Annotated in this window: 55 protein-coding genes; 31 read left to right on the forward strand and 24 right to left on the reverse strand. The window is 69.9% G+C overall.

The window, feature by feature from the left end:
• The coding region (locus tag VEC03_RS03235) for a catalase (protein WP_324912699.1) at positions 1–1,563 on the reverse strand (1,563 nt) is incomplete at its 3' end.
• Positions 1,564–1,827: 264 nt separating this feature from the next.
• On the opposite strand from VEC03_RS03235, the gene VEC03_RS03240 reads away from it, so the two are divergent.
• The 7 genes from VEC03_RS03240 (at position 1,828) to VEC03_RS03270 (ending at position 9,438) form a co-directional block, all read left to right on the forward strand.
• On the forward strand, positions 1,828–2,322 hold the full coding sequence (locus VEC03_RS03240; RefSeq protein WP_324912700.1) for a MarR family winged helix-turn-helix transcriptional regulator: 495 nt from the start codon (positions 1,828–1,830) through the stop codon (positions 2,320–2,322).
• Positions 2,323–2,378: 56 nt separating this feature from the next.
• On the forward strand, positions 2,379–3,956 hold the full coding sequence (locus tag VEC03_RS03245; RefSeq protein WP_324912701.1) for an ABC transporter substrate-binding protein: 1,578 nt from the start codon (positions 2,379–2,381) through the stop codon (positions 3,954–3,956).
• Between the two features lie 70 nt (positions 3,957–4,026).
• The gene (locus VEC03_RS03250; protein ID WP_324912702.1) at positions 4,027–4,968 is read left to right on the forward strand and encodes an ABC transporter permease; all 942 of its coding nucleotides are present in this window, start codon (positions 4,027–4,029) and stop codon (positions 4,966–4,968) included.
• A 13-nt stretch (positions 4,969–4,981) separates the two neighbouring features.
• Positions 4,982–5,932, forward strand: a complete 951-nt coding sequence (locus tag VEC03_RS03255) for an ABC transporter permease (protein ID WP_324912703.1) — start codon at positions 4,982–4,984, stop codon at positions 5,930–5,932.
• Positions 5,933–5,936: 4 nt separating this feature from the next.
• Positions 5,937–7,607: an ABC transporter ATP-binding protein gene (locus VEC03_RS03260; RefSeq protein WP_324912704.1), complete on the forward strand. Its 1,671-nt coding sequence runs from the start codon at positions 5,937–5,939 to the stop codon at positions 7,605–7,607.
• Positions 7,608–7,650: 43 nt separating this feature from the next.
• Positions 7,651–8,835: a M20 aminoacylase family protein gene (locus VEC03_RS03265; RefSeq protein WP_324912705.1), complete on the forward strand. Its 1,185-nt coding sequence runs from the start codon at positions 7,651–7,653 to the stop codon at positions 8,833–8,835.
• Between the two features lie 123 nt (positions 8,836–8,958).
• Complete coding sequence (locus VEC03_RS03270; protein WP_324912706.1) at positions 8,959–9,438, forward strand: DUF421 domain-containing protein; 480 nt, start codon at positions 8,959–8,961, stop codon at positions 9,436–9,438.
• Here VEC03_RS03270 and VEC03_RS03275 read toward each other — a convergent pair.
• Positions 9,419–9,910 carry a hypothetical protein gene (locus tag VEC03_RS03275; RefSeq protein ID WP_324912707.1) on the reverse strand — a complete coding sequence of 164 codons (492 nt, stop codon included), beginning with the start codon at positions 9,908–9,910 and terminating at the stop codon, positions 9,419–9,421. The two genes, VEC03_RS03270 and VEC03_RS03275, sit on opposite strands and share 20 nt — an antisense overlap.
• A gap of 107 nt (positions 9,911–10,017) precedes the next feature.
• Here VEC03_RS03275 and VEC03_RS03280 point away from each other — a divergent pair, with 107 nt between their 5' ends.
• From VEC03_RS03280 to VEC03_RS03295, 4 genes are read left to right on the forward strand one after another with little or no spacing between them, the layout of a single operon-like run.
• The gene (locus VEC03_RS03280) at positions 10,018–11,310 is read left to right on the forward strand and encodes an SDR family oxidoreductase (protein WP_324912708.1); all 1,293 of its coding nucleotides are present in this window, start codon (positions 10,018–10,020) and stop codon (positions 11,308–11,310) included.
• A 3-nt stretch (positions 11,311–11,313) separates the two neighbouring features.
• The gene (locus tag VEC03_RS03285; protein ID WP_324912709.1) at positions 11,314–11,790 is read left to right on the forward strand and encodes a DUF2269 domain-containing protein; all 477 of its coding nucleotides are present in this window, start codon (positions 11,314–11,316) and stop codon (positions 11,788–11,790) included.
• 4 nt (positions 11,791–11,794) lie between these two features.
• Positions 11,795–12,718 (forward strand): NAD(P)/FAD-dependent oxidoreductase, encoded by a 924-nt coding sequence (locus VEC03_RS03290; RefSeq protein ID WP_324912710.1) that lies wholly within the window; start codon positions 11,795–11,797, stop codon positions 12,716–12,718.
• 15 nt (positions 12,719–12,733) lie between these two features.
• A complete protein-coding gene (locus VEC03_RS03295) occupies positions 12,734–13,594 on the forward strand; it encodes an ion transporter (RefSeq protein ID WP_324912711.1) in 861 nt (286 codons plus the stop codon).
• Positions 13,595–13,597: 3 nt separating this feature from the next.
• Here VEC03_RS03295 and VEC03_RS03300 read toward each other — a convergent pair whose 3' ends face one another.
• Both VEC03_RS03300 and VEC03_RS03305 read right to left on the reverse strand, forming a co-directional pair.
• Positions 13,598–15,760, reverse strand: coding sequence for a glycogen debranching N-terminal domain-containing protein (locus VEC03_RS03300; RefSeq protein ID WP_324912712.1), 2,163 nt, complete (start codon positions 15,758–15,760; stop codon positions 13,598–13,600).
• Entirely contained in the window at positions 15,757–16,854 is a 1,098-nt protein-coding gene (locus VEC03_RS03305) for a glycosyltransferase family 4 protein (RefSeq protein ID WP_324912713.1), read from the reverse strand. Before VEC03_RS03305 ends, VEC03_RS03300 begins: the two co-directional genes overlap by 4 nt.
• A 211-nt stretch (positions 16,855–17,065) precedes the next feature.
• Between VEC03_RS03305 and VEC03_RS03310 the strand changes: the two genes are divergently transcribed.
• From VEC03_RS03310 to VEC03_RS03320, 3 genes are read left to right on the forward strand one after another with little or no spacing between them, the layout of a single operon-like run.
• Complete coding sequence (locus VEC03_RS03310) at positions 17,066–18,220, forward strand: DUF3182 family protein (RefSeq protein WP_324912714.1); 1,155 nt, start codon at positions 17,066–17,068, stop codon at positions 18,218–18,220.
• A complete protein-coding gene (locus VEC03_RS03315; protein ID WP_324912715.1) occupies positions 18,204–19,010 on the forward strand; it encodes an alpha/beta hydrolase family protein in 807 nt (268 codons plus the stop codon). Before VEC03_RS03310 ends, VEC03_RS03315 begins: the two co-directional genes overlap by 17 nt.
• Before the next feature lie 9 nt (positions 19,011–19,019).
• On the forward strand, positions 19,020–19,490 hold the full coding sequence (locus VEC03_RS03320; RefSeq protein WP_324912716.1) for a hypothetical protein: 471 nt from the start codon (positions 19,020–19,022) through the stop codon (positions 19,488–19,490).
• Between the two features lie 83 nt (positions 19,491–19,573).
• Here the strand turns inward: VEC03_RS03320 and VEC03_RS03325 are convergent, their stop codons facing one another.
• Positions 19,574–20,920, reverse strand: a complete 1,347-nt coding sequence (locus VEC03_RS03325; protein WP_324912717.1) for an NAD(P)/FAD-dependent oxidoreductase — start codon at positions 20,918–20,920, stop codon at positions 19,574–19,576.
• Positions 20,921–20,998: 78 nt separating this feature from the next.
• On the opposite strand from VEC03_RS03325, the gene VEC03_RS03330 reads away from it, so the two are divergent.
• Both VEC03_RS03330 and VEC03_RS03335 read left to right on the forward strand, forming a co-directional pair.
• Complete coding sequence (locus VEC03_RS03330) at positions 20,999–22,018, forward strand: methionine synthase (RefSeq protein ID WP_324912718.1); 1,020 nt, start codon at positions 20,999–21,001, stop codon at positions 22,016–22,018.
• Positions 22,019–22,092: 74 nt separating this feature from the next.
• Positions 22,093–22,596 carry a cupin domain-containing protein gene (locus VEC03_RS03335; protein WP_324912719.1) on the forward strand — a complete coding sequence of 168 codons (504 nt, stop codon included), beginning with the start codon at positions 22,093–22,095 and terminating at the stop codon, positions 22,594–22,596.
• A 13-nt stretch (positions 22,597–22,609) separates the two neighbouring features.
• On the opposite strand, the gene VEC03_RS03340 is transcribed toward VEC03_RS03335, so the two are convergent.
• Positions 22,610–23,935, reverse strand: a complete 1,326-nt coding sequence (locus tag VEC03_RS03340; RefSeq protein WP_324912720.1) for an erythromycin esterase family protein — start codon at positions 23,933–23,935, stop codon at positions 22,610–22,612.
• A gap of 62 nt (positions 23,936–23,997) precedes the next feature.
• Here VEC03_RS03340 and VEC03_RS03345 point away from each other — a divergent pair, with 62 nt between their 5' ends.
• From VEC03_RS03345 to VEC03_RS03360, 4 genes are all read left to right on the forward strand, one after another.
• Positions 23,998–24,438: a hypothetical protein gene (locus VEC03_RS03345; RefSeq protein WP_324912721.1), complete on the forward strand. Its 441-nt coding sequence runs from the start codon at positions 23,998–24,000 to the stop codon at positions 24,436–24,438.
• Between the two features lie 143 nt (positions 24,439–24,581).
• Positions 24,582–25,850 (forward strand): ergothioneine biosynthesis protein EgtB, encoded by a 1,269-nt coding sequence (gene egtB, locus VEC03_RS03350; RefSeq protein ID WP_324912722.1) that lies wholly within the window; start codon positions 24,582–24,584, stop codon positions 25,848–25,850.
• Positions 25,847–26,833, forward strand: a complete 987-nt coding sequence (egtD, locus tag VEC03_RS03355) for an L-histidine N(alpha)-methyltransferase (protein WP_324912723.1) — start codon at positions 25,847–25,849, stop codon at positions 26,831–26,833. The genes egtB and egtD overlap by 4 nt, the downstream gene beginning before the upstream one ends.
• Positions 26,830–27,111 (forward strand): DUF427 domain-containing protein, encoded by a 282-nt coding sequence (locus VEC03_RS03360; RefSeq protein WP_324912724.1) that lies wholly within the window; start codon positions 26,830–26,832, stop codon positions 27,109–27,111. The genes egtD and VEC03_RS03360 overlap by 4 nt, the downstream gene beginning before the upstream one ends.
• A gap of 21 nt (positions 27,112–27,132) precedes the next feature.
• Here VEC03_RS03360 and VEC03_RS03365 read toward each other — a convergent pair whose 3' ends face one another.
• Both VEC03_RS03365 and VEC03_RS03370 read right to left on the reverse strand, forming a co-directional pair.
• Complete coding sequence (locus tag VEC03_RS03365) at positions 27,133–28,143, reverse strand: transporter (protein ID WP_324912725.1); 1,011 nt, start codon at positions 28,141–28,143, stop codon at positions 27,133–27,135.
• A gap of 58 nt (positions 28,144–28,201) precedes the next feature.
• Entirely contained in the window at positions 28,202–28,600 is a 399-nt protein-coding gene (locus tag VEC03_RS03370; protein WP_324912726.1) for a DUF2946 family protein, read from the reverse strand.
• A 141-nt stretch (positions 28,601–28,741) separates the two neighbouring features.
• Between VEC03_RS03370 and VEC03_RS03375 the strand changes: the two genes are divergently transcribed.
• Positions 28,742–29,215, forward strand: coding sequence for a thioredoxin family protein (locus VEC03_RS03375; RefSeq protein WP_324912727.1), 474 nt, complete (start codon positions 28,742–28,744; stop codon positions 29,213–29,215).
• Positions 29,216–29,236: 21 nt separating this feature from the next.
• Here VEC03_RS03375 and VEC03_RS03380 read toward each other — a convergent pair whose 3' ends face one another.
• The 8 genes from VEC03_RS03380 to VEC03_RS03415 all read right to left on the reverse strand — a co-directional run bounded on the left by VEC03_RS03380 (position 29,237) and on the right by VEC03_RS03415 (position 34,828).
• Positions 29,237–29,563, reverse strand: coding sequence for an MliC family protein (locus VEC03_RS03380; protein WP_324912728.1), 327 nt, complete (start codon positions 29,561–29,563; stop codon positions 29,237–29,239).
• Positions 29,554–30,015, reverse strand: a complete 462-nt coding sequence (locus VEC03_RS03385) for an isoprenylcysteine carboxylmethyltransferase family protein (RefSeq protein ID WP_324912729.1) — start codon at positions 30,013–30,015, stop codon at positions 29,554–29,556. Before VEC03_RS03385 ends, VEC03_RS03380 begins: the two co-directional genes overlap by 10 nt.
• Before the next feature lie 57 nt (positions 30,016–30,072).
• On the reverse strand, positions 30,073–30,606 hold the full coding sequence (locus tag VEC03_RS03390) for a hypothetical protein (RefSeq protein WP_324912730.1): 534 nt from the start codon (positions 30,604–30,606) through the stop codon (positions 30,073–30,075).
• A gap of 160 nt (positions 30,607–30,766) precedes the next feature.
• Positions 30,767–31,210 (reverse strand): thioesterase family protein, encoded by a 444-nt coding sequence (locus VEC03_RS03395; protein WP_324912731.1) that lies wholly within the window; start codon positions 31,208–31,210, stop codon positions 30,767–30,769.
• Positions 31,211–31,383: 173 nt separating this feature from the next.
• Positions 31,384–31,980 carry a PIN domain-containing protein gene (locus tag VEC03_RS03400; protein WP_324912732.1) on the reverse strand — a complete coding sequence of 199 codons (597 nt, stop codon included), beginning with the start codon at positions 31,978–31,980 and terminating at the stop codon, positions 31,384–31,386.
• Between the two features lie 136 nt (positions 31,981–32,116).
• Entirely contained in the window at positions 32,117–32,584 is a 468-nt protein-coding gene (locus tag VEC03_RS03405; protein ID WP_324912733.1) for a hypothetical protein, read from the reverse strand.
• Positions 32,585–32,702: 118 nt separating this feature from the next.
• Positions 32,703–34,013 carry a Fic family protein gene (locus VEC03_RS03410; protein ID WP_324912734.1) on the reverse strand — a complete coding sequence of 437 codons (1,311 nt, stop codon included), beginning with the start codon at positions 34,011–34,013 and terminating at the stop codon, positions 32,703–32,705.
• Between the two features lie 344 nt (positions 34,014–34,357).
• Entirely contained in the window at positions 34,358–34,828 is a 471-nt protein-coding gene (locus VEC03_RS03415; RefSeq protein ID WP_324912735.1) for a hemerythrin domain-containing protein, read from the reverse strand.
• 113 nt (positions 34,829–34,941) lie between these two features.
• Between VEC03_RS03415 and VEC03_RS03420 the strand changes: the two genes are divergently transcribed.
• Positions 34,942–35,685 carry a 2OG-Fe dioxygenase family protein gene (locus VEC03_RS03420; protein ID WP_324912736.1) on the forward strand — a complete coding sequence of 248 codons (744 nt, stop codon included), beginning with the start codon at positions 34,942–34,944 and terminating at the stop codon, positions 35,683–35,685.
• Between the two features lie 33 nt (positions 35,686–35,718).
• Here VEC03_RS03420 and VEC03_RS03425 read toward each other — a convergent pair whose 3' ends face one another.
• Genes VEC03_RS03425 through VEC03_RS03435 form a run of 3 tightly spaced genes read right to left on the reverse strand, consistent with a single transcriptional unit; the run spans position 35,719 to position 37,812 of the window.
• Positions 35,719–36,480 (reverse strand): SDR family NAD(P)-dependent oxidoreductase, encoded by a 762-nt coding sequence (locus VEC03_RS03425; RefSeq protein WP_324912737.1) that lies wholly within the window; start codon positions 36,478–36,480, stop codon positions 35,719–35,721.
• Between the two features lie 35 nt (positions 36,481–36,515).
• Positions 36,516–37,124 (reverse strand): protocatechuate 3,4-dioxygenase, encoded by a 609-nt coding sequence (locus VEC03_RS03430; protein ID WP_324912738.1) that lies wholly within the window; start codon positions 37,122–37,124, stop codon positions 36,516–36,518.
• 28 nt (positions 37,125–37,152) lie between these two features.
• Positions 37,153–37,812, reverse strand: a complete 660-nt coding sequence (locus VEC03_RS03435; protein ID WP_324912739.1) for an RluA family pseudouridine synthase — start codon at positions 37,810–37,812, stop codon at positions 37,153–37,155.
• Here VEC03_RS03435 and VEC03_RS03440 point away from each other — a divergent pair.
• From VEC03_RS03440 to VEC03_RS03450, 3 genes are all read left to right on the forward strand, one after another.
• Positions 37,811–38,179 carry a DMT family protein gene (locus VEC03_RS03440; protein ID WP_324912740.1) on the forward strand — a complete coding sequence of 123 codons (369 nt, stop codon included), beginning with the start codon at positions 37,811–37,813 and terminating at the stop codon, positions 38,177–38,179. The two genes, VEC03_RS03435 and VEC03_RS03440, sit on opposite strands and share 2 nt — an antisense overlap.
• Before the next feature lie 71 nt (positions 38,180–38,250).
• Positions 38,251–38,898, forward strand: a complete 648-nt coding sequence (locus VEC03_RS03445) for a DUF47 domain-containing protein (RefSeq protein ID WP_324912741.1) — start codon at positions 38,251–38,253, stop codon at positions 38,896–38,898.
• A gap of 16 nt (positions 38,899–38,914) precedes the next feature.
• A complete protein-coding gene (locus VEC03_RS03450; RefSeq protein ID WP_324912742.1) occupies positions 38,915–39,925 on the forward strand; it encodes an inorganic phosphate transporter in 1,011 nt (336 codons plus the stop codon).
• Positions 39,926–39,959: 34 nt separating this feature from the next.
• Here the strand turns inward: VEC03_RS03450 and VEC03_RS03455 are convergent, their stop codons facing one another.
• Both VEC03_RS03455 and VEC03_RS03460 read right to left on the reverse strand, forming a co-directional pair.
• Positions 39,960–40,406, reverse strand: coding sequence for a hypothetical protein (locus VEC03_RS03455; RefSeq protein ID WP_324912743.1), 447 nt, complete (start codon positions 40,404–40,406; stop codon positions 39,960–39,962).
• Positions 40,403–40,930, reverse strand: coding sequence for a GNAT family N-acetyltransferase (locus tag VEC03_RS03460; protein WP_324912744.1), 528 nt, complete (start codon positions 40,928–40,930; stop codon positions 40,403–40,405). Before VEC03_RS03460 ends, VEC03_RS03455 begins: the two co-directional genes overlap by 4 nt.
• A gap of 147 nt (positions 40,931–41,077) precedes the next feature.
• Between VEC03_RS03460 and rpsP the strand changes: the two genes are divergently transcribed.
• The 6 genes from rpsP to VEC03_RS03490 all read left to right on the forward strand — a co-directional run bounded on the left by rpsP (position 41,078) and on the right by VEC03_RS03490 (position 45,097).
• A complete protein-coding gene (gene rpsP / locus VEC03_RS03465) occupies positions 41,078–41,350 on the forward strand; it encodes a 30S ribosomal protein S16 (RefSeq protein ID WP_324912745.1) in 273 nt (90 codons plus the stop codon).
• A gap of 8 nt (positions 41,351–41,358) precedes the next feature.
• Positions 41,359–41,925, forward strand: coding sequence for a ribosome maturation factor RimM (gene rimM, locus VEC03_RS03470; RefSeq protein ID WP_324912746.1), 567 nt, complete (start codon positions 41,359–41,361; stop codon positions 41,923–41,925).
• A gap of 10 nt (positions 41,926–41,935) precedes the next feature.
• Positions 41,936–42,703: a tRNA (guanosine(37)-N1)-methyltransferase TrmD gene (gene trmD, locus VEC03_RS03475; RefSeq protein ID WP_324912747.1), complete on the forward strand. Its 768-nt coding sequence runs from the start codon at positions 41,936–41,938 to the stop codon at positions 42,701–42,703.
• A 103-nt stretch (positions 42,704–42,806) separates the two neighbouring features.
• Entirely contained in the window at positions 42,807–43,196 is a 390-nt protein-coding gene (gene rplS, locus VEC03_RS03480) for a 50S ribosomal protein L19 (protein WP_324912748.1), read from the forward strand.
• A gap of 70 nt (positions 43,197–43,266) precedes the next feature.
• Entirely contained in the window at positions 43,267–43,986 is a 720-nt protein-coding gene (locus VEC03_RS03485; RefSeq protein WP_324912749.1) for a CoA pyrophosphatase, read from the forward strand.
• A 112-nt stretch (positions 43,987–44,098) separates the two neighbouring features.
• Positions 44,099–45,097, forward strand: a complete 999-nt coding sequence (locus VEC03_RS03490) for a CobD/CbiB family protein (protein ID WP_324912750.1) — start codon at positions 44,099–44,101, stop codon at positions 45,095–45,097.
• A 42-nt stretch (positions 45,098–45,139) separates the two neighbouring features.
• Here the strand turns inward: VEC03_RS03490 and rsgA are convergent, their stop codons facing one another.
• Genes rsgA through VEC03_RS03505 form a run of 3 tightly spaced genes read right to left on the reverse strand, consistent with a single transcriptional unit; the run spans position 45,140 to position 47,688 of the window.
• Positions 45,140–46,063, reverse strand: coding sequence for a ribosome small subunit-dependent GTPase A (rsgA, locus tag VEC03_RS03495; protein WP_324912751.1), 924 nt, complete (start codon positions 46,061–46,063; stop codon positions 45,140–45,142).
• A gap of 12 nt (positions 46,064–46,075) precedes the next feature.
• Positions 46,076–46,411 carry a 4a-hydroxytetrahydrobiopterin dehydratase gene (locus VEC03_RS03500; RefSeq protein ID WP_324912752.1) on the reverse strand — a complete coding sequence of 112 codons (336 nt, stop codon included), beginning with the start codon at positions 46,409–46,411 and terminating at the stop codon, positions 46,076–46,078.
• A complete protein-coding gene (locus tag VEC03_RS03505) occupies positions 46,408–47,688 on the reverse strand; it encodes a M48 family metallopeptidase (protein ID WP_324912753.1) in 1,281 nt (426 codons plus the stop codon). The genes VEC03_RS03500 and VEC03_RS03505 overlap by 4 nt, the downstream gene beginning before the upstream one ends.
• Positions 47,689–47,784: the final 96 nt, after the last annotated feature.

Below are 47,784 nucleotides of genomic sequence, written 5' to 3' on the forward strand. Positions count from 1 at the left end.
GCCGGGCAGCGGCGGAAGGGCCTTGGCCTTCTCCAGGTCGATGCCCGCGACCTCGGCCACGCGGCGGCCGTAGTCCTCGTCGCAGTGCCACAGGTGCCAGACCATGCGCAGCGCGATCACCTCGGGGCACTCCTTGAGGTCGTTGCCGATGTTGTTGACCAGGTCGTCGCGCTCCCAGTCCTCGAAGGTGCGGTAGCGCTCGCCGGCCTGCCGGTAGTCGTCGGCCGTGCGGCGGGTCTGGTAGCGGCCGAGGTGGCCTTCCACCCACTGGTGGTATTCCTTGGCCGGGCGCGGCGCTTCCTGCAGCCCGCCCATGGAACTCGGCTCGTAGTTGACGTGCGGGTTGGCGCCGGTCGGGTCCACGGAGTGGGCCATCGCGCCGCCTTGCTGGTTGGTGTGGGCGCGCGCCGCTGCCTGCGGCGCGTTGATCGGCAGCTGCAGGTAGTTGGCGCCGACGCGGTAGCGCTGCGTGTCCGAGTACGACAGCGTGCGCCCCTGCAACATCTTGTCGTCCGAGAAGTCGATGCCGTCCACCAGCACTCCGGTGCCGAACGCGGCCTGCTCGGTCTCGGCGTGCACGTTGCCCGGGTTGCGGTCCAGAACGATGCGGCCCACCGGCAGGAAGGGGAAGCGGTCCACCGGCCACAGCTTGGTGTCGTCCAGCGGGTCGAAGTCCAGCTCGGGGTGTTCGCCGTCCTCCATCAGCTGCACGCAGAACTCCCACTCGGGGAAGTCGCCGCGCTCGATCGCGTCGTACAGGTCGCGGGTGGCGTGGCCGACGTCGCGGGCCTGGATCTCGGCGGCCTGCTGGCTGGTGAGGTTGCGCACGCCCTGGCGGGGCACGAAGTGGAACTTGCACAGGTGCGCCACGCCCTGGTCGTTGACCAGCTTGTAGGTGTTGACGCCCGAGCCCTCCATCTCGCGGTAGGTCGCCGGGATGCCCCACGGGCTCTTGATCCAGGTGATCATGTGCAGCGCCTCGGGGCTGTTGGAGACGAAGTCCCAGAAGCGCCAGGGCTCCTGCCGGTTGCTCACCGGGTCGGGCTTGAAGGCGTGGATCATGTCGGGGAACTTGATCGCGTCGCGGATGAAGAAGATCTTGATGTTGTTGCCCACCAGGTCCCAGTTGCCGTCCACCGTCTTGAACTTGATGGCGAAGCCGCGCGGGTCGCGCGCGGTTTCGGGTGAATCCTTGCTGCCGATCACGGTGGAAAAGCGCAGGAAGATCGGCGTGCGCACGCCTGTCTCGTTGAGCACGCGGGCTCGCGTGTACTTCGACGCCGGTTCGTCGCCGATGGTGCCGTAGGCCTCGAACCAGCCGTGCGCGCCGGTGCCGCGCGCATGCACCACCCGCTCGGGGATGCGCTCGCGATCGAAGTGGGTGATCTTCTCGATGAACTGGTAGTTCTCCAGCGTGGCCGGCCCGCGCTCGCCGACCGAGCGCAGCGCCTGGTTGTCGTGCACCGGATGGCCCTGCCGGGTCGTCAGCGTCGGCCGCGATGCCGGCCCGCCCTGTTGCGGCTCGTGGCCGTGGTCCTTGCCCGGCCGTTCTTCCTTGCCCATGGCTGCCCCTTTCGTGCTGGTGAAGGGGCAGCCTAGCGCGTGGGCAGCGCGGCCGTTTGTCGGAGGGAGCCTATGGCCGTAGGTGGGGGTGCGGTGTGGCTGACGACGCGCCGGGGCGCAGGCCCGTGGCCCTGCCACCCGACAGGAAGCCGGGCCGGCGCCCACGGCCGGGCTGGGGTTTGTCCGGAGTGACCGCGACGCGGCGCCCGGCCAGACTGGCGAACAGTTGCAACGAGCAACTATTGATTTGAGCAACTGTCACCCATGCGCGAGCCCCTCGACGTCAAGCTGGACTACCTGACGCTGACCCTGGACCTGGTGAACCAGGTCGCCAAGGACGCGGCGTCGCGCATGTACGAGCAGGAATGCGGCGCCTCGCTGCGTGACCTGCGCCTGCTGCGGTTCATCGGCAGCGAGCCGGGGCTGACGCTGACGCGCCTGATCGAGCTCTCCTCGCTGGAGAAGACGCTGGCGTCCAAGGCGATCTCCACGCTGGTCGGGCGCGGCTGGGTGACCCGCAAGGTGGGCGAGCGCGATGCACGCCACATCAGCCTGGAACTGACGGACGAGGGCGAGGCCGTGGTGTTGTGCGCCGAGCCCATCGGCCGGTTCATGGAGAAGAAGCTCCTCAGCCGGATCACCCGCGACGAACTGGCCGTGCTCCGCCGCTGCCTGGACAAGCTGGTTGCCACGGGCACCGAAATGAGCGGCTCGATCGAGCAGCTGCTCCAGCAGATGGAGGCGCAGGCGTCCGCCTGAACGGCGAGCCGGCTGCACCCCGTTTCTTCACCCACTAGCCAAGAAAGGCGGTCCCGATGTTCCGTTCCCCATTCGCCCGCGCAAGCTGCGCCGCGCTGCTGGCGCTGGCAGCCGTGACTGCATCGGCCCAGGACACATCCAAGGTCCTGCGCATGGTGCCGCAGACCGACCTGAAGATCCTGGACCCGATCTGGACCACGGCCTTCGTCACCCGCGACCACGGCTACATGGTCTACGACACGCTGTTCGGCGTGAACGTGGGCGGCCAGCCGCAGCCGCAGATGGTGGACAAGTACACCGCCTCGGCCGACGCCAAGGTCTGGAACTTCACGCTGCGCAAGGGCCTGGTGTTCCACGACGGCAAGCCCGTGACCGCGGCCGACGTGGTGGCGTCGCTCAACCGCTGGGGCCAGCGCGACAGCCTGGGCCAGCGCATGCTGGCGGCCATGGACAAGATGGAGGCGGTCGGCGACGACGCCTTCCGCATGACCTTCAAGCAGCCGTTCGGGCTGGTGCTGGAGGCCCTGTCCAAGCCGTCCGGCAGCCCCGCCTTCATCATGCCCAAGCGGGTGGCGGACACCCCGGCCGACAAGCAGATCGACGACTACACCGGCTCCGGCCCCTACGTCTTCAAGAAGGACGAATTCCGTCCCGGCGAGAAGGTGGTGTACCTGAAGCACAAGGGCTACGTGCCGCGCAGCGACTCGCCCTCCGGCACCGCCGGCGGCAAGCACGTCTACGTGGACCGCGTCGAGTGGATCATCCTGAAGGACGCCCAGACCCAGTCGAACGCCATCACCAGCGGCGAAGTGGACCTGCTGTCCTGGATGCCGCCCGAGCACTACTCGACGCTGCGCACCAACCCGAAGCTGGAGACCGTCCAGCCGACCTTCGCCGGCTCCTACTACCTGCACCTGAACCACCACATCCCACCCTTCGACAACCCGAAGATCGCCAAGGCGGCGGTGCTGGCCGTCAACCAGGAGGCGCTGCTGCGCGGGCAGATGGTGTTCCGCGACCTGTACCGCACCTGCGCCACGATCTACCCGTGTAATTCGCCGCTGGCGACCCAGCCGAAGTGGTACACCGGCAAGCCGAAGTTCGAGGAAGCCCGGCAGCTGCTCAAGGAGGCCGGCTACGACGGCACGCCGATCGTGCTGATGCACCCGGCCGACTTCACCCTGCTCAACAAGCTGCCGCCGGTGATGGCGCAGCTGCTGCAGCAGGCCGGCTTCAAGGTCGAGCTGCAATCCATGGACTGGCCGACCCTGCTGATGCGGCGCGCCAAGAAGGACCCGGTCGACAAGGGGGGCTGGAACGCGTTCATGACGGGCTGGGGCGGCAGCGACACGCTCAACCCGATGTTCTTCGCGCCGCTCACCGGCAACGGCGAGAAGGGCTGGTTCGGCTGGAACAAGGACGACCGGCTCGAGGCGCTCAAGGGCGCGTTCACCGCCAGCACCGACGCGGCCGAGCGCAAGCGGCTGGCCGCCGAAATCCAGGAGCGCGCGCTGGAGACCGGCCTGTTCGCGCCGCTGGGCGAGACCAACAACCTGACCGTGATCCGCCGCGGCGTGGTCAGCGGCGTGCTGCTGGCCCCGGTGAACGTGTTCTGGAACATCAAGAAGAACTGAACGGCGCCCAGGCCGTCCTCCGCCGGCGCGGCGGATGGCCCGGTTCTACCCGTTCCCCGCTGCAGTACCCATGCCCTTGTTCCTGATCCGCCGCATCCTGGCGACCCTGCCGGTGCTCGCCATCGTGGCCCTGATCGTCTTCCTGATGCTGCGCCTGGCGCCCGGCGATCCGGCCGCCGCGATCCTCGGGGACAACGCCTCGAGCGAGGCCATGAAGAACGTGCGCACCCAGCTCGGGCTGGAGCAGTCCATCCCGGTGCAGTTCTTCCAGTGGTCGGCGCGGCTGCTGTCGGGCGACCTGGGCGAGTCGTACTTCCTCAAGCAGAGCGTCGCCGGCCTGATCGCCCAGCGCATCGAGCCGACCCTGTCGCTGGCGGCCCTGACGCTGGTGGTGACGGTGCTCATCGCCGTGCCGCTGGGCGTGGTCGCTGCCTGGCGGCATGGCGGTTGGCTGGACCGGGCGCTGATGGGTTTTTCGGTGCTGGGCTTCTCGATCCCCGCCTTCGTCATCGGCTACGTGCTGATCTGGGCGGTGTCGCTCAAGCTCGGCTGGCTGCCGGTGCAGGGCTACGCCCGGCTGGAAGAGGGGCTTGGCCCGTGGCTGCGCCACCTGGTGCTGCCGGCCATCACCCTGTCGATCATCTACGTCGCGCTGATCGCGCGCGTCACGCGCGCGGCGGTGGCCGAAGCGCTGACCGAGGACTACGTGCGCACGGCGCGATCCAAGGGCATCAGCGAGGCGCGCGTGCTGGTGCGCCACGCGCTGGTGAATGCCGCGGTGCCGATCGTGACGGTGATCGGCATCGGCATCGCCCTGCTGATCGGCGGGGTGGTCGTCACCGAAACCGTGTTCGCCATTCCCGGCCTGGGGCAGCTCACCGTCGATGCGGTGCTGTCACGCGACTACCCGCTGATCCAGGCCATCACGCTGTTCTTCTCCTTCATCTACGTGCTGATCAACCTGCTGGTGGACCTGAGCTACCTGCTGCTGGACCCGCGCATCCGCTACTGACGCCGGCAAAACCATGCTTCGCAAGCTCCAGTCCGCCCCTTCCGCCGGCCTCGCCATCGACGCCGAGCCGGCATCCGGCCGCAAGCCGGTTCCGCTGCACCGCCGCGCCCTGCGCAGCGGCCCCGTGCAACTGGGCGGTGGTGCGCTGGCCGTGCTGGTGCTGGTGGCGCTGTTCGCGCCTTGGCTCGGCACCATCGACCCCACCGCCATCGACCCGGCCAGCAGCAACCTGCTGCCCGGCACCCGGGCCGAGTTCATGAGCCTGGCCGGCGACACCTTCCAGCACCTGTTCCTGATGGGCAGCGACAGCCTGGGCCGCGACATCTGGAGCCGGGTCCTGTACGGCACCCGCGTGTCGCTCACCGTCGGCATCGCGGTCGCCGTGCTGGCAGTGGCCGGCGGCATCCTGGTCGGCCTGGCCGCCGGCTACTTCCGCCGCCTCGACGGCGTGCTGATGCGGACCATGGACGGCCTGATGGCCATCCCCGGCATCCTGTTCGCCATCACGCTGGTGGCCGCCTGGGGCGCGAGCGTGGTCACGCTGGTGGTGGCGATCGCGATCCCCGAGATCCCGCGCGTGGCGCGCCTGCTGCGCTCGGTGGTGCTGACCATCCGCGAGGAGCCCTACGTGGAGGCCGCGATCGCGCTGGACACGCCGCCGCTGAAGGTGCTGCTGCGCCACATCCTGCCCAACGCGATCGCGCCGCTGATCGTGCAGGGCACCTACATCTGCGCCTCGGCGATCCTGGTGGAGGCCATCCTGTCCTTCCTGGGCGTGGGCATGCCGGTGGACATCCCGACGTGGGGCAGCATCATGGCCGAGGGTCGCATCCAGTTCACCCAGTACCCGCACAACGTGCTGTTCCCGGGCGCGTTCCTGGCCGCCACGGTGCTGGCCGTCAACATCCTGGGCGACGGACTGCGTGACACGCTGGATCCCAAGTTCAGCAAGCGCGGGACCTGAAGCGATGGCAGCCCCCGACAAGTCCGCTGCGCCGGTTCTCTCCGTTCGCGACCTGACCATTGCGCTGCCCGCCGGCGGCGACCGCCCCAACGCCGTGCAGGGCGTGGGCTTCGATGTCCATGCCGGCCGCACCGTCTGCCTGCTGGGCGAGTCCGGCTCCGGCAAGTCGGTGATCGCGCACACCATCATGGGCCTGCTGCCCGCCGGCCTGCGCTCGACCGCCGGCAGCGTGCTGCTGCAGGGCGAGGACCTGCTGCAGGCGTCGCCGGCGCGCCTGCGCCAGCTGCGCGGCGCCGCCATGGGCATGGTGTTCCAGGAGCCGATGACGGCGCTGAACCCGGTGCTGCGCTGCGGCGAGCAGGTCGACGAGGTGCTGCGCCAGCACACCACGCTGTCGGCGGCCGAGCGCCGCCGCCGGGTGCTGGAGGTGTTCGAGCGCGTGCACCTTCCCGAGCCCGAACGCATCTACGCGGCGTACCCGCACCAGCTCTCGGGCGGCCAGCGCCAGCGCATCGTGATCGCGATCGCGCTGATCCTTGAACCGGCCTTGCTGATCTGCGACGAGCCGACCACCGCGCTGGACGTGACCACGCAGGCCGAGATCCTCGCGCTGATCAAGGAGCTGCAGCAACGCAACGGCACCGCGGTCCTGTTCATCACGCACGACTTCGGCGTGGTCGCCGACATCGCCGACGAGGTGGTGGTGCTGCAGCTGGGCGACCTGGTCGAGCAGGGCGAGCGCCTGCAGGTGCTGCAGCAGCCGCGCCAGGACTACACGCGCATGCTGCTGGCAGCCGTGCCCGGGCTGGGTCCGCGCGAGCGCCCGCCGGTGCCCGATGCCGAGCCGCTGCTGGATGCCCGGGCCGTCAGCAAGACCTACGTCAGCGGCCATTGGCCACGGCGCCGCACGGTGCACGCCGCGCAGGACGTCTCGCTGGCGCTGCGCCCGCGCGAGACCGTGGGCATCGTCGGCGAGTCCGGCTCCGGCAAGTCGACGGTGGCGCGCTGCATCGCCCGGCTGATCGACCCGACGGCTGGCGACATCCTGGCGGACGGCCGCTCGGTGGCCAAGGCCAGCGGCAAGGCGCTGTCGCCGTTCCGCCGGCAGGTGCAGGTGGTGTTCCAGGACCCGTACCGCTCGCTCAACCCGCGCCAGACCGTGGGCTCCTCCATCATCGAAGGGCCGATGAACTTTGGGGTGTCGCGCGAGCAGGCCTGGGCCCGCGCCGAGGAGCTGATGACGCTGGTGCGCCTGGCGCCGCAGGCGCTGCGCCGCTACCCGAGCGAGTTCTCCGGCGGCCAGCGCCAGCGCATCTCGATCGCCCGCGCCCTGGCCTGCGAGCCGCAGGTGCTGATCGCCGACGAGGCGGTCTCGGCGCTGGACGTGTCGGTGCAGGCGCAGATCCTGGACCTGCTGGGCGACATCCAGCAGCGGCTGGGCATCGCCATCCTGTTCATCACCCACGACCTGCGCGTGGCCAGCCAGATCTGCGACCGCGTGATCGTGATGCAGCGCGGCCGCATCGTCGAGCAGGGCGCCATCGGCGACGTGTTCTTCTCGCCGCAGCACCCGTACACGCAGGCGCTGCTGGCGGCGGCGCCGGGGCGCGGCTTCCGCTTCGGCGCAGCCGGAGGCGAAACCCAGCAACCTGCCCGGCCCGCGGCCCTGGCCTGAAGGCCCGGTGCACGCGCCCGTATCCGACTGCCTTCCTTTGCGCATGACCCCAGAGACCTCCACCCACGCCCTGCGCTACTTCGAGCGCCACGCCGACACCTTCGTCGCCCTGCGCCGGCAGATCCACCAGCACCCGGAGCTGGCCTTCGAGGAGTTCCGGACCAGCGAGCTGGTCGCGGACCGGCTCGCCCAGTGGGGCTACCGGGTGGAGCGCGGCCTGGGCGGCACCGGCGTGGTCGGCCAGTTGCGGCGGGGCGAGGGCAACCGCCGGCTGGGCCTGCGCGCCGACATGGACGCCCTGCCGATCCAGGAGAAGACCGGCCTGCCGTATGCCAGCGGCCGGCCCGGCGTGATGCACGCCTGCGGCCACGACGGCCACACGGCCATGCTGCTGGCCGCCGCGCAGTACCTGGCGCAGGAGGGCGACTTCAGCGGCACCCTGAACCTGATCTTCCAGCCGGCCGAGGAGGGCGGCGGCGGCGCGCTGCGGATGATGGAGGAGGGCCTGTTCGAGCGCTATCCGTGCGACGCCGTTTTCGCCATGCACAACGGCCCCGGCACGCCGCAGGGGCAGCTGGTGTTCCGCGACGGACCGATGATGGCTTCGTCCGACTACGTGACGGTCACGCTGCACGGCAAGGGCGGCCACGGCGCCGAGCCCCACCGGGCAGCCGACCCCATCGTGGCGGCGGCCGGCATCGTGATGGCGCTGCAGACCATCGTGTCGCGCAACGTGCCGCCCCTCGAGATGGCGATCGTCACGGTGGGCGCGCTCACCGCCGGCCGGGCCAACAACGTCATACCGGACAGCGCGGTGCTGGAGATGACCGTGCGGGCGCTCGAGCCCGAAGTGCGCGCGCTGCTCGAGCAGCGAATCCGATCGCTGGTCGCCACCCAGGCCGAGAGCTTCGGCGTGCGCGCCGACATCGATTACCGGCGCGGCTACGCGGTCCTGGTGAACTCGCCCGCCGAGACCCGGTTCGCCCGCGAGGTGGCGCTGGAACTGCTCGGGCCGGAACGGGTGGTCAGCGACGGCCCGGCGCTCACCGCGAGCGAGGACTTCTCGTTCATGCTGCAGCGGGTGCCCGGCTGCTACCTGATCATCGGCAACGGGGACGGCGAGGGCGGCTGCGCGGTGCACAACCCGGGCTACGACTTCAACGACCGCAACCTGCCGGTCGGCGCCGCCTACTGGGTCCGGCTGGCCGAGCGGTTCCTGGCCGCCTGACGCGGTGCCCCGGCGCAGTCGCCGCCGTGTCGGCGGATTCGGACGGAATCCGCAGGCTTCTTCGTGCTCCGCCGGAGGCTATCGACGCATGGGGGCTGCGCCGCCCGCAGGCGAAGCTGCGGGATGGTTGAAATCCTTGCCCTCACCCGGCCGGCCTGGGAGATCGCGATCCGCGCCACCATCGTCTATTTCGCGCTGGTGCTGCTGGTGCGCTTCATCCCCAAGCGCAACGCCGGCCACATCTCGCCCAACGACATGCTGGTGCTCATCCTGGTCGGCGCCATGGGGGCCGACGCCACCATGGGGGACTCGGGTTCGGTGGGGGACATCATGCTGATGGTCGCGCTGGTGCTCGGCTGGTCCTGGCTGCAGGACGTGCTGGAGTTCCGCTTCCCGGCACTCCATCGTCTGATGCGCGACCGCAGCACCGTGCTGGTCGAGGACGGCCGGCTCCTGCGCCGCAACATGCGGCGCGAGATGGTCACCGAGGAGGAGCTGATGGCGGTGCTGCGCAAGGAAGGCGTCGATGACCTGTCGGCCGTGCGCTCGGCCTGCATGGAGGCCGACGGGGACATCAGCGTGATCAGGAAGGACGGCACGTAGCCCTGCGCCGCCGCGCCAGCAGGCCACCGGCCGCCAGCCCCAGCGCAAAGCAGGCGTAGGTGGCGAACAGCGCCGGTCGCGAGATGCGGTGCTGGAAGCCCGGCGTGAAGCGCTCGGGGCACATCTTGAGGTCGACCAGCGCCGCGACCGCGGTGGTGGCGGTCGCGGCCGCCAGCGCAGGGAGGGGCCGGTCCAGCCCGCGCCGGCGCGCGAACGCGATCGCGTGCAGCGTGGACCAGAAGGTGGATGCGACATGGTGGACGGCGTAGCCGGCCAGCGTGTGGCGCGGGCTCGGGCCGTCGGCCGCCAGCGCTTCGGCCGGCCCCCACAGCCACTGGCTGGGCGCGTTCAGCGGCGCGAACGCGCCCGCCCCTTCGCGCCAGCCCGACAGCGCCAGTGCGGCCCCCGAGAACAGGCTGGCCAGGCTCCCGGAGAGGATCGCTTCCGTTGCCAGGGCGCGCCAGGACCGCATGGCGCCAGTCTAGGCAGGGTCCGGCGCGCCGATGGGCCGCGGTTGCCAGCCGTAACGGCGTTGGCCGCGCACCCCGCAACGGCCCGGCTGCCGCATCATCCCCGGCCATGCGCATCCTGCTCACCGGCGCCACCGGCCTGATCGGCGGGGCCATCGCACGCGCCTTGCTGGGCGAAGGCGACGAACTGGTGTGCGCGGTGCGCGACCCTTCGCGCCTGCACCTGGGCGAGGGCGCGAGGGCGCTGCAGGCGGACCTCGCCGACGTGCCGTCCGCGGCGTGGTGGGCGGAGCGCCTGCGCGGCGTCGATGCCGTCGTCAACGCGGTCGGCATCCTGCGCGAATCGCACGGGCAGTCGTTCGATGCGCTGCACCACCGGGCGCCGGCCGAGCTGTTCCGCGCGTGTGCGGCGACCGGCGTGCGCTGCGTGGTGCAGATCTCCGCGCTGGGCGCGGACGAGCAGGCGCGCAGCGGCTACCACCGGAGCAAGCGCGCGGCCGACGACGTGCTGCGGGCCTTGCCGCTGCCAGGCGCGATCGTGCAGCCTTCGCTGGTGTTCGCGCCGCAGGGGGCGAGCAGCGGCCTGTTCCTGGGCCTGGCCAGCGCGCCGGTGCTGGCCCTGCCGCAGGGCGGGACCATGCCGGTGCAGCCGGTCCACCTGGACGACGTGGTGGCCGGCGTGCTGGCCGTGCTCGGGCGCCCACCGGAGCGCATCGCCACGCTGGCCTTCGTCGGCCCGCAGCCGCTGGCCCTGCGCGACTACGTCGCCAGCCTGCGCCGGCAGTTGGGCCTGGGCCGCGCTGCGCCGCTGCTGCCGCTGCCGGCCGCGCTGTTCATGGCCGGCGCCCGGGTCGCCGGACATCTGCCGGGCAGCTTCCTCGACGCCGACACCGCGGCCATGCTGCTGCGTGGCAATGCGGCGCCGGCTGCAGGCTTCACCGAATTGCTCGGCCGTCAGCCGCGGGATCCGGATGCCTTCCTCGACCCAGCGCAGGGGCCGACACTGCGTGCGCATGGCGTGCTGGGCTGGGCGCACCCGCTGCTGCGGCTGGCGCTGGCCTTGCTGTGGCTGTGGACGGCAGCCGTCTCGCTGGGCCTGTACCCGGTCGAGCTCAGCTACGAGCTGCTGGCGCGCGTGGGCCTGCACGGCGGCGTGGCCGCGCTCGCGCTCTACGGCGCTGCCGGGCTGGACCTGCTGCTGGGCGTGCTCACCCTGGCCTGCCCACCGCGCTGGCGCTGGTGGCTGTGGCCGGCGCAGCTCGCGCTGGTCGGCGGCTACACGCTGCTGGTCACCGTTTTCCTGCCCGAATACTGGCTGCACCCCTACGGCCCGATCAGCAAGAACCTGCCCATCATGGCCGCCATCGCGCTGCTGTGGGGCCTCGAGCCGAGGCGGCGCTGACGCATGGACTACCTCGCGCTCAAGTGGCTGCACATCCTCTCGTCCACGCTGCTGTTCGGCACCGGCGTCGGCTCGGCCTTCTACCTGCTGGTGGCCACGCTGGGTCGGGACGTGCGCACGGTGGCCCGGGTCAGCGGCTACGTGGTCGTGGCCGATTGGCTGTTCACCGCGACCACGGCCGTGCTGCAGCCGCTGACCGGTTGGCTGATGGTGCGCAGCGCCGGCATGCCCTGGAGCATGCCCTGGCTGGCTTGGTCGGTCGGCCTGTACGCGCTGGCGATCGCCTGCTGGCTGCCGGTGGTGTGGATCCAGCACCTGCTGCGCGACGAGGCGCGCCACTGCGCGGCGGCGGGCCTGGCCTTGTCCGGGCGCTACTGGCGCTGCTTCGCCGCCTGGGTGGCGCTGGGCTTCGTCGCCTTCTTCGCCTTCCTCGCGATCTTCTGGCTGATGGTCGCCAAGCGGGTGCCGTGGGCGGGTTGAGCCGATGAGCGACGAGGTGCTCGACTGCCTGGTGATCGGCGGCGGCCCGGCGGGGCTGGTGGCCGGCGTCTACCTGGCGCGGTTCCGGCGCCGGCTGCGGCTGGTGGACGCCGGCGATTGCCGGCTGGCGACCATTCCGCGTTCGCACAACGTGCCCGGCTATCCGGACGGCGTGGCCGGCGCCGAGCTGCTGCGGCTGCTGCGCGACCAGGCCGCACGCTACCAGGTGCCGGTGGAGGACGGACGCGTCGACCGCCTGGGCGGCGAGGACGGCGACTTCGAGGCCCATTGCGGCGATCGCGTGCTGCGGGCCCGCAAGGTGCTGCTGGCCACCGGCGCGCGCGACGTGGTGCCCGAGGTGCCCGGGATCGAGGCCGGCCTGGCCGCCGGCAACGTTCGCTACTGCCCGGTGTGCGACGGCTTCGAGACGCAGGGGCAGCGCGTCGCGGTGCTGGGCCGGCGCGAGCACGGCTTGCGCGAGGCGCTGTTCCTGGCCGGCTTCGACAACCAGGTCACCTGGCTGTCGCTCGGCACCCAGCACGACGTGCCGCCGCAGGAGCTGGCGCAACTGCGCGAGCGCAGCGTGCTGGTGGCCGACGGCCAGCCGCTGCACATCCGCTGCCTGCCGGGCGAGGGCGTGGAGGTGGAGATGGTCGACGGCAGGCAGCTGGGCTTCGACGTGCTGTATCCGGCGCTGGGGCTGAAGCACGCCTGCGAGCTGGCGACGCGGCTGGGCGCGCAGGCCGGCCATGACGGCCAGCTCGTCGTGGACCAGCGCCTGCAGACCACCGTGCCCGGCCTGTACGTCGCCGGCGACGTGGCTGCCGGCCTGAACCAGATCAGCGTGGCCTGGGGCCACGCCGCGATCGCCGCCACGGCCATCCACAACGCGCTGCCGCTGGTCGCCCCCCGCGCGCGGCGGCCCTGACGGGAAGGCAGGACCATGGAACGCACCGCGCCCGATGCGGCGCCGCCCCAGCCCTGGCGCCGGCGGCTGCACCGGGTCATCTGGGACGTGGACACCGCGGCCGGGCGGCTGTTCGACCACATCGTCGTCATCGCCATCCTGGTCAGCGTGGGCGTCGTGCTGCTCGACAGCGTGCACGGCTGGCACCAGGACTGGCGCCGCGCGTTCGAGCTGTCGGAATGGTTCTTCACCCTGCTGTTCACCGCGGAGTACCTGGCGCGGCTGGCGAGCGTGGGCCGGCCGCTGCGCTACGCGCTGAGCTTCTTCGGCATCGTGGACCTGCTGGCGGTGCTGCCGACCTACCTGGCGCTGTTCGTGCCGGAGCTGCACGCGCTGATCGACGTGCGCATCCTGCGGCTGCTGCGCATCTTCCGGATCCTGCGCCTGACCGCGTACGTGGACGAGTACCAGGTGATGGGCGAGGCCCTGTGGGCCAGCCGGCGCAAGATCCTGGTGTTCCTGGCGGCGGTGCTGATGATCGACCTGGTGATGGGCACGCTGATGTACGTGGTGGAGGGGCCGGAGAACGGCTTCATCGACATCCCGACCTCCGTCTACTGGGCGATCACCGCCATGACCACCGTCGGCTTCGGGGACATCACGCCCAAGACCGAGCTCGGCCGCTTCATCGCCTCGGCCATGATGCTGGTGGGCTGGGGCACGCTGGCCGTGCCCACCGGCATCGTCACCGCGGAGATGACGGTGCGCCGCCATGCGCGCCCGCCGCTGCTGCCGCGCAGCTGCGCCCGATGCGGTTCAAGTGGCTACGGGCCGGAGGCGCGGTTCTGCCAGCACTGCGGGGCCGGGCTGCCGCCGCCGGGCGCGGCGAAGCGCTGAGCCTCACATCCGCACGCGCACCGCGACGTCGCCCTGCTTGCGCAGCACGTCGATGCCCACGTGCTGGCCGTAGCGGTGCAGCCGCAGGTCGACGCAGTGCTCGCCCACGCCCAGCTGGCGGATGTCCATGGTTTCGATGAATTCCGGGAGGCGTGGCGACTGCATGGTGATCGCGCGCTGCTGCGCGTCCACCTCCAGGCCCAGGCAGGCCTGCAGCAGCGCATAGACACCCGCGGCCGCCCAGGCCTGCGGCGAGCAGGCCACCGGGTACAGCGTCGGTCCCTCGCTGGCGCGACGCGGAAAGCCGCAGAACAGCTCGGGCAGGCGGTGCTGGGCGAAGTGCACGGTGGTGTCGAACAGGCCGCTGAAGATGCGCATGGCGGCCAGCGTGTGGCCGTAGCGGGCCAGGCCGGCGGCGATCAGGGCGTTGTCGTGCGGCCAGATAGAGCCGTTGTGGTAGGACATCGGGTTGTAGCGCGCCTGTCCGTGGGCCACGGTGCGGATGCCCCAGCCGCTGTAGAAGTCCGGCTGCAGCAGGCGCTCGGCCATGCGGGCCGCGTGTTCGGGCGCCGCGATGCCGCTCCATAGCGCATGGCCGGCGTTGGAGGTGGCGACCTCGCAGCGCTGGCCGCTGGCGTCGATCGCGATCGCGTACAGCCCCAGCGCCTCGGACCAGAAGCGCTCCTGGAAGGCCCGCTTCAGCGCCTGGGCCTGGGCGGCCAGCCGCTGCGCCAGCCCGGTCTCCCCCAGCGCCTGCGCCAGTTCCGCCGCCAGCAGGCGCGCCTCGTAGACATAGCCCTGGACCTCGCACAGCGCGATCGGCGGCTCGGCCATGCGGCCGTCGGCGTGGAACACCGAGTCGTGCGAGTCCTTCCAGCCCTGCTGCACCAGGCCGTCGCTGCTGCGCCGGGCGTAGCGCACGAAGCCGTCGGCGTCGGCGCTGGCGTCGATCCAGTCGAGCGCGGCGCGCACGTGCGGCCAGATGACGCGGATGAATTCCAGCTCGCCGGTGCGCTGCCAGTAGGCGCCCGCGAGGCCGACGAACAGCGGCGTCGAATCCACGCTGCCGTAGTAGCGCTCGAACGGCACCTCGTGCGTGGCCGCCATCTCGCACTTGCGCGCCTCGTGCAGGATCTTGCCCGGCTCGGCGTCCCGGCCGGGATCGGCCTGCCGCGCCTGGGTCTGTGCCAGGAAGGCCAGCACGCCGCGGGCGGGCGCCGGGTCGATCCACAGCAGCTCGCGGGCGGTCAGGATGCCGTCGCGGCCGAAGGTGGTGCTGTACCAGGGCACGCCGGCGTACGGATAGCGTCCGGTGGGCAGGTCGGTGGAGAGCATGGCGACGTCGGAATCCGAGCGCCGCAGCCACAGGTTGACCTGCGGGTTGGACGTGGTGGCGACGCAGCACTCGGCGCGCTGGAACCGCCGCGCGCTCTCGTTTTCGCGGTAGGCCTGGTCGTAGTGCGGGCGCGGCTGCGGCGGGGGTGGCGAATCGGCGCGCTCGCAGTCCACGCTGCAGTACAGGTGGCAGGCCTCGCGCGGCGCCACCTGCAGGTCGAACGCGGCCTCGCGCTCGGCCAGCGCGTCCGGGCGTGGCTGGAAGCGCAGGCGGGTGCGGCGGCCCACGCCGTCCAGCCCGTCGTAGCCGTACAGCACCTCGTCGTCGCGCACCTGCACCGGCAGCAAACGCCCGCGGCGCTGGCGTGGCGTGCCCCGCACCTCGAACAGGTCGGCGAAGTCGGCGTCGAAGGCCAGCGACAGCCGCAGCCGCGCCGTCTCGTCGCCGTGGTTGACGATCCGGATGTGCTCGTGGCAGCAGCCCTGCCACAGCAGCTTGGCGCGGAAGATGTGCAGCGTGCCCTGCGGCACCGCGTGCCGTTCCAGGTCGGGGTTCATGAATTCGGTGATCAGCACGCTGTTGTCGTCCTTCACGCCCGAACCCAGGAACATGGGCCGCACGCCCTCGATCGCCAGCCGCATCTCGCTGAGGTAGCGCATGTCCTCGTGGTACAGGCCCTGCTCGCCCAGCCCGGTGCCGTCGATGTCGCCATAGCGGTCGGTCAGCATGAAGCTCTCGTCGTGCTTGAGGACGTGCGGCGTCTCGTCGGCCCGCGCCGCGCTGGCCGCCACGTACCACTCCCCGCCGACGTGGATGCGCTGGCTCTTCATCCCTGGGCCTCCGTCGTGCGCTGGCTGCTGGCCGGCGGTGCCGTCCGCAGCGCACGCGGTGCAGGCGTCGGCATGCACAGCTGCTCGTACAGCTGCACGTACCGCCGGGCCATGGTCGCGGCAGTGAAGCGCTGCTCGAAGGCCTGGCGGCAGCGGTGGCGATCGATCCGGTCCACCTGCCGGGCCGCGGCGATCGCCTGCGCCTGGTCGTGCACGACGAAGCCGGTGATGCCGTCCTCGATCAACTCCGGCACCGAGCCGTGGCCGTAGGCGACCACCGGCGTGCCGCAGGCCAGCGCCTCGACCAGCACCAGGCCGAAGGGCTCCGGCCAGTCGATCGGGAACAGCAGCGCACGGGCGCCGCCGAGCAGCGCGTTCTTGTGGTTGTCCCCGACTTCGCCGAGGAACTCCACCAGCGGATGCTCGAACAGTGGCTTGATCACCCGCTCGAAGTAGTCGCGGTCGGCGTCGTCCACCTTGGCCGCCACCTTCAGCGGCGTGCCGCAGGCGATGGCGATCTCGATCGCCCGGTCCAGCCGCTTCTCGGGCGAGACCCGGCCGACGAAGGCGAAGTAGTCCTGCGGCTGCGGCTCGAAGTCGAACAGGCCGGGCGGCAGGCCGTGGTGCACGGTCCCGATGAAGGTGGCGTCGGGCAGGGCGCTGCGCTGGTGGTGCGAGATCGACACCAGCGGGTGGCCGGCGAAGTGGCGGTGCAGCGGCGCCAGCGCCGGCAGGTCCAGCCGGCCGTGCAGCGTGGTCAGGCAGGCGGTGCCGGTGCAACGCCGCGCCAGCGGGTAGTGCAGGGCATCGATGTGGAAATGGATGACATCGAACTCGGCCGCGCGGCGGAACACCTCGTCGAGCATCACCATGTGCCAGGCGGTCCAGTCGGGGCGATGCGGATCGGTGCGCAGGCTGCGCTCGCACACGGCCACCAGGTCGGCGGTGGTGACCGAGTCGCCGCTGGCGAACAGGGTCACGTCATGGCCGGCATCGACCAGGGCTTCGGTGAGATAGGAAACGACGCGTTCGGTGCCGCCGTAACCCTGCGGCGGAACGCTCTCGAAAAGGGGTGCGACCTGGGCAATCTTCATGGCCGGCGTGACGGAACAATGGGATTTCACTCTGGCAATCGGCGTGCACGCCGGGCGTAGGCGGTCACCGCTGTTACGCATCGCGATCCGTGCATCCGCCGCGGCGACGGCGCGCCCTGCTTTTGCGCCTTCGTCCGACAGGGCGCGGCGGAGCCGCCGCTAGAGTGGGTCGACCGGCGTGCTCCGTGCGCCGTCGAGGGAGACCCAGCGCATGAACATGGTCCAGCCCGCGCCGGCGCTGCACGGCGGGACGGCCGTCGCGACCGGCACGGTCGTGGCGCTGATGGCGCCCGGCAGCCAGCGTTCGAGCGAGCACGAACGCGCCGCGCTGGAACGCCACACCCAGGCGATCGCGACCCTGCTCGGCTGGCAAGCCGGAGGCTGGCACGACATTGCCCGGCCGTACCAGCCGCCGCTGTACTTCGTTCCGAACGAGACCCTGTCGCTGGCCCAGGCGTCGCAGCTGGGCATCACCGGACCGGACGACCTGTTCGGCGGCGTCGTGCCGCATGCCTTCGTCGCCAGCAAGGCGATCAGCCATCCGCTGGTGTCGCCCCAGGCGGATCGCCCGCCGGGCTGGAATGCCGGGCTGGACGGGGCGTGCGGCGACGCCGTGCTGGCCGGCTACTCGGCATTCAGCCGCGACGATGCCCAGGCGGCCGCGCGGCGACTGCTAGGGAACGGGCCGGTGCGCATCAAGCCCTCGCTGGGCACCGGCGGGCGCGGGCAGGTGGTCGCGAAGGACGAGCAGGCTGTGCGCGAGGCCCTCGCCGCGATGGATCCGGCCGAGCTGGGCGAGCACGGCGTGGTGATGGAGGAACAGCTCACGGAGGTGCGCACCTACAGCATAGGCACGGTGCAGGTGCGGGACCAGCGTGCCAGCTATTTCGGCACCCAGCAGCTGACCCGCGACCCGCGCGGCCAGGAGGTCTATGGCGGATCCGAACTGACCGTGCAGCGCGGCGGTTTCGATGCGCTGGCTGCCGCCGATGCGCCGGACATCATCGCGCGCTGCATCGAGCAAGCGCGCCGGTTCGACGCCGGGGTCCAGGCCTGCTACCCGGGCTTCTTCGCCTCGCGCCGCAACTACGACGTGGCGGTCGGGCGCAACGGCCGGGGCGACTGGCGCTGCGGCGTGCTGGAGCAGTCCTGGCGGGTGGGCGGCGCCACCGGGGCCGAGCTGGCGGCGCTGGGCCGGCTGCAGGCGCACCCGGAACTGGCACGCGTGCGGGCCGTGTGCGTGGAGGTGTTCGGCCCTTCGCCCGAACCGCCGCCCGGCGCCATCGTCCACTTCCGCGGGGAGGAGCGGGAACTGGGTTTCCTCACCAAGTACACCGTGGTGGAGTCGGATGTCCACGCGGGCTAACGCGATCGCGATTGCCGTCGGCGGCGACCACGTGGACGGCACGCTGGTCGGCCCCGATACGCTGGTGCCGGGGGTGCTGATGGTGCATGGCTGGGATGGCAGCCAGGACCAGTACATCGCCCGCGCCCACGAGATCGCCACCCTGGGCTGCATCTGCCTGACGTTCGACCTGCGCGGCCACGTGCGGCACCAGGCGCAGCGCGACACCGTGACGCGCGAGGACAACCTGCAGGACGTGCTGGCCGCCTACGACGCGCTGGTCGGGCACCCGGCCGTGGACCCGAACGCGGTCTGCCTGGTCGGCAGCAGCTATGGCGGCTACCTCGCGGCCCTGGCGACCACGCTGCGCCCGGTGCGCTGGCTGGCCCTGCGCGTGCCCGCCCTGTACAAGGACGAGGACTGGGAAACGCCCAAAAGCCAGCTCAATCGCGAGGAACTGGCGGCCTACCGGCGCAAGCCCGTGGCCGCGAGCAGGAACCGGGCGCTGGCGGCCTGCTCGCGCTTCCGCGGCGACGTGCTGGTGGTCGAGTCGGAGCACGATCCGGTCGTCCCGCGCGCAACGGTGCAGAGCTACGTGACGGCGTTCACCGAGCCGGCGTCGCTGACCTACCGCCTGATCGCGGGCGCCGACCACGCGCTGTCGGATGCGACCTGGCGCCAGACCTACACCTCGCTGCTGGTGGACTGGATCGGCGAGATGCTGCTCAGCGCGCGGGCCGGGCACGCCGGCGCCGCGGCCGAGGCCCCGCTGGCCAAGACCGACGAGCAGGCGCTGGGCGAATCCGATTAAGGAGGTTGTATGGATCAGTGGAAGCAGGCCTTGCGCGAAGGCGTGGTCACGGGCACCGTGGCGTGCGCGTTGTCGGTGGCGGTGATGGCCCTGGCCGGCCGCCGGGAAGCGGGCAGCGCGGCGGCGCCGGTGAATGCGGTCAGTCACTGGCTGTGGGGCGAGGACGCGCTGCATGAGGATCACGCGACCGTCCGCCACACGCTGGTGGGATACCTCACGCACCACCTGTCGGCGATCTTCTGGGCGGTGCTGTATGCGCGTCTGTGGGGCCACCGGCCGCAGGCCAAGTCGCTGCCGCAGGCGGTCGCCGGCGGCGTGGCGACCACGGCGATCGCCTCCGCCATCGACTACGGGCTGGTGCCGCGCCGGCTGCAGCCGGGCTTCGAGCAGCGGCTGTCGACACCGTCCACGGTCGCGGCTTTCGGCGCGATTGCAGCAGGGCTGGCGCTGGGGGCGCTGCTGCTGCGCGAGCGCGACTGAGGCGTACCGTTCCAAGCTTGTCATCCCCGCGAAGGCGGGGATCCAGGCCTCGGATCTCGAGACTGGCGCGCGTCGCCCGTGCCCTAATGCGGCGCACGCGCGGCTGGCGCCGAAGATGGATCCACCTCCGCCACCACCCGCGCGTGCCGGTCCCGGCTCCAGTAGGCCCAGGCCCAGTCGATCAGCACCACCAGCCGATTGCGGAACCCGATGAGGAAATAGATGTGGGCGAACAGCCAGAACAGCCAGGCCGGATAGCCGCTGAACTGCAGGCGGCCGAAGGGCGTGGTCAGGTCGACCACGGCGGCGTTGCGGCCTATGGTGGCCAAGTTGCCGTAGTCGCGGTAGCGGAAGGCGCGGGTGGGTTCGCCGGCGATGCGGCGCAGGATGTTGGCCGCCGCGGTCCGCCCCATCTGCTTGGCGGCGGGTGAGACGCCGGGCACCGGCTCGGGTTCGCGTCCCGGCACGTGGCTGCGGGCGGCGGCGAGGTCGCCGATCACGCTGATGGCCGGGTGCCCGGGCACGGCGAGGTCCGGCTCGACCTGCACCCGGCCGGCGCGGTCCAGCGCCGCGCCCGTGGCCTGCGCGACGGCGCGGCCCAGCGGCGAGGCCGCGACGCCGGCTGCCCACACGATGCAGCGGCTGCCGATGCGATAGGGTTCGCCCTCGGCCGGCTGCACCTGCAGGCCGTCGGCGTCGATCGCGGTGACGCGGGCGCCGGTGCGCACCTCCACGCCCAGCCGCGCCAGCTGCTCGCAGGCGCGCTCGCTCAGCGCCGGCGGCATGGCCTGCAGCACGCGCGGGCTGCCTTCGAGCAGCAGCACGCGCGCCGATGCCGGGTCGATGCGGCGGAACTCGCCCGGCAGCGTCTGGCGCGCGATCTCGGCCATCGTGCCGGCCATCTCCACGCCGGTGGGGCCGCCGCCGATCACCACGAAGGTGAGCCAGTCGTCCCGGCGCGCCGCGTCGGCTTCCTTCTCCGCCGCCTCGAAGGCCACCAGGATGCGGCGGCGGATGCCGAACGCGTCCTCCAGCGTCTTCAGGCCGGGCGCGAACGGCGCCCAGTCGTCGCGGCCGAAATAGCTGTGGGTGGCGCCGGCGGCCACGACCAGGTGGTCGTAGGGCAGGGCGGAGCCGTCGTCCAGCGTGACCCGGCGCGCGGCGGCGTCGATGCCCACCACTTCGGCCAGCAGCGTGGTGACGTTGGCCTGCTTGCGGAACAGGTGCCGCACCGGCGCGGCGATCGCCGGCGCCGACAGGCCGGCGGTCGCGACCTGGTACAGCAGGGGCTGGAACAGGTGGTGGTTGGTGCGGTCCACCAGGGTGATGTCCACCGGTGCGTGGCGCAGCGCACGGGCCGTCTCCAGCCCGCCGAAGCCGCAGCCGACGATCACGATCCGGGGGCGCTGCGCAGGGGCGGGTGCGGGCATGCGGCGGATTATCCCGATGCGGCGCCGGCCGGGATCGGCCATCATGCGATCCCCGCAAGCCCACCAGGAGACAGCGCCATGTTCCCCACCGCCACCGCCGGCAGCCTGCCCAAGCCCTCGTGGCTGGCCGAGACGCACAAGCTCTGGCCGCAATGGAAGGCCCAGGGCGACGAGCTGCGGCAGGCCAAGGCCGATGCCACGCTGCTGTGGATCAAGGCGCAGGAGGACGCCGGCCTGGACATCGTGGGCGACGGCGAGCAGTCGCGCCAGCACTTCGTGCACGGCTTCCTCGAGTGCGTCGAAGGCATCGACTTCGAGCACAAGGTGAAGATGGGCATCCGCAACAACCGCTACGACGCGATGGTGCCGCAGGTGGTGGCGCCGCTGCGGCTCAAGGGCCGCGTGCACGCCTTCGAGGCGCAGCTGGCGCGGGCGCACACGACGCGCAAGCTCAAGTTCACGCTGCCGGGGCCCATGACCATCGTGGACACCGTGGCCGACCGCTATTACGGCGACCGCCAGGCGATGGCGATGGCCTTCGCCGAGTTGCTCAACCAGGAGGCGCGGGCGCTGCAGGCCGACGGCGTGGACGTCATCCAGTTCGACGAACCGGCCTTCAACGTCTACATGCAGGACGCGGCCGATTGGGGCGTGCGGGCGCTGGAGCGCTGCATCGAAGGGCTGACGTGCACGACGGCGGTCCACATCTGCTACGGCTACGGCATCCAGGCCAACATCGACTGGAAGCACTCGCTGGGCGAGCAGTGGCGCCAGTACGAACAGGTGTTCCCGGCACTGGCCGCCAGCCGCATCGACCAGGTCAGCCTGGAGTGCATCAACTCGCACGTGCCGCCCGAGCTGATGCAGCTGCTGGCCGGCAAGGACGTGATGGTGGGCGTGATCGACGTCGCCACCGAGGCCGTCGAGACGCCCGAGCAGGTGGCCGACACCATCGGCCGGGCGCTGCAGTTCGTGGCGCGCGAGCGGCTGATCCCCTGCACCAACTGCGGCATGGCGCCCATGGACCGCGAGGTCGCGATGAAGAAGCTGCAGGCGCTGGTGCAGGGCGCGGAACTGGCGCGCCAGCGCTTCGCCTGAAAGCCCGCGCCGCGGTCCACGGTTCAGGGTCGCGCCCGGTGCACGCGCCGGCCACCGGGTGTACGCTGGCCGGCATGGCCCACGACCACGACCACCCCCATCCGCACGGCGACGAGCACGCGCGCTGGAAGCACGACGGCGTCCGCGTGATCCCCGGCAACCAGCTCGATGCCAACACCGCGCAGACGCCCGGCATGGACCGGCGGGCGGCGATCAACTTCGCCCGCGTCGGCGCGCAAAAGCTGTGGGCCGGCACGGTCACCATCCATGCCAACGCCAAGACGGGGGCCCACCACCATGGCCACCTGGAAAGCGTGATCTACATCGTGCGCGGCCGCGCCCGCATGCGCTGGGGCGAGCACCTGGAGTTCACCGCCGAGGCCGGCCCGGGCGACTTCATCTACGTGCCGCCGTACGTCCCGCACCAGGAGATCAACGCCAGCCCGACCGAGGTGCTGGAATGCGTCCTGTGCCGCAGCGACGGCGAAGCGGTGGCCATCAACCTGGACATCGAGCCGGCGGAAAAGCCGGAGCAGGTGCTGTGGGTGGATCCGACGCACCCGCATGGCGGGGTCTAGTCCCAGGGCGGCCCTACACCCCCGCCGGATACGTCTCCGGCACTTCCACTTCCGCGACCTCGTGCAGGTGCTCCGGCAGCGACTCCAGCGCGCGGGTCGTGTCGATGTGGATCACGCCGTCGAACTGCGCACCCAGGCGCGCATTGAAGTAGTGGCTGCGGCGCTCGGTCTCGGGCAGGTAGATCACGCCGATGGCGCGTTCGAGCAGCGGCTCGTCCAGTTGCGCCCGCAAGCCTGCGTCGGGCAGCAGCAGGAAGCGCTGCGGGCCCACCTCGTGGAACAGCGCCTCCCAGCTGCCGGGCAGCCCAGGCCGCACGCGCTTGACCTGCGCCGGCTCGTCCCAGTCGGAAGCCGCACGAACGCTGCCGTCGTAGGTGGTGAACCCGAGCAGGAAGGTCTCGCCCGGCCAGCGCTTGCGCGCCAGCTCGCCCACGTTCCATTCGCCCTGCTCGCCCATGGCCGTCGCGCTGGCGTCGCCCAGGTGCGAGTTGTGCGCCCACACCGCCATGCGTGGGGGCTGGCCGATGCGCTCCTGCAGGTGGGCGCTCAGCGCCTGCAGGGTCTCGACCATGTGCAGGTCGCGCTGGTTCCAGGATGACGCCCGGCCGTGGAACATGCAGCGGTAGTACTGCTCGGCATTGCGCACCAGCCGGGCGTTCTGCTGCGCATGGAACAGCTCGTCGGGGTCGCCGTCGTCGTGCGACCCGGGGCCGTGGCGCAGCAGCTCGGTCAGCTGCGCCACCACGGCTTCCTCGCAGCTGAAGCCGGTACCGAAGCCGGCCGCGTGGCCGTAGGCCTGCAGGTTCTGCTGGAAGTGGTCGAAGCAGGCGTAGCGGCGGCGCGCGCGCCGGGCCGCTTCCGGATCGGCGCGGTCGAGGTAGCCGAGCACTTCGCGTACCGAGCCGAACAGGCTGTACAGGTCCATGCCGTAGAAGCCCACCCGCTGCCAAGGTGGCCGCGCCTGGTTGTACTCGCGCAGCCAGACGATGAACTCGCGCACCACCGTGTTGCGCCACATCCAGGTCGGGAAGCGCTCGAAGCCGGCCAGCGCATCGTCCGCGCTGCCGCCGTCCAGCCCGCGCACCCAGCGGTTGATGCGGGCTGCATCGGGCCAGTCGCCCTCGATCACCACCGCCTTGCAGCCGTGGCGCACGATCAGCGCGCGGGTGATCTCCGCCCGCAGCGCATAGAACTCGTGCGTGCCGTGGCTGGCCTCGCCCAGCAGCACGAGGCGGCGCCCGGCCAGCGCGTCCATCAGCTCAGGCGGCGGCTCGTTGCCCAGCGGGCGGGCCTGTGCGCGCACCGCCTGCAGCAGGGAATCGGACCGGAATACGGGCATGCCCGCGACGGGCAATCCGCGTGCCGAGTCCCCCGGCAGCCGGACGTTCCTAGAATGCCTGCATGGTCGACATATCGGTGCTGGTGGTCCAGGCGGATGCGGAGCAGCGGGCTCGCACGGTGCGCCTGCTTGGGCAATGCTGCGATCCGGCCCGCATCGCCGGCGTGGGCGGCGCGGGCGCGGCCATCGACTACCTGTTGGCGCGTGGCGACCACGCCGACCGGGCCGGGGCGCGCGTGCCGCAGTTCCTGCTGGTGGACCTGCCGGTCGCCGAGGGCGTGCGCCTGCTCGACGCGGTGCGGGCCGAGCCGCGCATCAGTGGCCTGCCGGTGATCGCGTTGCTGGAGCCGGCCCTGCGCGCCGAGCAGGACCAGTGGTACGGCGCAGGTGCCAACAGCGTGGTCGGACAGACCCCGGACGACGATGAGCTGCGCCTGAAGCTGCAGCGCCTGCACGACTACTGGACCACGGTGAACCTGGCCAAGCGCTCCTCGCGCATCTGAGCGCCCTCGAGCGCATCCGTGTCATGCGGCGCCTGGCCGCGTGTCGCCATCGTAGCCCAGCCATGGCCCTGTTGCGATCCGATCCGTTTCAGCGTGCTGTAATGCCCCGTCGGGGCGCGAGCCCCGCCCGGAGGGAAACCCGAATGCCCGGCATCTCTACCGCGCCTTCGCGCAGCGAGGGCTCCGCGACCCGTGAACGCGCCGCCGTCGCGGCCCGCTACGAGCAGGTCCGTGCGCACAGCCTGGCGTTGGCGGCGCCGCTGTCGCCCGAGGACCAGTGCATCCAGTCCATGCCCGATGCCAGTCCGACCAAGTGGCACCTGGCGCACGCCAGCTGGTTCTTCGAGACGCTGGTGTTGCAGCCGCATGCGGCCGGCTACCCGGTGTTCGACCCGGCGTTCGCGCGGCTCTTCAACTCGTATTACGAATCGCTGGGTCCGCGCCATCCGCGCCCGCAGCGCGGCCTGCTGACCCGCCCAGGGCTGCCGCAGGTACACGCCTACCGCGCGCACGTGGATGAGGCGATGGCGGCGTTCATCGCGACGGCGCCTGCCGACACCTGGCGCGAGGCCGCCGCGCTGGTCGAACTGGGCCTGCAGCACGAGCAGCAGCACCAGGAGCTGATCGCCACCGACATCCTGCATGCGCTGTCCTGCAATCCTTTGCTGCCGGCCTGGATGCCGGGCGCCGCGCAACCCGCGCTGCGCCTGGCGTCGACGCCGGCGCCGCTGCGTTGGCTGCGGCATCCGGGCGGCCTCGCCGGGGTGGGGCATGCCGGTGACGGCTTTGCCTTCGACAACGAGGCGCCGAGGCACGCCGTGCTGCTGCAGCCCTTCGAGCTGGCCGATCGGCTGGTGACCTGCGGCGAGTACCTGGACTTCATGGAGGACGGCGGCTATGCGCGCGCCGCGCTGTGGCTGTCCGATGGCTGGGCGACGGTGCAGGCGCAGGGCTGGCAGGCGCCGCCGTACTGGCTGGCACCGGGCGATCCGCGCGCACTCGCCGACGGCTGGCAGGTGTTCGGTCCGGCCGGCCTGCAGCGGCTGGACCGTACGGCGCCGGTGAGCCAGCTGAGCTTCTACGAAGCGGCCGCCTATGCCGAGTGGGCCGGCGCGCGATTGCCGACCGAGTTCGAGTGGGAAGCGATGTTTGATGCACCCGGCATCTCGCAGATGACGGGCCACGTGTGGCAGTGGACCCGTTCGTCCTACGACCCGTACCCGGGCTTCCGCCCGCTGCCGGGGGCGGTGGGCGAATACAACGGCAAGTTCATGGTCGGCCAGCTCGTGCTGCGCGGCGGCAGCGCCTTCACGCCCGAAGGCCATGCGCGCCGCACCTATCGCAACTTCTTCCCGCCGGCCGCGCGCTGGCAGTTCTCCGGCCTGCGGCTGGCCCGGAGCGCGGACGCATGAGGTCGCCACGGCTCGCGGTGCCGCCGCTGGACCTGCCGGGCGAGTCGGAGTCGGCGTTCCTGGCGGACCTGCGGCAGGCACTCCTGGAGCCGCCGCACGCCATCTCGCCCAAGTACTTCTACGACGCCGAGGGCTCGCGCCTGTTCGATCGCATCTGCGAGCTGCCCGAGTACTACCCGACCCGCACCGAGTGCGCGATCCTGCTGCGGCATGCCGCGGACATCGCCACGCAGGTCGGCCCCGGCTGCGACCTGGTGGAGTTCGGCGCCGGCTCGTGCAGCAAGGTGCGGCTGCTCCTGCCGCAACTGCAGCCGCGCCGCTACCTGCCGATCGACATCTCGGCGCAGCACCTGCAGCTGGCTGCCGCCGACCTGGTGCGCGCCCACCCCGGCCTGGTGGTGGTGCCGCTGGCGGGTGACTACCTCGGCCCGATACGGCTGCCGCCGGCGCTGCCGGGCGCACGCCGCGTCGGCTTCTTTCCCGGCTCCACCATCGGCAACTTCACGCCGGAGGAGGCGCTGCGCTTCCTGCAGGATGCGGCGCGCCTGCTGCGCGGCGGCGGGCTGCTGCTGGGGGCCGACCTGGTCAAGGACCCGGCCGTGCTGCACGCCGCCTACAACGACGCGCAGGGCGTCACCGCCGCCTTCAACCTGAACCTGCTGGCGCGCGCCAACCGCGAGCTCGGCGCGGACTTCGACCTCGAGAGCTTCTGGCACAGTGCCTTCTACAACGCCGGCCGGCAGCGCATCGAGATGCACCTGGTCAGCCGCCGGCGGCAGCGGGTGCGGCTGGGTGGCGAGACGTTCGACATCCCCGAAGGCCTGTCGCTGCACACCGAGAATTCGCACAAGTACACCGTGCAGGGGCTGCAGTCGCTCGCCGAGCAGGCCGGCTTCCGGCCCGCGGCGGTGTGGACCGACGAGCGGGCGCTGTTCAGCGTTCACTGGCTGCGCGCGCCGGATCACGAAAGGAGCATGGATTGAAGGCAACCTGGAACGGGGCGGTGATCGCCCGCAGCGACGACACCGTGGTGGTGGAAGGCAACCACTACTTCCCCGAAAGTGCACTGGACCGTCAGTACGTGACGTTCTCGAACCACAAGACCACCTGCGCGTGGAAAGGCCAGGCCAGCTACTACTCGCTGCTGGTCAACGGCGAATTGAACCCGGACGCCGTCTGGTACTACCCCGACCCCAAGCCCGATGCCGAGATGGTGCGCGGGCGGGTGGCGTTCTGGAAGGGCGTGAAGGTCGAGCCCTGAACGCGCGCCCGCCGCGCGGGCTCAGAAGCGCGTGGACACCCCCAGCACCACCGCGTTGTCGGCCGTGAGCTGCACGCCACGCACGTGCTGGTGGAGCGGGTGCTGGTAGTAGGCATAGACGCGCAGGCTCTCGCCCACCTTGTAGCTCAGGCCCGGACTCAGGAACAGCGAGCGGCTGCCGCTGAGGGTGGGTTCCGCCTGGGCGCCGCGATCACGCCGCTTGGCCACCGCATTGAGCTGCACGAGGCCGGACAGCCGGTCGGTGAGCGGATGCGCGTACCCGAGGTCCAGCGCCAGCTGCGCGCCCGGCCGGAAATCATCATGGGAATTCAGCGGCTGCTGCAGTTGCGCCTGCGCGAACCAGGCGGCGCCGCTGCCGGTGAGCTGCTGGTGGTAGATGGCGCCCAGCAGCAGGTCGGTGGTGCCGCTGCCCGGTTGCAGGCTGCGCTCGGCCACCGCGCCGGCACTGGACACGTCGGTCTTGCCGGTCGGCAGCTTCAGGCCTGCGAACAGTCCGGCCATCCGCGGCGCCTCGTCGGAACTTGGCAGGTACCACTGGTAGCGCCCCGTCAGGCGGACGTCGCCCAGCTCGCGGAACTCCCAGCGCTCCGGAATCTGCGCCCCGCGATGGTTGTGGACGTGCAGGTGGTCGCGGTCGACAAGAGGCAGGGTGGCCGAAACGCCCCAGCCCGAGGCGAAGGTGTGGCTGTAGGTGGCGACGAGGTTTCGGTTGACCGTGCGGACCTCGTCATGGTGCTGCGGAATCTCGCCGACCGCGACCTTGCGCGAGCCGGACCGCGGCTGGTCCTGCCGGATGTGCTCGTAGCGCACGTCGAGGGTGCTGCCCTCTGTCAGGCCCGTGGTGCCGGCACCCCAGTCGGTGTTGATGGAGCAGAAGGCCGAACCGCAGCTGGCCTGCGCGGGAAGGGCGCACGCCGCAAGCAGGCCGGCGGCGGCCAGCACGCGCAGCGCGGGAACGAGGGGCGGGAAGGGGCCGGCCATGCGTGGCACTGCCCCGTGGATCTGTTGCACGGTGAATCTCCTGGAATGGATGGAACGTCGGCCGCGGAACCGCGGCGTCGAACGGCGGTCAGGAGAGCGCCGGCGGCCCCCGCGCCGGCAGCGGCGCGCCCGTGCGCAGGCACGGCGGCGCATCGAGGTTCGCGCCGGCGCGTTCGATCGGGGCGACGTGCGCCTGGCGGAGCACGGGCTGCGATGGCGGCGGTGCGGCGGCGTGCAGGCACAGTGGACAGTGCGACAACGCCGCTTCGTCGTCGGCTTCGCTCGCGTGCCGGTGCCCGGCGTCGCTCGCACAGTCCGGCGATGCGTGACCTGCATGGGCGGTGCACGCTGTCGGGTTGCCATGCAGCGGACCGGTGGCCACCTGGGCCGACGCGCTCTGCATCGCAACCGGCATGGACACGAACCACAACAGCAGCCAGGCGGCCAGGAAGCGGCCGAATGGGCGGGCGTGGCGCAGGGCGTGCATGCTCGGCGATGGAAACGTGGATGCAAGTATCCGTGCAGAAGTCGGCTGCATCGTTCCCTCGCGCAGCCCTTCGTTGACAAACATCATCGCCGAATCGATGCCGAAGGGCCCATGGCGCCATCGCGTTCCTACAATGACCGCATGCCCAAGAGACTGCTGAGCTTGCTGCTGGCGGCACTGTTCGCGCTGTCACTGGCCCCGGCCTGGAGTGCCGATGGGTTGCCCTCGAAGTTCGATGCACGGCGCGACGCGGTGGCCGACGTGCAGCAGGCCCTGGCGATGGCGAAGGCCGAGGGCAAGCGCGTGCTGGTGGACGTGGGCGGCGAGTGGTGCACCTGGTGCCACGTCTTCGATCGCTTCATCGCCGCCCGTGCGCCGGTGCGCAGCGAACTGCAGTCGCACTACGTGCTGGTCAAGGTGAACTACTCGCCCCAGAACCGCAACGAGCGCCTGCTCTCGCAGTGGCCCAAGGCCAGGGGCTATCCGCACTTCTACGTCCTGGATGCAACCGGCAACCTGGTCGCATCCCAGCCTTCGGGCGAGCTGGAAGCGGGGAACGACTACGACGAGGCGAAGGTGCTCGCATTCCTGCGCGGCAACCGCGCGGGCAACTGACGACCCGCTGCCGGCGCGGCGTCACTGCGCCTTGCAGTGCACCGGTGGCTGGCCGGCGAGTTCGACCGTGAGGTCCTTGCCCTTGCCGCGGATCGTGTCCGAGCCGTCGCCGTAGATGAACCCGGAGCCGGAGCGCTGCTGCGGGAGTTCGATGCTGCGTCCGCCGCGCACCAGCGTGGCCACCTGCCGGCCGTTGTCGAACACCACCTCGATGCGCTCGCCGCCCGCGCAACCGAATGGCACGCGAAGGACCTGCTCGGCAGGGCCGGACGGTGCCGTCGCAGCGCAGGCGGCCAGGGCGAGCGGGGCCAGGCCGGCGGTGAGCAGGCGGAGTTGGATCACAGCCATCGCCTCACCTGCGCCGCATAGCGCGTGAACTCGTCGCCGAAGATCGCGCGCAGCGCACGCTCTTCCGGCAGGATCTGGAAGCGGGTGATGTAGAGCACGAACGCGATCGGCCCGAGCAACGCCAGCCACGACGACAGGTAGAGCGCCCACGCGAGCAGGAGCAGGGCCATGCCCAGGTACATCGGATTGCGCGTGATGCGGTAGACGCCGCTGGTAACCAGCGCCGAGGCGCGCTGCGGCGCGAGCGGGTTGACGGTGGTGCGCGAGGAGCGGAAGGCCACCAGGCCCAGGAGGTCGAACGAGAGGCCGGCGACCACCAGCAATGCGACGGCGACCATCCGGGCTGCCGAGGGCAACGTGAACGCTGGCCCGAGCCCAGCCGCGCCCCACATCGCGCCGGCGGCCAGGGCGCCGATCACGGGCGGGGGGATCTTGTGCTCGAGCGAAGCCATTGTGGTGTGACCGTCATTTTGCGTCCTGAAGTAGGGTCCGCCGGACTTGGATCGGCATCAGGCGAGACTGCCCGCCTTGCTCCGTCCAAAGGTTTGCACTTCGGTCAGCAGGAATGCCCACGGCGCGCCGAACGTGGCAGGGATCATCAGCAATCCCGCAGGGGCGCCAAAAGGAACACCCAGGATCAGGGCCAAGACGAGTCCTCCGAGGCCAAGACCAAATGAACCCAGTGCGATGTACCCCAGGGCCTTGGGCAATCCGGTAAATGAAGCGGGCGTGCGCTTACGCCTCGCGAAGAACAGCCAAGCCCTGCGTAGAACGAGCGCGAGCATCAGGTAACCGGCGGCCACGTGGACAAAGTAGGGAACGGCGAAGGCAACCAGGTTGGGGATCAGTGAGCCGAAGCCGAGGAGCAAGTCTACAAACCAAATGTGGGGGAGCGAAAGGCCAACGGCGCCAAGCAACGACCCGAGAAGTACATGGACGGCATCGATGCCCACCAAGACTGCGCATGCTCCGTAGGCAAATTCTCTCGTGGTGCGACCCGAGGCAGGTTCACTCTTGCCAACGCTCCTGATCTCGTGGGACATGCTGGCTTCCTTCCCGACAAATGGAAACCAGCGTGCATCAACAAGGCCGTGGTTGCATCCCCAAACCTTTGGAGCGAAAAGAACGCCGTCTGGCATTCTTGCCAACGGTCATGCCCTCATCGGGTGCTGGGCGGGCGGGCGGCGGTTTCAGCGGACAGGGTCAGGCTGGGACGGAGCCGCCCGCCAGCAACTGCCGTCCGGCGGCAGCGACGTGCGGCGGGAATTCGACGGGTCGCCGGGTGTCACGCGCGATGCACACGGCCGTGAGCTCGCAGGTCGCACAGACCTCCTGCGTCTCTACGTTGACAAGTTCGTGCCGCATCGTCAGCCGCTTGGCCTGGATGTCGATCAGGGTGGACCGGACGGCTACGCAATCACCCGGATAGAGCTCCTTCTTGTAGGAGATGTTCTGCTGCACGCCCGCCATATGGACTGGCCCCGTTCTCAGCGCGGTCGGTGTCAGGCCGATGGCGGTAAATACGTGCCAGAGGGCTTGCTCGAAGATCTCGCCATACGCGCGAAGATTCGCGTGGCCCATGTGATCGCACTGCCACGCGTGGATCGTCGCGCGTGCCGTTTCGAGTCGGGTCGGTGATGGGCTCATTGGGGAAGTTCCTGTTCCTCGCCGCTCTTGCCAACTCTCTGTCAGGCAAGAGTGTCTGACGAAAGCGAAACAATCTCCACGTCTCCGACTTGCGGCGTCTCGGCGGTGCTCATGCGATCCAATGTCGGAGTTGACCGGCGCGATGCCGATGCGTGTCTGTGCCGAACGATCAGTTAGCCGGCAGACGCATAAAGCACCTTCCCGTCCGCTATGGAAATGTGCCCCGGCCTTCGAAGTGCATCCACGATCGCACTGATCTCCTCCTCTGAGAGCTGCCTGTGAAAGTGCGCGGAAATTGCGCTCCGCAGCGTCTTCTCGGTTCGAGGCTTCGTCGCCTTTGGCTGCAGGAGCCTCGACATGAACAAGATGGCTCGTTCCTCGGGAGACTTGACCTGGCTCGCCTTCACCGCCGGGATTTCCTCGACAGACTCCCAGCGACCACAGAAGATGTTCTTCTCCTTCAGATGCTGGATGAGAGGATCGAAGCCCGTGTCCTTCGAGATGATGTGGAAGAACACGTCAGGTTGTTCCGTGGCTATGCGTCCAATGTAGTAGGCGATATGAAAGTCGAGCGCATTCCGGCCGATGCCCGAGATCTTGATGTACTCCGCACGGTTGCCCAACTGCTGAACGGCGGCAACCAATTCAAACGAGAGCTTGGTCTGCGTAGCACCGACGAACACCATCACCCGAAAATGCTCGGGCGTGAGGAGCCCGAGTGAGGCGGGTTGCACGCTCTCAAAGTCAACGAGGACAACGTTCGGGCGCACGCGATCTCTCCCTGCTGGCTAACGTTGGAGTTGACCGGCGCGCACCGGAAGGCCGCCGCGAGGTGCACGATTACGTGGGCTCCTCGCGGCGGCCTGCCGGTGCGTGTCCGTGTCGAACGACCTGTTAGAACTCACTCTAATCAAGCCCAAGTAGGTCCCATCGCCCTCGAAATTTGTCTTCGACATCTTTGAACTGCCGAATCGGTGTATCCCGGTGCGCCTGCCCCTTTTTCCCTGGTGTCGCTAGCCACTGTTTATGGTTCTCGGCCGCGAAGCGTGAAACGTCCTCGCGTGGGACGACATAGTATTCAGGCTGCGAGAGGCCGTTTAGGCGAACGAACACGAAGAACAGATTCGTAGCAGCATCAGCTTCAACCTTGCTCGTGAGCATCCAAGACTTACTTGAGCCTTGGGAAGATTTGACCTGAATTCCGACACTACGCGTTGCATCAGCATTTGAGGCAAGAATGTCTACGCCGCGTGTATTCCTCAACGTAATAGACGCAATGTATCCGCGGCGCGAGAGTTCGGCGGCAACAAAATACTCGCCCGCGATGCCGCACAGCGTTCCCGATAGCTTTGGCGCCTTTGTGAGTGCTGTCATGGGCGGTGAGTTCTAACGTCGGAGTTGACCGGCACGCACCGGCATTGCGCCGCAAGACGTATGCTCCCGCCCACGGCTTGCGGCGCAATGCCGGTGCGTGTCCGCGTCGAACGACCTGTTAGCCTGGATCATGTGGCGGTGCCGGAATCTCAAGCCCGCAAACATTGCACATCACGGCGTGTTCACCTGGACTGACATCCATGACTCCTTCACCACAAGCCGGACATCGCTGACCCGACATCTGGCATGGTGAGCCTGGCATGAACTCCACACCCATAATTGCCTGAGTAATCTCGGCCTCAAGGGGAGCGTAGTCACCCTTATCCGCGGCAGCAAGTGCATCAAAATAGGGAAGTCGATCCTCGATTACGACACGTCGGGTCTGATGGAGGAGTTCTCGTGCCTGGTGTGCGAGCAGAAACCTCGCTATCCGTCCGTTGCCGTCTAGAAACGGGTGGATGCTCACAAACCTGTGATGAAACCGTGTCATCGCAGCGATCTTCTCGTTTATGGTGCCCGCTGCAACGGTCTTGAGTGAGTTACGCCAGGTGGAAAGCAGGTCTTCCAGGAGGGCCGGTACTTGTTCAGGATCGGGGGGCACGAACGTTGCCGTAGCCGCTGTGGTACCCGGCCCCCCGAGCCATACTTTTCTTGTGCGCAGCAATCCCACTTGGGTTCCAGGTGGCGCATCAAACAACAGCGCGCGGTGCAACATACAGATGCCGCTGACCGAGAGATCCTCCAAGGAAAAGCCCGAGACCACCGGAACGCTTCCGGTCTTGTCGCTCGGCGCTGCAAGGTTCACGAGGAGCGATTGTGTCTGGCTCACCTTGTGGAGCTTTGACCCAAGTCCCTCGGCAACATCTCCCAGAGAATCGAGTCGCTTTCCAATCTCGCGAATGATCAGAAGGCTTTGCGCCTGAAGCATGTCCGCGAACGAGCGGTTCCATTGCGAGAAGAAGCTAAGCTGCTCCTCCCGGGACATGTCGATGTCAAGGTACTCCAGGCGAGCCCCGTAGCCAGACGGACTATCGAGTAAAGCGCGTATGCGCTCCAGGTGATAAATGATCGACTTGTGACCCAGTGCGTTCGCCTCCTCGCCGAGCAGGTCCCGCTCTCCCGGGGTCAGCGACTGATTCGTCAAGAACACGATGCCGTCTACAGAGTTGTCCTGGACGCCTTTCAAGTCGTGTACGAACTTGGCCTTTGTCTCCCGGAAGAGTTTTTCTCCCGTGGGGAAGTAAGCTGCCGCGACATACTTCCAGTTGTTCTTCTCACAGAGAACGTCCTTTAGACCGTCCGGGCCTCCGAGCGGGCACTGAGGATCGACTGCCGAAAAGCCCTCAATGTGCAAAATGGTCGCGGAGAGACGCTCAGCGCCGATCTGGTCACCGCGCCAAAACTTGAGCTTGAGTTCCGTATCGGGCATGGTAGGAAGGCTAACGTAATGTAGATCTCACCCTCAGACCCGAAACCCCGCACGTGCGGCATAAAACCGCCCGAACGGATTCGGCAAGACCTTGAGTGGAAAGGAAATTTGCGTCCATCTGCGGGATAACAGGTCTTCGTTCCTGGTACCTCGAAACCCGCAGTGAGCGTGCACCCGGCATCATGTCTTTTCTCCGCCTCCCCATTGGGCAAGGCGATGCTATGAGCCGGGACAAGCAGGCGCCATGGTCAAAACCCGCATGACACGGGTGCGCCCTGGATCAAAGGCTGATGGGGTCGCGGGCCTCGCCTTCAAACGGACCCGCACCCCACTTCAGTTCGCCCTCAACTACAAACGCTGGTCCCGCAATGCGTGATCGGCTGCTTCGGCAGCGCCTCGGGCCGCGTCACCTCGCCGGTGGTGTCGTCGTAGCCGACCTTCATCAGGTGCTGGGCGAGGGCGGCGTCCATGGTGGCGGAGTGCTGGGGGAACCAGATCGCCAGTTCGCGCACCATCTGGCGCACCGGCTCCAGCTTGCCTTCGGCGGCCATACGAACACCGTCCTGCAGCACCTGCAGCACCATGCGGTGCTGGCCGCTGTGGCAGTTGACGGCGGCGAAGCCGGTGGCTTCCATCCAGTCGTCCTCGCGGCCGAAATGGTCGGCCGTGTGGGCGACCAGTTCGCTCCAGGCGGCGGGCAGTTCGGCGTCGGTGCTCGCCTCGCAGCGCGCGAGCAGGTCGACGAACTCGCGGTGCGTCCGGTCGATCACTTCCACCCCGAGAACCAGTTCCTCGGACCAGGGCAGTAACGGCATTTGCGGCAATCCTCCTTGAGCGTGACAGGCTAGGCCCGCATGGGCCCCGATTCCTTGACTCAGGTCATTTCCACGACGGCGCCATGGCGTCGTGCCGCCGCTAAGCTGCCGGGATGCTGCTCGCGCCTCCCACGACTTCCGCCGCCGATGCCGGCCCCTTGCTGCGCGAGCGCGGCTACGCGGTGCTCGGCCCGCAGGCCGTATGCGAGCTGGCGGGCTGCGAACTGGCGGACCTGCGGGCGCTCGACGCATCCTGGAACGACCTGCCGCCTGACGGCTACCTGAAGGATGGCGGCCGCTACCGGCGCCGGCGGCACTCCTGCTTCGTGCTGGAAGGCGGCGTGCTCACCCAGGCGCCGCACCGGGCCCACTGGCAGCCGGTGGAATACAACGCCCTGCACGGCGGCATGCAGCGCTGGTTCGATCCGGTCGAGCCGCAGGTGGTGGCCACGCCCGCCTGGGAGGGGCTGCTGCGCGCCGTGGGCGGCGCCGCGTCGGCGCTCAAGGGGCCGCGGCCCTGGTACATCGAGGCGCACCAGTTCCGCATCGACACCACCGACGGTATCGGCCGCCCCACGCCGGAGGGCGCGCACCGCGACGGCGTGGACCTGGTGGCGGTGTTCCTGGTCCGGCGCCAGGGCATCAAGGGCGGCGAGACGCGGGTGTTCGAGGCCGACGGCCCTGCCGGCCAGCGCTTCACCCTGGTCGAGCCCTGGAGCCTGCTGCTGCTGGACGACGAGCGGGTGATCCACGAGACCACGCCGATCCAGCCGACCGGCGAAGGCGGGCACCGCGACACGCTGGTGCTGACCTGCCGGGCCGGGGGCTTCCAGGGCGATCGAACGCCCGACGCCTAATGAATTGATTAGCGCGAAAGGCCTGGGACGCGCTCAGTCGCGCACGTCCGCCACCGGCTTGCTGCCGAAGTCCGCCCGGTCCAGGTAGGCCAGCACGCGCGCCGCGGCGTCGGCCGGGGAACTGAGCACGCCCTTGTCCTTCAGGCCCTGGAAGTTGCCGATGTCGGGGAAGCGCTTGGGATCCGCGCCGCGCAGTTGCACCTGCATGTCGGTGTCGATCACGCCGGGCGCCAGCGAGCACACCCTGGCGCCATTCGGCCGGCCCGCTTCCTCCAGCGCCACGCAGCTCGTGAACAGGTCCATGCCGGCCTTGGCCGCGCAGTAGGGTGCCTGCGAGGCCATGGCGCGCCGGCCCAGCCCGGAGGAGATGTTCAGCAGTCTGCGCTCGCAGGTCCAGTCCGCGGTGGCGCGCAGGAAGGCGCCGGCCAGCAGCATGGGGGCTTCCAGGTCCACCCGCAGGGCCTGCGCCAGGTCGGCTGCGGGAATCTCGCCCAGCGGGGCGATCCGGGGCAGCACGCCGGCGTTGTTGATCAGGGTGACGCTCGCCAAGCCCTGCGGCCCACGTTCGGTGAGCCAGGTCTCCAGCCGCGCGGCCGCCGCCTCGGCGCGCCCCAGGTCCTGCGGCCACTGCTCGAGGCGGCGCCCGGCGCGCTCGGCGCGCTGCGCCAGCGCGTCGTTGGTCTTGCGCGAAAGGCACAGCAGGTCGTGGCCGGCGTCGAGCAGCTGCTCGGCCATGGCAAGGCCCATGCCGCGCGAGGCGCCGGTGAGGATGGAAAGGTGGGTCGATGCGGTCATGCGCGCGATGCTAAGCCAGCATGCGCGTCGGTGTCTCAGGCCTCGACCACGATAGCGAAGTGCGCCTGCAGCCCGTCGCCGCCGGCGCGGAAGGGCACGGTCAGCGCACGCCGGCCCGCGTCGTCCAGCCGGCGCCACAGGAAGTCGCGCTCGTTGTGCGGGTCGCCTTCCACATAGAGCTGCGTGGTCAGCAGCTCGTGCCCGCCGTCCTTGACCTTCACGTGGATGTGCGGGGTGCGCCCGCTGTAGGGCGCGGGGCGGATGGTGCGGAAGCGGTAGCGGCCGTCGGCGCCCGTGGTCACGCGGCCGAAGCCCTGGAACGCCGGGTCGGCGCGGCCGCCGTCGCCGGGATGGTGGTAGTGGCCGGCTTCGTCGCACTGCCAGATCTCCACCGTCGCGCCCGCGAGCGGGCGCCCGTCCACGTCGGTCACCGTGCCTTCGAGCGATGCGGGCTGGCCCTTGGCGTACTGCTGCGAGCCGCTGCGCAGCAGGTCGTTGTCGCTGTCGGCGGGCAGCCGCACCGGATAGAAGGGGCCTTCGGTCTGCGAAGGGGTGGGGCGCAGCCGTCGCGGGGCCTGCGCGCGCAGCAGGGCGGGCGCGAACACCAGCGCGGCGGTGAGGGTGCGGCGGGTGAGGGTGTTCATGCCTGCAGCCTAGCGCAGGCGAGCCCGTTCAGAAAGGCACGGGGCTGTTCCACTCGACCGTATCGCCGCTGGCCGGATGCCTCAGCCGCAGCGCGCAGGCATGCAGCAGCAGCCGCGGCGACGCCGCCTGCACGGCTTCGGGCGCGTACAGCGCATCGCCCAGGATGGGATGGCCGATCGCGGCCAGGTGCACGCGCAGCTGGTGCGAGCGGCCGGTGACCGGCTCCAGCTGCAGCCGCGTCGTGCCCGGCTGTGGGCCGCGGCCCAGCTTGCGCCAGAGCGTGAGGCTGGGCTTGCCGGCTTGGGGGTCGACCTTCTGCCGCGGCCGGTTGGGCCAGTCGACGAGCAGCGGCAGGTTGATCCGGCCGGCTTCACCGGCCGGCTCGCCCGCGACCACCGCCTCGTAGCGCTTGTCCACCGCGCGATCCGCGAAGGCCATGCCGAGTCGGCGCTGCACGTCGGCCCCGCGCGCGAACACGCACAGGCCGGAGGTCGCCATGTCCAGCCGGTGCACGATCAGGGCGTCGGGCCAGCGGGCCTGCACGCGGGCCGACAGGCAGTCCTGCTTGCCCTCGCCGCGCCCCGGCACGCACAGCAGGCCGGCGGGCTTGTCGGCCACGACCAGGTGGGCATCGGCGTGCACGATGCGCCCAGTAAGCCCATCGGTGCCGCGGGATAATTCCGTCATGAACGCGCTGGCCGTCCTTCCGTTTTCGACGCAGGCGATTGTGCTGCTCGTCGCCTCCAACGTCTTCATGACGATGGCCTGGTACGGGCACCTGCGCAACCTGGCGACCAGTCCCTGGTACGTGGCGGCGCTGGTCAGCTGGGGCATCGCGCTGGCCGAGTACCTGCTGCAGGTGCCGGCCAACCGCATCGGCTACCGCAACGCCGGCTTCTCGGTGGCGCAGCTGAAGATCCTGCAGGAAGTGATCACGCTGTCGGTGTTCGTGCCGTTCGCGGCGCTGTACCTGCGCGAACCGCTCAAGCTCGACTACCTGTGGGCCGCCCTGTGCATGGTCGGCGCGGTCTACTTCATGTTCCGCAGCGGCTGAGCGAAGAAGTCCCTGCAGAGGGGCGACGTTACACTCGCCTGTCAACAAGAAATGCTCGAAGGCCAACACCGATGCTGTTCGGCAAGCTCCTGCCCCGCGAGGGCAACTTCTACGAGATGTTCAACCAGCACGCGGGACGCGTCGTCGAGGCGGCGCATGCTTTCTCGCACCTGGTGGCCAACTACGACGACCTGAACCTGCGCGAGCGCTACACGCTCGAGGTCGACAACGCGGAGCGCTCGGCCGACCGCGTCACCCACGAGGTCAACCGTCTCATCCACAAGACCTTCATCACGCCGATCGACCGCGACCAGATCCACCGGCTGATCAACACCATGGACGACGTGGCCGACCTGTTCCAGGACACGGCCGAGACCATGTCGCTGTACGACCTGCGGCGCGTGAACGAGGAGATCGCGCGGCTGGCCGACCTGGCGGTCAAGTGCGTCGAACGCCTGCGCGAGGCGGTTTCCATGATCGGCGGCCTGGCCGACGCGTCCACCGCCGAGGCCGCCCTCAAGACCTGCGAGGAGATCGACCGGCTCGAGTCCGACGCCGACCGCGTGATGCGCGCGGCGATGACCAAGCTGTTCCGCGACGAGCCGGACGTGCGCGAGGTGCTCAAGCTCAAGGCCATCTACGAGCTGCTGGAGACCATCACCGACAAGTGCGAGGACGTGGCCAACGTGATCGAGGGCATCGTCCTCGAGAACTCCTGACCGCGGGGCACTTCGCATGGAACCGATGCAGGCCGCCCTCTGGGTGGTGATCATGCTGGTCGCGCTGGCGCTGGCGTTCGACTTCATGAACGGCTTCCACGACGCGGCGAACTCCATCGCCACCGTCGTGTCCACCGGCGTGCTGCGCCCCACCCAGGCGGTGCTGTTCGCGGCCTTCTTCAACGTCGTCGCGATCGGCGTGTTCCACCTGAGCGTGGCCGCCACGGTGGGCAAGGGCATCGTCGAGCCCGGCGTGGTGGACACCCACGTCGTCTTCGGCGCGCTGCTGGGCGCCATCCTCTGGAACATCATCACCTGGTACTACGGCATCCCCAGCAGCAGCTCGCACGCGTTGATCGGCGGCATCGTGGGCGCGGTCATCGCCAAGACCGGGGCCGGCTCGCTGATCGCCGGCGGCATCGGCAAGACGGTGCTGTTCATCTTCGTCTCGCCGCTGCTGGGCTTCCTGTTCGGCTCGCTGATGATGGTGCTGGTGGCGCACGCCTTCCGGCGCGTGCGCCCCTCGCGCATCGACCGCTGGTTCCGGCGCCTGCAGCTGGTCTCGGCCGGTGCCTACAGCCTGGGGCACGGCGGCAACGACGCGCAGAAGACCATCGGCATCATCTGGCTGCTGCTGATCGCCACCGGCTACGTGTCCAAGGGTGCCGACTCGCCGCCGCTGTGGGTCATCGTCAGCTGCTACCTGGCGATCGGCCTGGGCACCATGTTCGGCGGCTGGCGCATCGTAAAGACCATGGGCCAGAAGATCACCAAGCTCAAGCCGGTGGGCGGCTTCTGCGCCGAGACCGGCGGCGCCATGACGCTGTTCCTGGCCACCGCGCTGGGCATCCCCGTGTCCACCACCCACACCATCACGGGCGCCATCGTCGGCGTCGGCGCCACCCAGCGCGCCAGCGCGGTGCGCTGGGGCGTGGCGGGGAACATCGTGTGGGCGTGGATCTTCACCATCCCCGCCAGCGCGTTCATGGCGGCGGTGGGGTACTGGATCAGTCTCCAGGTCTTCTAGTCATCCGCGCGAACGGTTCGACCTGCGGTCGGAACTACTGCGAAATCTTCCGGCCCTCTTCCACCTGGTACTGGAAGTACCCCTGGAAGCCGATCGCGATGCTGGCCATCAGCACGCCGGTGCCGATCATCAGGGAGGCGACGATGGCCCAGATGGTGGCCCAGCGCGTCTGGCCAGCCGGGGCCTGCGGATCGGCCTGCGGGTTGAAGCGCTCGTTCCAGCGCTCCGGCGTCATCAGCCCGTAGACGATGGCCGTCAGGCAGCAGGCGGCGAAGGTGATGCCGCCGATCGGGATCAGCACCCAGCTGAGCCCGTCGTTCTGGCCCAGCGACCACATCCGCAGCACGCCGTAGGCGCCGGCCAGCGTGGGCAGGGGCAGCAGCCAGGCCAGCCAGTCGCCCAGGCCGTGCAGGTAGAAGCGGTGCAGGCCGACCGGGCCGCCCACGAAGGCCAGCCACGCCGCGAGGGTCTTGCTCTTCATGCCGCCTCCGGCGGGGTGCTGCTGCCGGCGCCCAGCACCTTTTCCATCAGCACGATGTCCAGCCAGCGGTCGAACTTCCAGCCGCAGGCGGCGATGGTGCCGACCGGCGTGAACCCGAGCGCGCGGTGCACGCCGATCGAGGCCGCGTTGGCCGAATCGCCGATCACGGCGATGAGCTTGCGCACGCCGGCCGCTTCGGCCTGGTCGGCCAGGGCGGCCAGGAGCTGCCGGCCCAGTCCCTGGCCGGCGGCATCCGGGTGCAGGTAGATGGAGTCCTCGGCCGAGAAGCGGTAGGCGGGACGGGGCTTGAACCACTGGCAGTAGGCGTAGCCGCGCACCTGGCCGTCCTGCTCGGCCACCAGCCAGGGCAGCCCCTTGGCCCGCACGTCGGCATGCCGGGCGGCCATCTCATCGTTCGTGGGCGGGGTGGTCTCGAAGGTGCCGGTGCCGAACCGCACGTGGTGGGCATAGATCGCGGCGATCGCGGGCAGGTCGTCGGCGGTGGCCGGGCGTATCAGGGGCATTCGGGGCGGGCAGTCTATAATCGCGGGCTTTCCAGCGTGTCGCTGGCCGGGTGGCCATGTCGCGTGTCTCAACGCTGGGGGATTTCGTCGAAGCCGGCTTTCAGGTCCCTGCAAGGGGGCGCCGGCTTTCCACCCGAAGGATAAATCATGGTCGTCATCCGACTCTCCCGCGGCGGTTCCAAGGGCCGTCCGTTCTTCAACATCGTGGTCGCCGACAAGCGCGTGCGCCGCGACGGCAGCTTCATCGAGCGCCTGGGCTTCTACAACCCGACCGCCAAGGGCGGCGAGGAAACCCTGCGCATCGCCCAGGACCGCCTGACCTACTGGCGCAGCGTCGGTGCCCAGGCTTCGCCCACCGTCGAGCGCCTGATCAAGCAGGGCGCCAAGGCCACGCCGGCCGCCGCTCCCGCCGCGGCCTGACGCCTCCCATGGCCCCCGGGCTGGAGCCGGCCGAGCTGCCGGCCGATGCGGTCGAAGTCGGGCGCATCCACGACGCCTGGGGCATCAAGGGCTGGTTCAAGGTCCAGCCCCACAGCGCTTCCCCGGAAGCGCTTTTTTCTTCCCGCCGCTGGTACCTGCAGCCGCCCGAGAAGGCGGTCAAGCCGGCATTCGCCGGCACGGTGCTGCTGCGCGTGCGAGAGGCCAAGGAGCATTCCGACAGCGTGGTCGCCAAGGCGCTCGAGGTCGACGACCGCGACGCCGCCGAGGCGCTCAAGGGCGCCCGCATCTTCGTTCCGCGATCCAGCTTCCCGACGCCCGCCGACGACGAGTACTACTGGGTCGACCTGATCGGGCTGGCCGTCGTCAACCGCGAGGGGGTCGAGCTGGGCACCGTGCGCGACCTGCTGTCCACCGGGCCGCAGACGGTGCTGGTGATCGGCTACCAGGACGGCGACAAGCCGGCCGAACGCATGATCCCCTTCGTGTCGGCCTACGTGGACCAGGTGGACATCGCCGGCCGGCGCATCACCGTCGACTGGCAGCCCGACTACTGAGGCGCAGGCCATGCGCTTCGACGTCCTCACGCTGTTCCCCGAGCTGTTCGGCCCCTTCCTCGACAGCGGCGTCACCCGGCGCGCCTTCGAATCGAAGCAGGTCGACGTGCGGCTGTGGAATCCGCGCGACTTCGCCGAAGGCAACTACCGGCGCGTGGACGATCGCCCGTTCGGCGGCGGCCCCGGCATGGTGATGATGGCGGCGCCGCTGGCGCGCTGCCTGGCCGCGGTGCGCACCGACCGCGGCGATGCCGCGCCGCTGGTGCTGTTCTCGCCGACCGGGCGCCGGCTCGACCACGGCCAGGTCGCGCAGTGGTCGGCGGGCGAGGGCGCGATCCTGCTGTGCGGCCGATACGAGGGCATCGACCAGCGCTTCATCGACGCCTACGTCGACGTGCAGCTGAGCCTGGGCGACTTCGTGCTCTCGGGCGGCGAGATCGCCGCCATGGCGCTGCTGGATGCGGTGGCGCGCCTGCAGCCGGGCGTGCTGAACGAGGCCGGCAGCCACGAGGCCGACAGCTTCAACCCCGCCATCGACGGCCTGCTGGACTGCCCCCACTACACCCGGCCGGAAGACTGGGAAGGGCGGCGCGTGCCGGGCGAGCTGCTGTCGGGCCACCATGCGCAGATCGAGCAGTGGCGGCGCCAGCGCCGGCTGGAGGCCACGGCCCGCCTGCGCCCCGACCTGCTGGCCGCGGCCCGCGCGGCCGGCCGGCTGGACGCCCGGGACGAGGCCTTCCTGGCCTCCCTGGGGCCGGCCGGCGCCGACGGGCTATAATCATCGGCTTTCCGATCCTCTGCCCGGCCGCCCCGGGCCCGCCTTTCGAAGGCGGTTGACGCGGGGCCTTTTGCGCAGCGCGGGCACGATCGAAGGAACCACCATGAACCTGATCCAGACCCTCGAGCAAGAGGAAATCGCCCGCCTGGGCAAGAACATCCCCGACTTCGCGCCCGGCGACACCGTGATCGTCAGCGTCAAGGTCGTCGAAGGCAACCGCAAGCGCCTGCAGGCCTACGAAGGCGTGGTCATCGCCAAGCGCAACCGCGGCCTGAACAGCGCCTTCACCGTGCGCAAGATCTCCAGCGGCGAAGGCGTGGAGCGCACCTTCCAGACCTACAGCCCGCTGATCGCCGGCGTCGAGGTCAAGCGCCGCGGCGACGTGCGCCGCGCCAAGCTGTACTACCTGCGCGAGCGCAGCGGCAAGTCGGCCCGCATCAAGGAAAAGCTGGTCTACGCCAACAAGGACAAGGCGGCTGCCGCCACCGAGTAAACGGCAATCCGCCGCCTGGAGCCGCCGCCGCCCGTGCAGGGTTGCGGCGGTTTTTCGTTCCCGACCCACCATGCCCATCGATCCGATCCCACCCTTGCCGGCCGACCTGCCGCCGCTGTCGAAGCAGCCCGACTTCGACCCGCGCAAGGTGCCGGTGGCCGGCATCGACGCCCACCTGCCCGCGGTGGCGCGCGAAGCGCTGGTGCCGGGCGCGATCCGCCAGCGCTTCCGGACCGCGCCGCCCTGGGAGCCGGAGATCTGGGCCGAGCGGCGCTTCACCGACCGCCAGCCGGCGTTGGCCTCGGTGCTGGTGCCCATCGTCATGCGCGACGAGCCCACGGTGCTGCTGACCGAGCGGGCCACCCACCTGAAGACGCACTCGGGCCAGGTGGCCTTTCCCGGCGGCAAGCGCGACGACACCGATGCCGACGAGGCGCACACGGCGCTTCGCGAGGCCGAGGAGGAGATCGGGCTGGACGCCGGCCGGGTCGAGGTGCTGGGCAGCATGCCGACCTTCACCACCGGCACCCGCTTCATCGTCACGCCGGTCGTGGGGCTGGTGCAGCCCGATGCGCCGCTGCGGCTCAACCCCCACGAGGTGGCCAATGCCTTCGAGGTGCCGCTGCGCTTCCTGATGGATCCCTCGCACCACCGGCGCCACGTCTTCGAGTTCATGGGCGTGCAGCGCGAGTGGTTCTCCATGCCCTACATGGACGGCGCCGAGGAACGCTTCATCTGGGGCGCCACGGCGGCGATGCTGCGCAACTTCTACCGCTTCCTGTCGGCCTGATCCGTCGTTCCCGCCCCGCATTCGCGGGCGCGCTGCGGCGGCCATCCACGGCTCCCGGCACCCTGGTCGGGCTTGCTCCCGCTCGACCGACGGGTCAGTATCATCCCCGCCCATGTCCTTCTTCGCCATCCTGTTCGCCCTGCTGCTCGAACAGGTGCGGCCGCTGGCGCGGCACAACCCGATCCACGCGGGCTTGCGGGGGTGGGCGCGCTGGGCCAGCCGCAACTTCGACGCCGGCAAGACCCACCACGGGTGGATCACCTGGGCGGTGGCCGTGGTGCTGCCCTCGCTGGGCGCGCTGGGCATCCACTGGGCGCTGATGGTGGGGGTAGGCTGGCCGGCCGCCATGGTCTGGAGCGTGGCGGTGCTGTACGTGACGCTGGGCTTCCGTCAGTTCAGCCACCACTTCACCGCGATCCGCGACGCGCTCGACGCCGGCGATGAGGAGCGTGCGCGCGACCTGCTCGCCCACTGGCAGCAGGTCGATGCAGCCGAACTGCCGCGGCGCGAGATCGTGCGCCACGTGATCGAGTACTCGGTGCTGGCCGCGCACCGCCACGTGTTCGGCGTGCTGGCCTGGTTCTCGGTGCTGGCGGCCTTCGGCCTGGGGCCGGCGGGCGCGGTGTTCTACCGCATGAGCGAGTTCGTGACCCGCTACTGGCGCCACCGCAGCCGCATGCAGACCCACCCCGCCAGCGAGGCGCTGCAATCCGCCGCCACTCGCGCCTGGTCGTCCATCGACTGGCTGCCCGCGCGCATGACGGCGCTGGCCTTTGCCGTGGTCGGCAGCTTCGAGGAGGCGATCGACTGCTGGCGCCACCACGCGCAGCGCTTCCCCGACGACAACGACGGCGTGGTGCTGGCCGCCACCTCCGGCGCGGTGAACGTGCGCCTGGGCGGCGAGGCCCTGCGCTCGGCCTTCGCGCCGAACAGCTCGCAGGCCTTCAGCGTGGCGGCCTCCGGTGCTCCGGACACCCCCGGCGGCGAAAGCACGCCCGGCCGCGAGGCCGAACCGGCCCACCTGCGCAGCGTCGTCGGCCTGGTCTGGCGCTCGGTGGTGCTGTGGATGGTGCTGCTGGCGCTCCTGACGCTGGCGAACTTGCTCGGGTGATGGCGAAGAGGAGGGCGGCGGCGCTGCCCTCCGGGCCAGGCCTCAGTACCGCTGCGGCGCACTCAGCTCGTCAAAGAGATCGCAATAGATCCGGTACCGGTTCGCCGTCACCGGATGCTCCGCCTCCGCGTGCGCGACCGCTGAAATCACGGCGCAGCCCGGCTCGTGCCGGTGGGTGCAGTTGTAGAAGCGGCAGTGGCCGATGTGCGGCTTGAGGTCGCGCATCAGCCCGGCCAGTTGGGCTGGCTCGATGTGGTGCAGGCCGAATTCCTGGAAGCCGGGCGAGTCGATCAGCGCCGTGCTGCGCTCCGCGTCCACCCAGTACCAGGTGGTGCTGGTGGTGGTGTGCCGACCCGAACTCAGCGCGCGCGAGATCTCGCCGGTCTGCGCGGCGGCGCCCGGCACCAGCAGGTTGATCAGCGTGCTCTTGCCGGCACCCGAGGGCCCGAGCACCAGCGTGGTCTTGCCCTGCAGGTGCGCCATCAGGTGCTGCCGGTCCACCTCGCCTGACAGCCGCAGCGACAGCGGCAGCACCCCGTAGCCCATCTGCTGGTAGGGCAGCAGCCGGTTCCAGGCGCGCTCGAAGGGCTCGACCAGGTCGCTCTTGTTCAGGGCCACCAGCGGCGTGATGCGCTCGGCCTCGGCCGCGATCAGCGCGCGGGCCAGTTGCTGCTCGGAGAACTCCGGCTCGGCGGCGATCAGCACCAGCACCTGGTCGAGGTTGGCGGCAAAGGACTTGGTGCGGATCTCGTCCTGCCGGTAGAACAGGTTGCGGCGCGGCTCGACCTGCTCGATGCTGCCTTCGTCGTGCGCGGGCAGCCACTGCACCCGGTCGCCGACCACGGCCTGGGTCTTCTTGCCGCGCGGATGGCAGATGCGCCGGCTGCCGTCGGGGGACTCCACCAGCACGTGGCGGCCGAAGCCGGCCACCACCAGGCCGGGCGACAGGCCCTCGCGCTCAGCCAAGGGCGCCGTCCATCAGGCCAGCAGCCCGTCCACCAGGGCGGCGCACTCGAAGTCCGAGGTCGACAGGCCCTTGACGTCGTGGGTGTTGAAGCGCACCACGCAGCGGCTGTAGTGCACCGACAGGTCCGGGTGGTGGTCCTGCGTGTTGGCGACGAAGGCCACGGCGTTCACGAACGAGATCGTCTCGTACCAGTTGGCGAAGGTGAAGGTCTTCTCGATCGCGACATCGGGGCCGTCGCCGGTGAGCTGCCAGCCGGGCAGGGCGGCCAGGCGGGTCACGATCTCGGTCGGCGTGAGTGCACGGCGCGTGACGCCCGCCCAGTCCTTCGTCTTCAGCATGGAGCTCATGGTGCACCTCCGGCGGCGGCCATCCTCGCCAGCCGTTCCGAGGCCGGCGGGTGCGAGTAGTAGAACCTGACGTACAGGGGATCGGGCGTGAGCGTCGAGGCGTTGTCCTCGTACAGCTTGAGCAGGGCGTTGCGCAGGTCGCGCGAGCCGGTCTGCGCCACGGCGAAGGCGTCGGCTTGGAATTCGTTGCGGCGCGACAGCTGCGCCATCAGCGGCGAGATGAAGAAGGTGAACAGCGGCACCACGAGCAGGAACAGCACCAGCGCCAGCGCGTCGTTCGGCCCTTCCAGGTTGGGGGCCACGCCCAGCCCCGTGTAGAACCAGGGCTGGCGCGACAGCAGCCCCAGCAGCCAGAAGCCGATCGCGCTGAAGGCGAACAGCAGGACGATCATCTTCAGCAGGTGCTTGTGCCGGAAATGCCCCAGCTCGTGGGCCAGCACGGCGTCCACCTCGTCGGCCGAGAGTCGCGACAGCAGCGTGTCGAAGAAGACCACCCGCTTGGCGGCGCCGAAGCCGGTGAAGTAGGCGTTGGCATGCGCTGAGCGCTTGGAGCCGTCCATCACGAACAGCCCTTTGGCCTTGAACCCGCAGCGCGCCATCAGGGCCTGCACGCGTGCGCGCAACGACTCGTCCGCCAGCGGCTCGAACTTGTTGAACAGTGGCGCGATGACGGTGGGCACGATCACCAGCATCAGCAGGCTGAAGCTCACCCACGCCGCCCAGGCCCAGAGCCACCAGCTCGCGCCGGCCGCGCCCATCAGCCACAGGATGAGCGCAGCGATCGGCAGGCCCAGCAAGGTGCCGACGAGCAGGCTCTTGGCCAGATCGGCCAGGTAGAGCTTCCACGTCATGCGGTTGAAGCCGAAGCGCTGCTCGATGCGAAAGGTGCTCCACAGCTCGAACGGCAGATCGAGCAGGCCGCCAATGACGCTGAAGGCCGCCAGCAGGGCGAGCTGGTAGGCCATGTTGCCCCAGGCGGGTTGCACCGCGTCGCGCACGGCGACATTGAGCGCATCCAGCCCGCCGAGCAGCGTCCAGCCGAGCAGCACGGCGGCGCCGAAGGCCGTGGTGAGCAGGCCGAAGCGGAGTTTTGCGATCGTGTAGTCGGCCGCGCGCTGGTGGGCTTCGAGCGACACCTTGCCGGCAAAGGCAGCCGGCACGGCGCCGCGGTGCCGGGCCACATGCCGGATCTGCCGGCTGGCCAGCCAGAACTTGGTGCCGAGCGTGGCCAGCAACGCGGCGGCGAAGGCGAGGGTCAGGGTGGAGGCGGCTTGCATAAGGCTGGAAGTGTAGGCGCCGCGGGCAGGGGCATCGCGGGATGGCGGAAAATGCCCCGTTCACAGGAGAGCGCATGACCGAAGACACCACGCCCA

Source organism: Ramlibacter sp., from assembly GCF_035627355.1.
Taxonomy (GTDB): Bacteria; Pseudomonadota; Gammaproteobacteria; order Burkholderiales; family Burkholderiaceae_C; genus Ramlibacter.

Bases quoted from the DNA above. Each gene is read 5' to 3' on its own strand.
- rimM (WP_324912746.1), top strand. From the start codon at position 41,359: ATGGCCCCCGGGCTGGAGCCGGCCGAGCTGCCGGCCGATGCGGTCGAA.
- VEC03_RS03305 (WP_324912713.1), bottom strand. From the start codon at position 16,854: ATGAAGATTGCCCAGGTCGCACCCCTTTTCGAGAGCGTTCCGCCGCAG.
- VEC03_RS03245 (WP_324912701.1), top strand. From the start codon at position 2,379: ATGTTCCGTTCCCCATTCGCCCGCGCAAGCTGCGCCGCGCTGCTGGCG.
- VEC03_RS03375 (WP_324912727.1), top strand. From the start codon at position 28,742: ATGCCCAAGAGACTGCTGAGCTTGCTGCTGGCGGCACTGTTCGCGCTG.
- VEC03_RS03490 (WP_324912750.1), top strand. From the start codon at position 44,099: ATGTCCTTCTTCGCCATCCTGTTCGCCCTGCTGCTCGAACAGGTGCGG.
- VEC03_RS03420 (WP_324912736.1), top strand. From the start codon at position 34,942: ATGCTGCTCGCGCCTCCCACGACTTCCGCCGCCGATGCCGGCCCCTTG.
- VEC03_RS03300 (WP_324912712.1), bottom strand. From the start codon at position 15,760: ATGAAGAGCCAGCGCATCCACGTCGGCGGGGAGTGGTACGTGGCGGCC.
- VEC03_RS03260 (WP_324912704.1), top strand. From the start codon at position 5,937: ATGGCAGCCCCCGACAAGTCCGCTGCGCCGGTTCTCTCCGTTCGCGAC.
- VEC03_RS03435 (WP_324912739.1), bottom strand. From the start codon at position 37,812: ATGACGGAATTATCCCGCGGCACCGATGGGCTTACTGGGCGCATCGTG.
- VEC03_RS03275 (WP_324912707.1), bottom strand. From the start codon at position 9,910: ATGCGGTCCTGGCGCGCCCTGGCAACGGAAGCGATCCTCTCCGGGAGC.
- VEC03_RS03270 (WP_324912706.1), top strand. From the start codon at position 8,959: ATGGTTGAAATCCTTGCCCTCACCCGGCCGGCCTGGGAGATCGCGATC.
- egtB (WP_324912722.1), top strand. From the start codon at position 24,582: ATGCCCGGCATCTCTACCGCGCCTTCGCGCAGCGAGGGCTCCGCGACC.
- VEC03_RS03280 (WP_324912708.1), top strand. From the start codon at position 10,018: ATGCGCATCCTGCTCACCGGCGCCACCGGCCTGATCGGCGGGGCCATC.
- VEC03_RS03330 (WP_324912718.1), top strand. From the start codon at position 20,999: ATGTTCCCCACCGCCACCGCCGGCAGCCTGCCCAAGCCCTCGTGGCTG.
- VEC03_RS03440 (WP_324912740.1), top strand. From the start codon at position 37,811: ATGAACGCGCTGGCCGTCCTTCCGTTTTCGACGCAGGCGATTGTGCTG.
- VEC03_RS03460 (WP_324912744.1), bottom strand. From the start codon at position 40,930: ATGCCCCTGATACGCCCGGCCACCGCCGACGACCTGCCCGCGATCGCC.
- VEC03_RS03325 (WP_324912717.1), bottom strand. From the start codon at position 20,920: ATGCCCGCACCCGCCCCTGCGCAGCGCCCCCGGATCGTGATCGTCGGC.
- VEC03_RS03285 (WP_324912709.1), top strand. From the start codon at position 11,314: ATGGACTACCTCGCGCTCAAGTGGCTGCACATCCTCTCGTCCACGCTG.
- VEC03_RS03290 (WP_324912710.1), top strand. From the start codon at position 11,795: ATGAGCGACGAGGTGCTCGACTGCCTGGTGATCGGCGGCGGCCCGGCG.
- VEC03_RS03240 (WP_324912700.1), top strand. From the start codon at position 1,828: ATGCGCGAGCCCCTCGACGTCAAGCTGGACTACCTGACGCTGACCCTG.
- egtD (WP_324912723.1), top strand. From the start codon at position 25,847: ATGAGGTCGCCACGGCTCGCGGTGCCGCCGCTGGACCTGCCGGGCGAG.
- VEC03_RS03315 (WP_324912715.1), top strand. From the start codon at position 18,204: ATGTCCACGCGGGCTAACGCGATCGCGATTGCCGTCGGCGGCGACCAC.
- VEC03_RS03320 (WP_324912716.1), top strand. From the start codon at position 19,020: ATGGATCAGTGGAAGCAGGCCTTGCGCGAAGGCGTGGTCACGGGCACC.
- VEC03_RS03255 (WP_324912703.1), top strand. From the start codon at position 4,982: ATGCTTCGCAAGCTCCAGTCCGCCCCTTCCGCCGGCCTCGCCATCGAC.
- VEC03_RS03485 (WP_324912749.1), top strand. From the start codon at position 43,267: ATGCCCATCGATCCGATCCCACCCTTGCCGGCCGACCTGCCGCCGCTG.
- VEC03_RS03340 (WP_324912720.1), bottom strand. From the start codon at position 23,935: ATGCCCGTATTCCGGTCCGATTCCCTGCTGCAGGCGGTGCGCGCACAG.
- VEC03_RS03455 (WP_324912743.1), bottom strand. From the start codon at position 40,406: ATGAAGAGCAAGACCCTCGCGGCGTGGCTGGCCTTCGTGGGCGGCCCG.
- trmD (WP_324912747.1), top strand. From the start codon at position 41,936: ATGCGCTTCGACGTCCTCACGCTGTTCCCCGAGCTGTTCGGCCCCTTC.
- VEC03_RS03445 (WP_324912741.1), top strand. From the start codon at position 38,251: ATGCTGTTCGGCAAGCTCCTGCCCCGCGAGGGCAACTTCTACGAGATG.
- VEC03_RS03250 (WP_324912702.1), top strand. From the start codon at position 4,027: ATGCCCTTGTTCCTGATCCGCCGCATCCTGGCGACCCTGCCGGTGCTC.
- VEC03_RS03450 (WP_324912742.1), top strand. From the start codon at position 38,915: ATGGAACCGATGCAGGCCGCCCTCTGGGTGGTGATCATGCTGGTCGCG.
- rpsP (WP_324912745.1), top strand. From the start codon at position 41,078: ATGGTCGTCATCCGACTCTCCCGCGGCGGTTCCAAGGGCCGTCCGTTC.
- VEC03_RS03265 (WP_324912705.1), top strand. From the start codon at position 7,651: ATGACCCCAGAGACCTCCACCCACGCCCTGCGCTACTTCGAGCGCCAC.
- VEC03_RS03310 (WP_324912714.1), top strand. From the start codon at position 17,066: ATGAACATGGTCCAGCCCGCGCCGGCGCTGCACGGCGGGACGGCCGTC.
- VEC03_RS03500 (WP_324912752.1), bottom strand. From the start codon at position 46,411: ATGAGCTCCATGCTGAAGACGAAGGACTGGGCGGGCGTCACGCGCCGT.
- VEC03_RS03345 (WP_324912721.1), top strand. From the start codon at position 23,998: ATGGTCGACATATCGGTGCTGGTGGTCCAGGCGGATGCGGAGCAGCGG.
- VEC03_RS03505 (WP_324912753.1), bottom strand. From the start codon at position 47,688: ATGCAAGCCGCCTCCACCCTGACCCTCGCCTTCGCCGCCGCGTTGCTG.
- rplS (WP_324912748.1), top strand. From the start codon at position 42,807: ATGAACCTGATCCAGACCCTCGAGCAAGAGGAAATCGCCCGCCTGGGC.
- VEC03_RS03395 (WP_324912731.1), bottom strand. From the start codon at position 31,210: ATGAGCCCATCACCGACCCGACTCGAAACGGCACGCGCGACGATCCAC.
- VEC03_RS03410 (WP_324912734.1), bottom strand. From the start codon at position 34,013: ATGCCCGATACGGAACTCAAGCTCAAGTTTTGGCGCGGTGACCAGATC.
- VEC03_RS03295 (WP_324912711.1), top strand. From the start codon at position 12,734: ATGGAACGCACCGCGCCCGATGCGGCGCCGCCCCAGCCCTGGCGCCGG.
- VEC03_RS03430 (WP_324912738.1), bottom strand. From the start codon at position 37,124: ATGAACACCCTCACCCGCCGCACCCTCACCGCCGCGCTGGTGTTCGCG.
- VEC03_RS03405 (WP_324912733.1), bottom strand. From the start codon at position 32,584: ATGACAGCACTCACAAAGGCGCCAAAGCTATCGGGAACGCTGTGCGGC.
- VEC03_RS03370 (WP_324912726.1), bottom strand. From the start codon at position 28,600: ATGCACGCCCTGCGCCACGCCCGCCCATTCGGCCGCTTCCTGGCCGCC.
- VEC03_RS03380 (WP_324912728.1), bottom strand. From the start codon at position 29,563: ATGGCTGTGATCCAACTCCGCCTGCTCACCGCCGGCCTGGCCCCGCTC.
- VEC03_RS03425 (WP_324912737.1), bottom strand. From the start codon at position 36,480: ATGACCGCATCGACCCACCTTTCCATCCTCACCGGCGCCTCGCGCGGC.
- VEC03_RS03415 (WP_324912735.1), bottom strand. From the start codon at position 34,828: ATGCCGTTACTGCCCTGGTCCGAGGAACTGGTTCTCGGGGTGGAAGTG.
- VEC03_RS03385 (WP_324912729.1), bottom strand. From the start codon at position 30,015: ATGGCTTCGCTCGAGCACAAGATCCCCCCGCCCGTGATCGGCGCCCTG.
- VEC03_RS03390 (WP_324912730.1), bottom strand. From the start codon at position 30,606: ATGTCCCACGAGATCAGGAGCGTTGGCAAGAGTGAACCTGCCTCGGGT.
- VEC03_RS03335 (WP_324912719.1), top strand. From the start codon at position 22,093: ATGGCCCACGACCACGACCACCCCCATCCGCACGGCGACGAGCACGCG.